General features: G+C 27.5%; 45 protein-coding genes (2 of these 45 cut by a window edge). 44 read left to right on the top strand and 1 reads right to left on the bottom strand.

What is annotated here, in order from left to right:
- From IC758_RS15265 to IC758_RS15150, 24 genes are all read left to right on the top strand, one after another.
- On the top strand, positions 1-1,502 hold the 3' portion of the coding sequence (locus IC758_RS15265) for a cell wall-binding repeat-containing protein (protein WP_227860562.1). 97 nt of this gene lie to the left of the window's left edge; only the last 1,502 of its 1,599 coding nucleotides appear in the window; its start codon lies off the left edge, out of view; the stop codon is at positions 1,500-1,502.
- Between the two features lie 234 nt (positions 1,503-1,736).
- A complete protein-coding gene (gene slpA, locus IC758_RS15260; protein WP_227835240.1) occupies positions 1,737-3,518 on the top strand; it encodes an S-layer protein SlpA in 1,782 nt (593 codons plus the stop codon).
- A 244-nt stretch (positions 3,519-3,762) separates the two neighbouring features.
- On the top strand, positions 3,763-6,105 hold the full coding sequence (secA, locus tag IC758_RS15255) for a preprotein translocase subunit SecA (RefSeq protein WP_227835241.1): 2,343 nt from the start codon (positions 3,763-3,765) through the stop codon (positions 6,103-6,105).
- 599 nt (positions 6,106-6,704) lie between these two features.
- Positions 6,705-8,570 (top strand): cell wall-binding repeat-containing protein, encoded by a 1,866-nt coding sequence (locus IC758_RS15250; protein ID WP_227835242.1) that lies wholly within the window; start codon positions 6,705-6,707, stop codon positions 8,568-8,570.
- A gap of 305 nt (positions 8,571-8,875) precedes the next feature.
- Positions 8,876-9,334, top strand: coding sequence for a hypothetical protein (locus tag IC758_RS15245; RefSeq protein WP_227835243.1), 459 nt, complete (start codon positions 8,876-8,878; stop codon positions 9,332-9,334).
- A gap of 12 nt (positions 9,335-9,346) precedes the next feature.
- A complete protein-coding gene (locus IC758_RS15240) occupies positions 9,347-10,963 on the top strand; it encodes an O-antigen ligase family protein (protein ID WP_227835244.1) in 1,617 nt (538 codons plus the stop codon).
- A 44-nt stretch (positions 10,964-11,007) separates the two neighbouring features.
- The gene (locus tag IC758_RS15235; protein ID WP_227860561.1) at positions 11,008-12,159 is read left to right on the top strand and encodes a glycosyltransferase family 4 protein; all 1,152 of its coding nucleotides are present in this window, start codon (positions 11,008-11,010) and stop codon (positions 12,157-12,159) included.
- A 34-nt stretch (positions 12,160-12,193) separates the two neighbouring features.
- Positions 12,194-12,979, top strand: a complete 786-nt coding sequence (locus IC758_RS15230) for an ABC transporter permease (protein ID WP_227835246.1) — start codon at positions 12,194-12,196, stop codon at positions 12,977-12,979.
- 14 nt (positions 12,980-12,993) lie between these two features.
- Positions 12,994-13,725 carry an ABC transporter ATP-binding protein gene (locus IC758_RS15225; RefSeq protein WP_227835247.1) on the top strand — a complete coding sequence of 244 codons (732 nt, stop codon included), beginning with the start codon at positions 12,994-12,996 and terminating at the stop codon, positions 13,723-13,725.
- A 12-nt stretch (positions 13,726-13,737) separates the two neighbouring features.
- The gene (locus tag IC758_RS15220) at positions 13,738-15,009 is read left to right on the top strand and encodes a glycosyltransferase family 2 protein (RefSeq protein ID WP_227835248.1); all 1,272 of its coding nucleotides are present in this window, start codon (positions 13,738-13,740) and stop codon (positions 15,007-15,009) included.
- A 71-nt stretch (positions 15,010-15,080) separates the two neighbouring features.
- Positions 15,081-17,954: a glycosyltransferase gene (locus tag IC758_RS15215; RefSeq protein ID WP_227835249.1), complete on the top strand. Its 2,874-nt coding sequence runs from the start codon at positions 15,081-15,083 to the stop codon at positions 17,952-17,954.
- Between the two features lie 91 nt (positions 17,955-18,045).
- Entirely contained in the window at positions 18,046-19,953 is a 1,908-nt protein-coding gene (locus IC758_RS15210) for a hypothetical protein (RefSeq protein WP_227860560.1), read from the top strand.
- A gap of 51 nt (positions 19,954-20,004) precedes the next feature.
- Positions 20,005-20,973, top strand: a complete 969-nt coding sequence (locus IC758_RS15205) for a glycosyltransferase family 2 protein (RefSeq protein ID WP_227835251.1) — start codon at positions 20,005-20,007, stop codon at positions 20,971-20,973.
- On the top strand, positions 20,954-22,345 hold the full coding sequence (locus IC758_RS15200) for an NDP-hexose 2,3-dehydratase family protein (RefSeq protein ID WP_227860559.1): 1,392 nt from the start codon (positions 20,954-20,956) through the stop codon (positions 22,343-22,345). The genes IC758_RS15205 and IC758_RS15200 overlap by 20 nt, the downstream gene beginning before the upstream one ends.
- 3 nt (positions 22,346-22,348) lie before the next feature.
- Positions 22,349-23,338, top strand: a complete 990-nt coding sequence (locus IC758_RS15195; RefSeq protein WP_227835253.1) for a Gfo/Idh/MocA family protein — start codon at positions 22,349-22,351, stop codon at positions 23,336-23,338.
- Positions 23,325-23,894, top strand: a complete 570-nt coding sequence (gene rfbC / locus IC758_RS15190) for a dTDP-4-dehydrorhamnose 3,5-epimerase (protein WP_227835254.1) — start codon at positions 23,325-23,327, stop codon at positions 23,892-23,894. Before IC758_RS15195 ends, rfbC begins: the two co-directional genes overlap by 14 nt.
- Complete coding sequence (locus IC758_RS15185; protein ID WP_227835255.1) at positions 23,887-24,801, top strand: NAD-dependent epimerase/dehydratase family protein; 915 nt, start codon at positions 23,887-23,889, stop codon at positions 24,799-24,801. Before rfbC ends, IC758_RS15185 begins: the two co-directional genes overlap by 8 nt.
- A gap of 12 nt (positions 24,802-24,813) precedes the next feature.
- Positions 24,814-25,995: a UDP-galactopyranose mutase gene (glf, locus tag IC758_RS15180; protein ID WP_227835256.1), complete on the top strand. Its 1,182-nt coding sequence runs from the start codon at positions 24,814-24,816 to the stop codon at positions 25,993-25,995.
- Positions 25,985-26,374, top strand: a complete 390-nt coding sequence (locus IC758_RS15175; RefSeq protein ID WP_227835257.1) for a GtrA family protein — start codon at positions 25,985-25,987, stop codon at positions 26,372-26,374. Before glf ends, IC758_RS15175 begins: the two co-directional genes overlap by 11 nt.
- A gap of 17 nt (positions 26,375-26,391) precedes the next feature.
- On the top strand, positions 26,392-27,258 hold the full coding sequence (gene rfbA, locus IC758_RS15170) for a glucose-1-phosphate thymidylyltransferase RfbA (RefSeq protein ID WP_227835258.1): 867 nt from the start codon (positions 26,392-26,394) through the stop codon (positions 27,256-27,258).
- Between the two features lie 3 nt (positions 27,259-27,261).
- A complete protein-coding gene (gene rfbB, locus IC758_RS15165; RefSeq protein WP_227860558.1) occupies positions 27,262-28,320 on the top strand; it encodes a dTDP-glucose 4,6-dehydratase in 1,059 nt (352 codons plus the stop codon).
- Positions 28,321-28,447: 127 nt separating this feature from the next.
- A complete protein-coding gene (locus IC758_RS15160) occupies positions 28,448-29,842 on the top strand; it encodes an undecaprenyl-phosphate glucose phosphotransferase (protein WP_227835260.1) in 1,395 nt (464 codons plus the stop codon).
- Positions 29,843-29,889: 47 nt separating this feature from the next.
- A complete protein-coding gene (locus IC758_RS15155) occupies positions 29,890-30,327 on the top strand; it encodes a COG2426 family protein (RefSeq protein ID WP_227835261.1) in 438 nt (145 codons plus the stop codon).
- Between the two features lie 50 nt (positions 30,328-30,377).
- Positions 30,378-31,085: a PIG-L family deacetylase gene (locus IC758_RS15150; RefSeq protein WP_227835262.1), complete on the top strand. Its 708-nt coding sequence runs from the start codon at positions 30,378-30,380 to the stop codon at positions 31,083-31,085.
- A 63-nt stretch (positions 31,086-31,148) separates the two neighbouring features.
- Here the strand turns inward: IC758_RS15150 and IC758_RS15145 are convergent, their stop codons facing one another.
- On the bottom strand, positions 31,149-31,358 hold the full coding sequence (locus IC758_RS15145) for a hypothetical protein (protein ID WP_255630930.1): 210 nt from the start codon (positions 31,356-31,358) through the stop codon (positions 31,149-31,151).
- Between the two features lie 421 nt (positions 31,359-31,779).
- Here IC758_RS15145 and IC758_RS15140 point away from each other — a divergent pair, with 421 nt between their 5' ends.
- The 20 genes from IC758_RS15140 to IC758_RS15045 form a co-directional block, all read left to right on the top strand.
- Positions 31,780-34,191: a cell wall-binding cysteine protease Cwp84 gene (locus IC758_RS15140; protein WP_227860557.1), complete on the top strand. Its 2,412-nt coding sequence runs from the start codon at positions 31,780-31,782 to the stop codon at positions 34,189-34,191.
- Between the two features lie 209 nt (positions 34,192-34,400).
- Positions 34,401-35,978, top strand: a complete 1,578-nt coding sequence (locus IC758_RS15135) for a cell wall-binding repeat-containing protein (protein WP_227846066.1) — start codon at positions 34,401-34,403, stop codon at positions 35,976-35,978.
- 109 nt (positions 35,979-36,087) lie between these two features.
- Positions 36,088-37,239: a DUF5009 domain-containing protein gene (locus IC758_RS15130; RefSeq protein ID WP_227860556.1), complete on the top strand. Its 1,152-nt coding sequence runs from the start codon at positions 36,088-36,090 to the stop codon at positions 37,237-37,239.
- Positions 37,240-37,498: 259 nt separating this feature from the next.
- The gene (locus IC758_RS15125; RefSeq protein ID WP_227835265.1) at positions 37,499-39,523 is read left to right on the top strand and encodes an N-acetylmuramoyl-L-alanine amidase; all 2,025 of its coding nucleotides are present in this window, start codon (positions 37,499-37,501) and stop codon (positions 39,521-39,523) included.
- 219 nt (positions 39,524-39,742) lie between these two features.
- Positions 39,743-40,429 (top strand): sugar transferase, encoded by a 687-nt coding sequence (locus IC758_RS15120; RefSeq protein ID WP_227434450.1) that lies wholly within the window; start codon positions 39,743-39,745, stop codon positions 40,427-40,429.
- 94 nt (positions 40,430-40,523) lie between these two features.
- Entirely contained in the window at positions 40,524-41,579 is a 1,056-nt protein-coding gene (locus tag IC758_RS15115; protein WP_227434451.1) for a cell wall-binding repeat-containing protein, read from the top strand.
- Between the two features lie 115 nt (positions 41,580-41,694).
- Positions 41,695-43,251, top strand: coding sequence for a murein biosynthesis integral membrane protein MurJ (gene murJ, locus IC758_RS15110; RefSeq protein WP_227835266.1), 1,557 nt, complete (start codon positions 41,695-41,697; stop codon positions 43,249-43,251).
- Positions 43,252-43,296: 45 nt separating this feature from the next.
- A complete protein-coding gene (locus IC758_RS15105; protein WP_227860555.1) occupies positions 43,297-45,003 on the top strand; it encodes a phospho-sugar mutase in 1,707 nt (568 codons plus the stop codon).
- 21 nt (positions 45,004-45,024) lie between these two features.
- The gene (locus tag IC758_RS15100; RefSeq protein WP_227830833.1) at positions 45,025-46,098 is read left to right on the top strand and encodes a mannose-1-phosphate guanylyltransferase; all 1,074 of its coding nucleotides are present in this window, start codon (positions 45,025-45,027) and stop codon (positions 46,096-46,098) included.
- A gap of 11 nt (positions 46,099-46,109) precedes the next feature.
- Complete coding sequence (locus IC758_RS15095; protein WP_227434455.1) at positions 46,110-46,832, top strand: glycosyltransferase; 723 nt, start codon at positions 46,110-46,112, stop codon at positions 46,830-46,832.
- A gap of 15 nt (positions 46,833-46,847) precedes the next feature.
- On the top strand, positions 46,848-48,005 hold the full coding sequence (locus IC758_RS15090; RefSeq protein WP_227824291.1) for a polysaccharide polymerase: 1,158 nt from the start codon (positions 46,848-46,850) through the stop codon (positions 48,003-48,005).
- 2 nt (positions 48,006-48,007) lie between these two features.
- Positions 48,008-48,847, top strand: a complete 840-nt coding sequence (locus tag IC758_RS15085) for a glycosyltransferase family 2 protein (protein WP_227434457.1) — start codon at positions 48,008-48,010, stop codon at positions 48,845-48,847.
- A gap of 14 nt (positions 48,848-48,861) precedes the next feature.
- Complete coding sequence (locus IC758_RS15080) at positions 48,862-50,037, top strand: CDP-glycerol glycerophosphotransferase family protein (protein WP_227482119.1); 1,176 nt, start codon at positions 48,862-48,864, stop codon at positions 50,035-50,037.
- 28 nt (positions 50,038-50,065) lie between these two features.
- Positions 50,066-50,815, top strand: a complete 750-nt coding sequence (locus tag IC758_RS15075; RefSeq protein WP_227434459.1) for a glycosyltransferase family 2 protein — start codon at positions 50,066-50,068, stop codon at positions 50,813-50,815.
- A gap of 21 nt (positions 50,816-50,836) precedes the next feature.
- Entirely contained in the window at positions 50,837-51,745 is a 909-nt protein-coding gene (locus IC758_RS15070; protein WP_227482120.1) for a glycosyltransferase family A protein, read from the top strand.
- A 47-nt stretch (positions 51,746-51,792) separates the two neighbouring features.
- Positions 51,793-52,545: a glycosyltransferase family 2 protein gene (locus tag IC758_RS15065; protein ID WP_227482121.1), complete on the top strand. Its 753-nt coding sequence runs from the start codon at positions 51,793-51,795 to the stop codon at positions 52,543-52,545.
- Complete coding sequence (locus tag IC758_RS15060; protein ID WP_413926633.1) at positions 52,499-53,866, top strand: UDP-glucose dehydrogenase family protein; 1,368 nt, start codon at positions 52,499-52,501, stop codon at positions 53,864-53,866. The genes IC758_RS15065 and IC758_RS15060 overlap by 47 nt, the downstream gene beginning before the upstream one ends.
- Positions 53,867-53,871: 5 nt before the next feature.
- Positions 53,872-54,963, top strand: a complete 1,092-nt coding sequence (locus IC758_RS15055) for a glycosyltransferase family 4 protein (RefSeq protein ID WP_227434463.1) — start codon at positions 53,872-53,874, stop codon at positions 54,961-54,963.
- 84 nt (positions 54,964-55,047) lie between these two features.
- Positions 55,048-56,961, top strand: coding sequence for a polysaccharide biosynthesis protein (locus IC758_RS15050; RefSeq protein WP_227434464.1), 1,914 nt, complete (start codon positions 55,048-55,050; stop codon positions 56,959-56,961).
- Between the two features lie 201 nt (positions 56,962-57,162).
- Positions 57,163-57,671 carry the 5' portion of an SH3 domain-containing C40 family peptidase gene (locus IC758_RS15045; protein ID WP_227434465.1) on the top strand. It continues 196 nt past the right edge of the window, so 509 of the gene's 705 nt are visible here — the first part of the coding sequence; it begins with the start codon at positions 57,163-57,165; its stop codon lies off the right edge, out of view.

Raw genomic sequence — 57,671 nt, 5'->3', positions numbered from 1 at the left:
TACAAGGGAAAGACAGATATGAGACTTCTGCATTTATAGCAGATAAACAAATATATGATACAGTCATATTAGTAAATACTGATAATTCTATAGTAGATGGATTAAGTGCAAGTGGATTATCAGGGGTTGCAAAAGCGCCAATAATGTTGGTACAAAAAGATAAGATACCAGCCTATGTTGAAAAAAGATTAAAGGATGTTAAGAATGCTTATGTTATAGGTACAGAGGATACTATAGGTAAATCTGTAGAAAATCAACTTAAGAATAAGGGGATTGATGTTAAGAGAATTGGTGGAGAAGATAGAATAAAGACTAGCTATCTTATAGCAAAAGAGATTTCTACTATTAAGCCAGTTAATAAAGGTGATAAAGTATTTCTTGTAAATGGGTATACAGGTGAGGCTGATGCAATGAGTGTATCTTCTGTTGCAGCTAGGGATGGTGTGCCTGTGATACTTACAGATGGGAAGAGCATACCCTTTAAGGTTGATGATGTTCAATGTTATTCTCTTGGGTCAGAAGAGATAATGAGTAATGAACTTGTAAGTAAGACTAATTCTGTTAGAATTGCTGGTAAGGATAGATTTGAGACTAATAAGAAAGTTATACAACGTTTTTATAAAGGAACAAAGAAGTTTTATGTTTCTCAAGGGTATAAATTAGTTGATGCTGTGGCAGGTTCTCCATTGGCTAAAGATAAGCCAATAGTACTTGTTAATGATGGTAGTGATAAGAGTGTGCTTAGAGGTGCTGATGAAGTTACTTCTTTAGGTGGAATGGATAAGAAGATTGTTGATCAATGTGTTAGTTCTGCATCTGATAAAAATACATTGCCTACGATAACTGCTAATAATGTTGAGATTTCTGTAGGGGATAAGTTTGATAATAGTATGTTAAATATAGTTGCTACTGATTATTATGGAAATGATTTAAAGCCTAATATTGAGGGCAATGTGGATACTAATAAGGCAGGAACTTATGTCTTGAAAATAAGTGCTTATGATAATTTTGGTCAAAAGTGTGAGATTAGTGTAAATGTCAAGGTAATTGTAAATACAAATACAAAGGAACCAAATAGTTATGAGTTTAAGGCAATGGTTTCTAATGAAATATACAATCTAGTTAATTCTTATAGAAAGGAAAAAGGTAAAAAGCCTTTGAAAGAATTGGAATCTTTGACTGGAATGGCAAATGCATGGTCTAAGTATATGTATGAAAAGGAAATATTTGCTCATGAAATTAATGGGAAAAATGCAGCTGAGGTATTTTCTGGTTTTGGAATGAGAAGTGGTGAAAATATTGCATATCTACCTATGAATACTAAATCTGTATATGGAGATAAAGAGGCAAAAGAGATTGCTAATTCTATCTTTGATTTATGGAAAAAGTCTTCAAAATATAATGATAATCTGTTAAAAAGTGAATTTTACAGTTTCGGATTTGGTATGTATGTATCATCAAATGGTGAAGTACATGCTACAATGGAGTTTCTAAATAGTTAATTTAAAATTAAAAAAATAATTTTAAAATAAAAATAATTTTAAAATAAGATAATTTGTAAAAAAATAGAAAAAAATGTTGGAAAAAACTTCTGATAATTTTGTATAACTTATTGAAAATTTATTTTATATAGTCTATCATAGAGATGTGAGAAATATTTGGATCAATATGAACATGAAATTTTAATGTACATAATAAGAGATGTAATTTAATATAATGTTGGGAGGAATTTTTAAATGAAGAAAAGAAATTTAGCAATGGCTATGGCAGCTGTTACTGTAGTAGGTTCCGCTGCTCCAGTTTTTGCAGCAGGTTCAGATGTAATTGAGTTAGAAAGAGGAGCAAGCTATACAGTAGCAAGTTCTAAGGGAAGTGACTTAGTAAAAGATATAATAGCAGCTCAAAATACAGCAACTGGTGCAAAAGTATCAGGTGTAGAAATAAAGTTTTTTGATGCAAATAAAAAAGATGGTAATACTACAAACCCTAAACCAATATATTCAGCTCAAAATGTTTTAAATGCCACTAATGAAGATTATGTAAAGACAACTTTAAAAGGGTTAGCTTCAGGAGAATATGCAGATATAGTACTGACATATGATGATAGTTCTGATAAAGTTAAAATCAGAGTTGTATCAGCAACTGAAAAGACAGAAATTGTATCAAGTGATGCAAAAGATACTGCAAAATCTATAGCTGAAAAGTATGTATTTAATGATGATGATTTAGAGAAAGCTTTAGATAAAATAGGTAAGCCTGATTTTAGTAAAACAGATAGTTATTATGAAGTAACTCTTTACCCAGAAGGTAAAAGATTACAAGGATTTTCATCTTATTCAGCAACAAACTACAATAAGAATGATTCTTTAAATAGTGGAGAAGCTTATGGTAATACTCCAGTAATATTAACAGTTAAATCTACTAGTAAAAGTAATTTAAAAACTGCTATAGAAGAATTACAAAAACTAAATGCAAGCTATTCAAATACTACAACTTTAGCTGGCGATGATAGAATAGAAACAGCTATAGAGATAAGTAAAGAATACTATGGAAATGATGATGCAGATGATGTTGTAAAATCTGTTGATAATATTGTATTAGTTGGGGCTAATGCTATAGTTGATGGTTTAGTAGCAGCACCTTTAGCAGCTGAAAAAGATGCTCCATTATTATTAACTTCTAAAGATAAATTAGACTCAAATGTTAAATCTGAAATAAAGAGAGTTTTAGACTTAAAAACTTCAACAGCAGTAACTGGTAAAAAAGTTTATATAGCTGGTGGAGAAAATAGTGTTTCTAAAGATGTAGTGAAAGAATTAGAGTCAATGGGATTAAAAGTTGAAAGATTCTCAGGTGATGATAGATATGAAACTTCATTAGAAATAGCTGATGAAATTGGTTTAGACAATGATAAAGCATATGTAGTTGGTGGTACTGGATTAGCAGATGCTATGAGTATAGCTTCTGTAGCTTCTACTAAGTTAGATAGTTCTGGTGATGTAGATCCTAATGGAAAGGTTACTCCAATAGTAGTTGTAGATGGAAAAGCTGATAAAGTATCTGATGATTTAGATAGCTTCTTAGGAAGTGCTGATGTAGATATAATAGGTGGATTTGCAAGTGTTTCTGAAAAAATGGAAGAAGCTATAGCAGATGCTACTGGTAAAGGTGTTACAAGAGTTAAAGGTGATGACAGACAAGATACTAACTCTGAAGTTATAAAAGAATATTACAAATCAGGTACTGCAATAGGTGATAAAACTACTGGAATATCAAACTTCTTTGTTGCTAAAGATGGATCTACTAAAGAAGATCAATTAGTTGATGCATTAGCAGTAGGAGCTGTTGCAGGTGCTAAATACGCTCCAGTTATATTAGCTACTGATTCATTATCTTCTGATCAATCTGTTGCTATAAGCAAGGTTGTAAAAGAAACTGGATCTAAAGACTTAACTCAAGTTGGTAAAGGTATAGCTACATCTGTTGTTAAGAAAATAAAAGATTTATTAGATATGTAATTTAATTATTATATATTTATATAATAAGGCTTCTCGAAAGAGAAGTCTTTTATTTTATAAAAAAAAACAAAAGAGAAACTCATCTGAGTTTCTCTTTTGTCTTTGTGTGAGAAATACTTAAATAAGAAAGATGTTTTATTTATTTAAGTACAATCATTATACTATACTTAAAAAAAAATGTCTACTTATACATAATTTTAATGTATAATAGTATTTGAAAAACAAATAAGGAGGAAAACTATAAATGACAGTTTTAGATAGAATTGTAGATAAGTCAGATGAGCTAGAAATTAAAGTACTTAATTATATAGTTGATGATATAGATACTCTAGAACCCAAAATGGAATCTTTAAGTGATGATGAGCTAAAAAATATGACAAGTATATTTAAAGATAGATTAAAACAAGGAGAAACTTTAGATGATATATTGCAAGAAGCTTTTGCAGTGGTTAGAGAAGTTTCTAAGAGAGTACTTGGAATGCGTCAATACAGAGTTCAATTAATTGGGGGTATAGTACTACATCAAGGCAAAATAGCAGAAATGAGAACTGGTGAAGGTAAGACACTAGTTGGTGTTGCCCCTATATATCTAAATGCTCTTTTAGGAAAAGGCGTTCATGTAGTTACTGTTAATGAATATCTAGCACAAAGAGATAAAGAAACTATGCAAGCAGTTTATGAGTTTTTAGGTTTAAGTGTAGGAGTTATTACATCAGATTTATCTCCAGAAAATAGAAAAAAACAATATAATTGTGACATAACTTATGGTACAAACAATGAGTTTGGATTTGATTATTTAAGAGATAATATGATAACTAATAAATCTGAAAAAGTTCAAAGAGAGTTATATTATTCTATAGTAGATGAAGTAGATTCAATTTTGATAGATGAAGCAAGAACTCCACTTATAATTGCTGGTAGTGGAAAAGAAGACACTAAGCTGTATGAACTTGCAAATGCCTTCATTAAAACTTTAAAAAATGAAGATTATGAGGTAGATAAGAAAGAAAACACTGTATGTCTTACACAAACAGGTTTAAGTAAAGCAGAGTCTTTTTTTTGTATAGAAAATATAACGCATATAGATAATATAGAGATTTACCATCATACAAATCAAGCATTAAGAGCACATAAATTAATGGAGAGAGATGTCGAGTATGTTGTTAAAGATGAAGAAATACAAATAGTGGATGAATTTACTGGAAGGATATTAGATGGAAGAAGATATACAGATGGTCTTCACCAAGCTATAGAGGCAAAAGAAGGGGTAAAGATTAAAGATGAGTCTAAAACATTAGCAACAGTTACTTTTCAAAATTTCTTTAGATTGTATGAAAAACTTTCAGGGATGACTGGTACTGCAAAAACCGAAGAAAGCGAATTTGAATCAATTTATAAGTTAAATGTTGTTCAGATACCAACAAATAAGCCTGTTATAAGAGCTGACTTACATGATAAAGTATTTAAAACAGAAAATGCAAAATATAATGCAGTTGTAGAAGAAATAATAAAGATAAATAAAACTAAACAACCAGTATTAGTGGGTACTGTTTCGATAGAAAAATCAGAAATGCTTTCAAGTATGTTAAAAAAGCGAGGAATAAAGCATGAAGTTCTAAATGCAAAACAACATGATAAAGAAGCTGAAATTATATCAAGGGCTGGAAAATTAGGTTCTGTTACTATTGCAACTAATATGGCAGGTAGAGGAACAGATATAGCCTTAGGTGCAGGAGATAAAATTGAAGAAGAAAAAGTAAGAAATATTGGCGGATTATATGTTATAGGAACTGAAAGACATGAATCAAGAAGAATAGATAATCAACTTAGAGGTCGTTCTGGACGTCAAGGAGACCCAGGAACATCTAGATTCTTTGTTAGTTTAGAAGATGAAATGATAAAATTATATGGTGGAAAAGGAATTGAAAAGATTTTAAAAAGAATGAATGCCAAAGATGAAGATGCAATTGAGAGTAAATCATTATCTAAAGCCATAGAAAGAGCTCAAAGAGGAATAGAAGGAAAGAATTTTGAGCAAAGAAAAAATGTACTTAAATATGATGATACTATTAATGAACAAAGAAAAGTTATATATGAGGAAAGAAATAGAGTTTTAAATGATTTAAATATATCTGAAGATATACAAAAAATGGTTAGAGAAATAATAGAAGATACAGCTAAGAGATATTTATCTAATCAAAGAGATTATTATAGTTACTTTAAATCTTTGTATAATGATTTTATGCCTCCAAACACATTGTTGATTCCAGGGGTAGATAAAAAAAGTGTAGATGAAGTTGTGCAACACACATATGAAATATCCAAAAGAGTTTACGATATTAAAAAAATGGAAGTTGGCATAGAAAAAATAGAAGAATTAGAGAAGAGAGTTTTATTGCAAGTAGTTGATACTTATTGGATAGACCATATAGATGCTATGGATCAACTAAGACAATATATAGGACTTAAGTCATATGCGCAAAAAGATCCATTTAAGGAATATGCTTTAGAAGGATATGATATGTTTGAAGAATTAAATAGAAAAATAAGAACAACAACAGTTCAATATTTGTATAAGTTTGATTAATTAAAAATAGTTTTTTAAAATTATTTTTAATTATATCAAGTAATAACGTATGACTTAGTTATTTAACTTAGAAAAAAGAAGCTATATTTAAAATAATAATTATTTTAAAATATAGCTTCTTTTTGTGTGAGAAATACGGAAAAAAGAGATGATTGAAATTTCTTTCTTCCTTTTAATATTATACTATAAAGAGTATTAAAAGTCTATTAGTTATAAGTGGTAAAATTAAATAAAATTACAAAATTGTTACTTTTATGTATACATAAATATATGACAATATTTTACATGGAAAAAAATGATTAATTTTTGTATAATGAAATAAAGATTCTAATAAAGCCAGAGTTATCATATACATTGAAATAATATTATATTTATATTATAATTTATAGATAATAAGTAATTTTAAAAATATAAATAGAAATATACATAATTCATAATCTAAATAAAGTTTGTCCATACAGTATCAAAGATTTTAATGTTATGTATGATGATTCTGGAATATTGAAATTTTTATAATTACAATTTATATTAACACTTAAGTTTTTTAATAAGTAAGAGCATTAAATGAAATATATTAGAAATTGAGGGGAGTACAACTTATGAATATACCAAAAAAAATTATATCGTTATTGACAATAACAATAATGTTAAGTGGATTATCTTTAAATACAGTGAATGCTTCAACAAAGGAATCTTTAGTTGGTAGTGGGAGATGGGAGACTGCTATAGAAATAAGTAAAAATGGTTGGGAAAGTTCAAAAGAAGCAGTATTAGTCAATGATAGTTCAATAGCAGATGCATTATCAGCAACACCTTTCGCAAAAGCTAAAAATGCTCCAATTTTATTAACACAAAGTAATAGTCTGGACACAAGAACTAAAGCTGAATTAAAAAGATTAAATGTATCAAAGGTTTATTTAATAGGAGGAAATGTTACACTAAGTTCTAATTTAGAAGATGAGTTGAAAAGTATAAACATCAACTCAGAAAGAATATCTGGAGATAGTAGATATTCTACTTCGTTAGAATTGGCTAAAAAAATAGATAGTATAAATACTATTTCTAAAATTGTTGTTGTAAATGGTCAAAAAGGTCTAGCTGATGCTGTAAGTGTTGGAGCTGCGGCAGCTCAAGGAAATATGCCTATAATACTTTCAGATACTACTAATGGAACTAGCACTTCAAAAGATTTTATAAGTAAACATAATATAACAACGTCTTATGTAATTGGTGGTACTAATTCTGTATCTGAGGACATTAAAAATTCGCTTCCTAATGCTAAAAGAATTTCTGGAGAAAATAGAAACCAAACTAATGCAAAAGTTGTAGAAGAATTTTACAAGGGTACAAATTTAAAAAATTTATATATAACTAAAGATGGTATGAAAAAACAGGGTGACTTAATTGATTCGCTAGCTGTTGGTGTTTTAGCTGCTAAAAATAGTTCACCTGTTCTTTTGGCAGGGAGTAAATTGGACTCGGTTCAAAAGGATATACTAGATACCAAAATTTTTGATAAGATTACACAAGTTGGTGGAAATGGAAATGAAGATGTATTTAAGTCAATACAAGATATTCAAGAAGAAACTAAGTACACAGTTGAAACGATTGCTGAACTTGATACAGCTATAAAGAAATCAGATGCTAATGATATTATAAGATTTAAAAATGATGATAAAATAACTGGCTCAATTGATATAAGTACAAAAAAAGCGATAACAATTGAATTTAATGGATTATATAGTGGGAAAATGAATATAAATATGCCAAATGGAGATATGTATAATTATGGAGATATAAGTGGACAGATAGATATTAAAGATATAAAAGCTGATACTTTAGTAAATGAGGGAACAATTAATGATATAACTATATATGATCCAAATGGTTGCAAAATAGAAAATGAAAAAGATGCTGATATTTGGAAAATAACATTATTGGATACATCTAAGAATACTTATATAAATAACAGTGGAACAATAACTAAAATTGTTAGTGATGCATCAAATACAACTATAAAAAATTCAGGAAAAATTGATTCAATAAGCGGAACTAAGTCACCTGCAGTAAGTGGTAATCAAGCTAATGATGAAAATATAAAGGATAGTGATGACAAAGAAGCAGGAGGAATATCTGTATATATAGATTCATGTTCTCCTCCAAAAGAAGGTAAAGTAATGCTAAGAATACCAAAAGAACCTAAAAATTCTAGTTATAAGATATATTATAGAATAGTGAAATCCAGACCATCTGCAATGAGTGTAGGAGATACTATCTCAAAAAATAGTTGGACTCAAGTAACTACTAGAGATTCATTTATGATTAGTGCTCCAGATGGATATTATGTAGAAGCTGTAGAAATCTATGATTCTGATAGAAAGGTAAGTAAGTGGGGAAGATCAGGAAGTATAGATGATGGATATAACAATACAACTTCATCAGCAACATTAAGAAGTTATAAATAAAATATTAGTCTATATAAATTAATAAATGTTTTTTAACTGTTAATTTCATGAAGCTATAGAATATGTATAATCTAAAAATAAGTTATATAAACCTGTTACAATAAGTAATTTTAATTATTGTGAAGTCATTATATAGCTTATTTTTATGAAAAAGTATAGCAATAAATTTAAGGCAAGTATATTGTTTTTGATATAAAACTTTTAAAATTATTATTCAATAAAGTTTTAATAATTTCAAAAGTAGTGTATACTCATTTTATGGAGATTTTTAGTGAAATAAGAATGAATAAGGAGGAAATAGTAATTTGAATATAACTAATAAATGTGTTTTAGGAATATCTGTTTTAGCAATTTTGAGTTTTGGATTTTCAGCATTCCAAGGTAACGCTCAAATTGCTGAGAGAAAAAAGGATTATAATATATATCTTGAGGCTAATTCTGACAAGGAAGATGTAAAAAGTTCTTTAGACAAAATAACTGAATTGGAAAAAAAATATGGTGAAAGTGATGCTTTAAGTTTATCTAAAGTTGAGTTATATAAAAAAGAAAAGGATTATAAATCTTTACAGAATGAAATAGAGAAGGTTTATAATAAATATCCACAAACAAGAAAAACAGTATCCTTTATACTTTTGTACTCTGAAGTAGCATTGAAAAATGGAGATAAAGAATTAGCAAAACAAATGATTACAGAAGCAATTCAGTTAGGAGCTCAAGACAATTATAAAGATAGAACAGATAAGGTTTTATCACAATTAAAGTAAAAGGAGAAAGATATGTTAGATAAATATTATAATAGAGGAAAAATTGAACAAGTAGATAAAATTATTTTATTTATTTTATTAGCTATGATGTGTGTTATTCCAATGATAGTCCATAGCTATGATTTTACAAATTATAGCCCAATTTTTACACTATCAATATATTCTTCAGGGCAAAGAATAGAAATATTTAACTTTTATAAGACAGCAGTACTTTATTTGGGAACATCGATTGTTTTTCTTTTTTTCATGTACAAAATAGTATTTCTTAAGGAAGAATTAAAAAATAGAAAAATAAACATATTATTACTTATACTTACAGTAGGTGTGATCTTTTCAGTTATCGTTTCAGATTATAAAGATATAGCTCTATTTGGTAATGTTGATAGATTTGAAGGTGCATTAGCTTGGTTTTGTTATATAATTATATTTTTTGTTTTATATAATATTAAAATAGATGTAAAGAGTTTTAAGCTGTTTTATTTTGGATTATTCCCATTTTTGATTATAAATCTATTTTTAGGTTTATTTGAATTTTTTGGAATAAATATTTTAGATTACAAAATTATTAAATTGATTCTTGGTGGTGGTGAATTGTCAGGAACTTTTTGGACAACTTTGTACCATTATAATTTTATGAGTGGTATAGCATCCGTTATTTTTGGAGTAAGTTTACTTTATATGTTACTTGAAAAAAATACAAAACTAAAAATATGGATACTATTGGGTGAAGTAATTTCTTTTACAATGATATTAACTTCAACTTCATCAAGTGGATTTATTACTATGATAATATCAATTCCTATTATACTAATTTTAGCATGGCGATTTGCAGATAAGAAAGATTTGTATATATGGACTGGAGTTACTTTTATTATAAATTTAATCATATATGTAGTGTTGAATTCATTTAATTCTACAATTTATGAAGAATCATTCTCTATGCTTGGTAAGTTAAATAGTATCTCTATACTTATAATTCCAGGATTAATTTTAATAATTGTTGCCCTTTTAATGATTATGAAATTCGTAAATAAAAAGAAATTTTTTAATTATACAATGATATTATTTGTAGGATTTATATCTATAGGATTAATACTATTTTCATATAATCTAGAAAAAGAGAATAAAGCTATAGAAGCAAATCCAAATTCAACTATAACTAAAATTTCAGATTCTAAAATTTTTCAAAAAGTTAATGAACTGAGTACTGATAGATTGAATATCTGGTCTAAGACAATAGAGTTGATTGATAATCCAATACTAGGAAATGGGTTTGATACCCTACCATATAAAATATTAAGTGAAGGTAAACATGGTACTCTTAACTCATTTGGTGATACTATAGATAAACCGCATAATTGGTATATGACAGTACTTTATGGAAGTGGTGTTGTTGGTCTAATAGGTTTGATTGGTACAATATTAGTTTTAATAAAAGGATCATTTTATAGTTGTGTTGATAGAGTAGAAAATAAATATTTATATATATTTACTATAGGTGTATTAGCATATGCAATACAAGGTATGTTTAATGATAGTTTTGCAGGCACATCTGTTATTTTTTGGATATTTGCTGGATTAGTAGCTAATCAGATATTAAAAACTGAAGATATGAAAAATGAATCTTAGTAACTTTTATTTATGAATTTAATTTAGAGGAGATAGAGTAAATTATGAAAGTAAAAATAGCATTAATTTCAGAAGCATTAGGAGGAGGAGTGAGAAGACATATAATCGATCTTATGGAAAATCTAAATAAAGATAAATTTGATATTTATTTTCTATATAACTCCCATAGAGCGGATGATATAATGCAAGAAAAGATTCAAAATTTAATGAATTTAGGTGTTCATTTGGTAGAAATTAAGAATCTAAGTAATAAAATAGGTTTAAGTGATATTTTTGCACTTAAAAATATTTATAGAGAGTTAAAAAAGATAAATCCAGATATAGTACATTGTCATAGTTCAAAAGCTGGGGCAGTAGGTAGAATTGCAGCTAAGTTTATTGGAGTTAAATTTATATATTATACACCACATGCATATATTTTTCAAAATACTAAGTTATCTAGAATGAAAAAAGAAATATATATATTCATAGAAAAAATTTTAAGTAGATATTTTACAACTAAAACTATAAATGTTTCTGTTGGTGAGAAAAATTATGCGTTAAATTATAATATAGATAAAAAGGATAAATTTATTGTAATTTATAATGGTGTTAAAGAAAATTACAGTATAAGTAATATTTTGATTAAAAATAAATTAAAGAAAGAATTTGATGTGGATAAAGAAAGTATGGTTGTAGGTGTTGTATCAAGAGTTGATGAACAAAAAGATCCTAATACATTTATCAATATAGCTAAATATACATTAAATAAATATTCAAATGTAAAATTTATTTATGTTGGAAATGGTGATTTATATAAATCTATGAAAGAATGTGTATTACATGAGAGATTAGAAGAAAAAATACTATTTACAGGGTTTAGAAAAGATACAGAAGATATACTGAGTATTTTTGATATAGTGTTGACTACATCACTGTATGAAGGTATGCCATATGTGCTAGTCGAATCTCTTGCTTCCTCCTTACCAATTATTGCTACAGATGTTATTGGAAATAATGAAATAGTTGTTAATAATAAAAATGGGTTATTATTTGAAGTTGGTAATCATATTCAAGGATTTGATTGTTTGGAAAAATTGCTTGAAAACAAAAATATGATTAAAAGTATGAGATTAAAATCTTTGGAAATATATGAAGAGAAGTTTACTTTGGACATAATGATGAATGAATATGAAAAATTATATAATATCAATTAATATAATTGAAATACAGTAAAGAATAGGTGTGTGTATGAATAAATTAAAGATAATGTTATTAGGTTTTTATAAGTATAAAGATCTTTTATACGAACTTGTAACAAGAGATATTAAAATTAGATATAGACGTTCAGTTTTGGGTCTTTTATGGACTATATTAAATCCTATTTTAATGATGTTAGTAATGACAGTTGTATTTTCACAATTATTTAGGTTTGAAATTGAAAATTATCCAATATATTTTTTTGCTGGGAATATATTATTTTCGTTTCTAACAGAATCTACAACAAATTCTTTGCATTCTATGATAGAAAGTAGTAGTTTAATTAAAAAGGTTTATATACCTAAATATTTATTTCCTTTATCAAAGGTAATATCTAGCTTAGTGAATTTATTTTTTTCATATGTTGCTATGATGATTGTAATGATTATTACTAATGTACCTTTTAAGGTTACCATGTTGCTTTCTCCAATATTAATTTTATATATTAGCATGTTTGCGATAGGTTTAGGTCTTATTTTATCAACAATGATGGTATTTTTTAGAGATATAGCACATTTGTACAGTGTAATAACTTTATTATGGATGTATTTAACACCAATTTTTTATCCTGTATCTATATTAAAGGAAAAAACTACTTTAGCATTAACATTGAATCCAATGTATCATTTTATAACCTATTTAAGAGAACTTGTACTATATGGAACTATTCCAAGTTATCAAGATAATATTATTTGTTTTTTAATTGGATTAACATTTTTAATATTTGGATTGTTTGTTTTTTATAGAAAACAAGATAAATTTATTTTATATATATAATGAGGTGTTTAGTTTTGGAAAATATTATTGAAGTTAAAAATGTTTCTATGATGTTTAATAAAAGCCCTGAAAAAATTGATAATATTAAGGAATATTTTGTTAGATTATTAAAAAAGCAACTTATGTTTGAAGAATTTTGGGCTCTTAAAGATTTATCATTTTGTATAAAAAAAGGAGAAGCTGTTGGAATTGTAGGTTTTAATGGTTCTGGAAAAAGTACAATTTTAAAAATTATTGCTCAAGTAATGAAACCAACAGTAGGAATTGTTGAAGTTAAAGGAAATGTTGCACCATTAATAGAGCTTGGGGCGGGTTTTGATGTAAATCTTTCTGCGAAAGAAAATATATTCTTGAATGGAGCAGTACTTGGATATAGTAGGAAAGATATGAAGAGTAGATTTGAAAGCATTATAGATTTTGCGGAACTTTGGGATTTTGTTGATACTCCATTAAAAAATTATTCATCTGGTATGGTAGCTAGACTAGGTTTTTCTATAGCTACATCAATTGTTCCAGATATACTTATTGTAGATGAAGTTCTAGGTGTAGGAGATTATAAATTTCAAGAGAAATGTCAAAAGAGAATGAATGAGATAATTTCAAATGGAACAACCGTTATTTTTGTTTCTCATACAATTGATCAGGTTAGAGAACTATGTAATAAAGTAATATGGCTTGAAAAAGGAACTTTAAAAATGATTGGAGATACAAAAGAGGTATGTGATAGATATATGGGCATATCATAAGGAGTTGAATATATGTATGAATATAAAATTAGTGTAATAGTCCCAATATATAATGCAGAAAAGTATATAGAACATGCAATTTCATCACTTTTAAATCAGAGTATAGGTTTTGAAGTTCTAGAAGTAATTTTAGTAGATGATTGTTCTACAGATAGAAGTGGACTTATTATAGATAAATATGCAAATAGATATGATAATATAAAAGTAATACATTTGGAAAAAAATAGTGGATTGCCAGGAAAACCAAGAAATAAAGGTTTAGAAATTGCAACATGTGAATATGTAATGTTCTTAGATCAAGATGATTTTTTTGATCAAAATGCATGTGAGATATTATATAATAAGATTGAAGATACTGATGCTGATGTAGCATTTGGTTATTATAACTATGTTAATGAGGAAAATGTCACAATTGATAGAAACCCAATATCAGATAAATATGTAAATTATTTAAATGATGATAGTTCTGATTTTGAAGTGATTGAATTAAAAGATAAGTTAAATTTTGTTATTCCATTATTTAATAAGATATATAAAAGAGAATTAATTGAAAAAAATAATATTAAATTTCAAGAATCTGTTTTAGGAGAAGATAGAATATTTGCTTGTGAATATTTTATGTTATGTGAAAGAATTGTATATGAGAATGCTTTGATTTTAAATTATAGATTGAGAAATAAAGGAGAAAAGTCAACCAGTCAAAATATGAATGTTAACTTTTTCTTAAGCGTAATGGATTCATATAAATTAATGTATAAGGTATTTTTAAAGTATGATATCATTGAGCATTTTAGAATTGTTTTTGATGAATGTGTAGAAGATATTGTTTTTAGAATATTAGCCTCAAGATTAGATGACAAAGAATTGATTTTAGTAATAGAAAATTTATATAATCTAATTAATTATGTTGAAGTATATACTTATAATAAAAAATTTGTATATATTAATCTGATTCTTGATGAACTGTTAAAAAAAGAATTTAATAATGTAGTTAATATATTAAAAAAAATTATACCATTATATGAGAAGTTAAATGACTCTTATATCGGAAATGCATGGATAAATATTCAATTATATAATGGAAATAATGAAATAACTAATCTTTTGAAAATAATAGATTGTATGAAGAAAGAAAATACAACCTTAGAAGAAGAAATTATTGAGCTTAAAAATATAAATTTTGAATTAAAGAAAAAATATTTGAAAATAGAAAAAGATATTAACGAAATTGTTAATACAAAGACTTATAAAGTTATTAAAAAATTTTATGCTCTTTTTAAGTAAACATGTTATATAGTATTAAAGTGTAACATATAAAAATAATTAAATGAGTTTTTATATTAAGGAGTAGATTGATGAAATTAATAGATAAAGCTAGGTATTTAAAAAAAGCCTATTTTAAAATAGGCAATAAAAAGTCTCTACTAAAAAAAATATTCTATTCTATACATGAAGGAGGAATAAAAAATTTAAAGAATCGTACTTTAGGTGTTATATATGCAGCTTATAAAGAAGAAAACTTGTATAATGAAAGAAATAACATATATGAAAATCAACAAAAAGAAATTATTGTTTTGGATGATGTGTTTGAAAAAATATCAGTAATAGTTTGTATTTATAATGATTTTAGTAACATTGAACGAGTAGAGAAAAGTTTAGGAGAGCAAGTGTATAAAAATTTTGATATCATATATTTAATGGCTGAAAAATATAAACAAAGTATAAACTTTAAAGAAAAAAATGTTCATTATTGTAATAAGATTGATGGCTCCGCTTTGAATGAAGTTATTAACAAAATAGAAAGTTCATACTTTTTAGTAATAAATATAGATGATTATCTTTCTCCAAATGCAATATTAAATTTTACTAAAGTATCCCAAAATGATGAGTTTATATTGATATATAGTGATGAATGTTTGTATGATTTTGATAATAAAACGGTGAATAGATATTTTTTAAAGCCTAAATTCTCACCAGTTTACTTTTACAATAAGCTGTATATAGAGCATTCTATCTTATTAAAGAAGAAAGAGTTTATGGAATGTGGAGGATTTGATAATAAAGTCGAGAATCTTGATACACTGTTAAAAGGTGCTACTTTAAATATGTTAGAATTTTCAGATAAAATAGCGCATATAGAAAAAATATTATTATTAAGAGATGTAACAAAACAAAGCATATGTGAAAGTATGTACAATTCAAGTATGATAAAAAAACATTTGAGAAATATTGGTATAGAGTCAAATGTTAGACAAAATATTGTTTATGATTCTTATGATATAGACTTACCTGTAGATGATTTAGAAACAGTTTCTTTAATAATTATTAGTGACTGCAAGGAAGATACATTTGCATGTATTGATAGTATTGTAAAAAGTACAAGATGGATAAATTTTGAAATTATAGTAGTTGCTGAAGAGAGTGTATGTGAATATCTTTATAAAGAATTTACATTTTTAGATAATTTTAAATTATGTAAATACAATAAAACTTTAAGTTATGCTCAAAAATGTAATTTGGGAAATTCGAAAGCAATGGGCAAATACGTAACTATTTTAAAGGATTATATATCTATAGAAGATGAGAACTGGTTAAGTGAAATGATTCAATGTTTTAAATTTAAAAATGTTGGTGCTGTGTCCCCAAAAATTATTAATAAATATAATGGTATAAAATACTCTGGAATTATTTCAGGTGGATATGGTTTTTTCCCAATTCCATTTGATGGTGAAAAAAATATAGTACATAAAGGCTATAATGAAATAGCATTTGCTACAAGAGAAATATCAGTTCTTTCTTCAAGTTGTTTTGTAATTAAAAGAGAATTGTTTAATGATATTTCTGGATTTGATGAAAAAAATATACCTAATGAGTTTTCAAATACAGAACTATCTTTTAAAATTCAAGAAAATAATAATAAATGTATATTTTGTTCTAAAAGTTTAGTTATTTCAACTAAAAAAGATGATGAATATGATAGTTGGTATAATACAAAGAATAAAACAGGGTATTTATATATGTTAAAAAATTGGGCTAACTATTTGTTAGATGATCCATACTATACAAAAACAATGCAAAAGCAAATAATTAGTAATTTTCCTTATGAATTTAATATATTTAAAGATAACAAAATTAAAATTAATAATACTAATTTTTCAGGAAGAAATATTCTAATTATTAGTCATGAGCTATCTATGACAGGAGCTCCAATTACTTTACAGTATGTTATAAAGGCTTTAATAAAAAATGGTGACTATCCAGTAATTTTATCACCAAAAGATGGAAAATTGAAAGAAGAATTTTTAAAAGAAGGTATCCCTGTTATAATTGATGATTCAATATATAGTAGTAATAATTGGATGAATTATGCAGAAAATTTTGATATAGTTATAGTAAATACAATAGTGCAATATTTGAATATAATTGAATTAAGTAAAACAGAAATACCAACCCTATGGTGGATTCATGATGCTAGAGAAGGATATGAATTATATATGAAAGATATAATTCCTAGTGAGATAGGAAATAATATTCATACATTTTGTGCTGGCATTTATGCTAAGAATGTATTAAATGACTATAGACCTTCTTATAAACCTAATGTTCTTTTGTATGGTTTACCAGATTTTTCAACTGAAATACCAAATATTCCTAAGTATAAGTTAGAAAATGAAAAGGAAAGAGTAATATTTGTAAATGTAGGAACAATTGAAAAAAGAAAAGGGCAAGATGTATTTTCACAGGCTATTTCTAGTTTGCCTGACTATTATATAGATAAGTGTAAATTTATTTTTATTGGTAGAAAAGTTTCTGATACTATTTATGATAGTCTAATTGATATAAAAAATAAATTTCCTGAAAATATAGAGCTTATTGACGAAGTAAAAAGAAATGAAATTATGGATATTTTTAAACAAGCAACATGTATAGTTTGTTCTTCTAGAGATGATCCAATGCCTGTTTTTATGACTGAAGGTATGATGATGTCTAAAATATGTATTTGTTCTGAAAATACAGGAACAGCTACATTGATTGAGAATGGAAAAAATGGATTTGTATATGCAAATAACGATTATAAAGAATTAGCAAATAAGATTATGTATGTTATTGATAATAATGATAAAATTGATTCTTTGAAAATAGAAAGTAGAAAAACTTATGAGAAATATTTCTCTATGGATGTATTTGATAGTAATTTGTTAAATATAATTTCCAATATTGTTAAGTAAGCTATTTTACAGTAATTGAATTTTTATTTTAAATAAGTTTTAGGTATTCACATTTTGATAATATACTTAAAATAAAGATTGGAGGAAATATATGAGCTGTATTAATAAAAAAAATAATATGGAATATAAAAAATTAGAATATTTTTTAATTCTAATATTTTTAACTTTAATTATTCTATTAAATTTAGAATTTAAATCTATCATTGGAATAACTATTATCCTTTTAATAGTTATTAGTATTTATAGTTTATTTTATTTTGCTTTAAAGATGAGTAATAGTATAGAAATTTTAAAGTCACTTAGTAAAAAAGAAAAAAACTGTATACTTTTGCTATCTATTATATCTATAATATTTGTATATTCAGAAATAAGTAGAGATAAATTTATATATTATGGGGATTTTTCTAATTTCTGGAGTCTTGCTTTACAACAGCTGGATATTTTTTTAAAGGAGCCTTTACTAGCATTAAAAAATTCTTATATTAATATATGTTATGCAGAACATAATGTTTTTATGCCAACCATGATAGCTATACCATTAAAGATTTTAGGTGGAAGTTATATGAGTTATGTTCTCATTTTAGAAGTTATATTTATTATACCAACTTGTATTACATATGCACTTATTATGAAAAAAATTATTATAAAAATGAACTATAAAAATGTAAATTTTTCAATATTATTTTTATTTTTTCTAATATTACCAAGTTTGTATTATCCAACATTAAGCGGTTATATAGATATTGTATGTGTTTTTATAGTTTCGTTATGTATACTTCTAACTATGGAAATTGATTTTTTGAAGTTTGAAAAGAGAAAATGTTTAGCTCTTTCTGGATTATTATTAGTATTAGTTTTAATGAGAAGAGCTTATGGATATTGGATTGTAGGATATGCGATTAGTTTATTTGTATATATGATTTTTAATATATTAACAAATAGAAAAGATTTAAAAATAATTATTAAAGCATATATGAAAAATCTTTTATTTATTTTTATTGTTTGCAGTCTTGTTTTAGTGATAATGTTTCCAAATTTTTTGAAAAACATAGCAACTAGTAATATAAGAGTTGTCCATTCAGCATGGAATATGACTTCATCAAAAGAAAAAATAATTGAATTTGTAAATTATTATGGTGTATATATGATAATACTTTCAATATTGTCAATAATAACATCATTTAAGGATAAGTATTTAATGAGTTTTGTAGTAAAAAATATTGTAAATATAATAATAGTAGCAATATTGTTTTCTAATATACAAATGGGACCACATCAATACTATCAAATTACAGGACAATTATCTTTATTGGTTGCAGTTACTATTTTAAAAATATATAATTCAGAGATTAGTAAAAGAAATATAATAGTATTAACTATTGGTATCTTGCATATATATAACTTTTTATATGCACATAATCTTGTTAAACAATACGCATTTGAAAGATATATATTTACAGAAAGAATCTATGAACCAAGAAAAAGATATGATATAGAACAAATGAACATTTTATATGAAAAAATTGAAAAATTAATAGAAAAAGACAGTCTAGTATATGTTCTATCAAGTTCAGATATATTAAACGATGATTTGATACGATGTCTTAAGTTACCAGAAAGAATAAGTTTTGAAAATAAATTGGTGGGTAGTTATCAAGTAGATTTAAGAGATGGATTTCCAGTATCATTCCTTAATTCTGATATAATTATTGTTCCTGATCCAATACAGTATCATTTGAAACCTAATGATCAACAAGTTGTAATAAAGCTTGCAAAAGAGATATTAGATAAAAATTCAATAATAGGAGACAATTTTAAGTTGGTTGATAGTGTATCATTAGAGAAAGATGTAAAAGCAAAAATTTATATAAAAAACAAAGATTTTTCTTTAAAAGAAATAAACTATTTAGAAAATATGTTTGATTTTTCATATAAGGAATACCCTGATTTATTTAAAAATAGATTTGAAGAATTTAAACAACAAGAAAATCTAAAATAGGGTTATAGAGTATTTATTATTTATAATTAAAAATTTTGAAAGGATAAGCTTATGAAAAAGATAAGTATAATTGTACCATGTTTTAATGAGGAAAAAAGTGTACATATTATGCATGAAAAAATTACTAACATGTTTCATAAAGAATTGAAAGATTTTGATTACGAATTGATATTTGTTGATGACTATTCTATGGATAATACTAGAAATGAATTAGAAAAAATATGTATTTTAGATAAAAAAGTAAAAGCTATTTTTAATGCTAAAAATTTTGGATTTAATAGAAATGTTTTTTATTCATTGATGCAAGGTAGTGGAGATGCAGTATTTTTAGTGTTTGGAGATTTACAAGACCCTCCAGAATTACTTTTAGAATTTGTTGAAAAATGGAGAGAAGGTCACAAAGTTATACTTGGTCAAAAAATAAAAAGTAAAGAGAATAAATTTGTTTATTTGCTTAGGACTCTATTTTATAAAATGATGGACAATATGTCACAAGTAAAGCAAATACAACATTTTAATGGGTTTGGTTTGTATGATAAAGATTTTATTGATGTAATAAAATCTATTGACGATTCTCAGCCATATTTAAAAGGTATTGTTGGAGAATTTGGAATGAAACAAAGTATTATAAACTACAAACAAGAAAAAAGTGCAAGAGGAAAATCTAATTTTAACTTCTTTAAATATTATGATGTTGTTATGTTAGCAGTTACTTCATATACAAAAATATTAATGAGAATAGCTACTTTTATAGGCGGTTTTGTAGGGATAATTAGCTTAATAATAGCAATAATCATATTTATAAATAAAATATTGAATTGGAATACTTACCCAATTGGAGTTGCTGCTCTAACTGTGGGAGTGTTTTTTATAGGAGCAGTTCAATTGTTTTTTATAGGAATTCTTGGAGAATACATATTGAGTATTAATACACGTACATTAAAAAGACCATTAGTAGTAGCAGAGAAAAAAATTAACTTTGAAGATGGAGATGCAAAAATTGAAGAATATAATAGTTAAAATGGTTGAATCTTGGTCTAATAATACAGGAAATATAAATGCTATAGAAGATATAATAAATTGGGTTGATTTTTTAAACAAAAACATATGTGTAAATGTAAATAAAATAAGTTTAGATGATAGTGAGTTTTGGTATTATGATAAATTAGAAGGTGGAATTGTAAACACAAATAGAAGTTTCTTTTCAATTAAAGGAATTATAAAAAAAGTAAATGATGAAATACTTTTAGAGCAACCTATAATAATTCAAAATGAAATTGGATATTTAGGGATATTGTGTAAAGAGTTTGATGGAGTTTTAAATTTTCTTATGCAAGCCAAAATTGAACCTGGAAATTTAAATAAAATTCAAATTTCGCCAACAATACAAGCAACTAAAAGTAATTTTACACAAAAGCATGGTGGAAATAAACCAAAGTATTTAGATTATTTTATAAAGTCATCTAATCATGAAATTATAGTAGACCAAATTCAATCTGAACAATCTTCTAGATTTTATAAAAAAAGAAATAGGAATATAATTATAAAGGTTGATGAAGATATAGATGTTTTACCAAATTATAAATGGATGACATTAGGACAAATTAAGAAATTGATGAAGGTTGATAATCTGGTAAATATGGATACTAGAACTGTACTTTCATGTATTCCATTTTCAAATATTAAATTAGATGAAATACAGCTTGAAAATATATATAAATTATTTAGAGATAAGTCACTTTTTCATTCTATTTTTTATGGAGTAAATGAAAACTTATTTCCCAAAGTGTATCATCAGATAAACAATTATAAAATGTTTGATAATAGTGAAATAGAAATTGTTAGTTTAGAAAAATTGAACTTGTGGAAAATGAAAGAAAAAGAATTTATATCTAAAGAACCATATAATTTTAAAGTGATATTTTGTGATATTTCAATTGAAGGAAGAGAAGTAAGTCAATGGACGCAACCATTATTTGAAGCAGATGGAGTGGCAATATTTGGGCTTTTAATGTGTAATGATGAGGGAATAAAAAAGTTTCTAGTTAATTTAAATTCTGAAGTTGGGTGTTTTGATTCAATTGAATTAGGTCCAAGTGTTCAAATTGAGTCAATTGACAAAGATAAGATATATAATGAAGTTACAAGCTTATTTTTCAATTATTTAGATTGTGGGAAAAATATTATTTTTGACAATCTATTATCTGAAGAAGGTGGTAGATTCTATCATGAACAAAATAGAAATGTCATTATTGAAGTTGAAAAATCAGATTTAGTAAATGTACCAGAAGGATATTTATGGATTGATTATAAATCTTTAAATATAATGGTACAATTCAATAATTGTTTAAACATTCAATTAAGGAATTTATTATCTCTTTTGGAGGTGTAAGATTTGAATAAAATAAAAATTGGAATTATAGGAGCTTCAGATATTGCTTTTAGAAGGTTTCTGCCAGCTCTTATTAAGAATGATAAATTTGAATATGTTGGAATAGCTTCAAGAAATCCAGAAAAAGCAAAGAAATTCATAAAAGAATATAAGGGAATGATTTTTTCTAATTATGATGAAATCATTTCTAGCAATGAGATAGATGCATTGTATATACCTTTACCACCAGCACTTCATTACGAATGGGCTAGTAAAGCTTTAGAAAATGGTAAACATGTTTTTTTAGAAAAACCATTTACGACAAGTAATGACGATACTAACAAATTGATAAATTTAGCAAAAGAAAAAAAATTGGCTTTACATGAAAATTACATGTTTAAGTTCCATAGTCAATTAGAATATATTAGAAACTTAATTGATAAAAAGTCTATAGGTGAAATAAGGTTGATTAAAACATCTTTTGGATTTCCAATGAGAGCATCTAATGATTTTAGATATAATAAACAATTAGGTGGAGGAGCATTATTTGATTGTGGTGGTTATACAATTAAACTTGCATCTTATTTGATGGGAAACAAGACTAGAGTTGTAACATCAAAGCTAAACTATTTAGAGAGTTTTGATGTTGATATTTTTGGTTCTGCTGTACTTGAGAATGAAAAAGGAATTATAACGCAAGTTTCTTTTGGTATGGATAATTCGTATAAATGTGATTTGGAGGTTTGGGGAAGTAATGGTTGTATTATTACAACAAGAATTTTTACAGCTCCTACTGATTTTAACCCAAAGGTCATGATTAAAATTGGTAATGAGGAGAAAGTAATTAATTTACAGTCAGATGATCAGTTTTTTAATTCAATTGATTATTTTAATGATTGCATAAATAATGTAAATACTAGAATAGATTCATATATTGAAATTATGAATCAAAGCCATTTAATTCAAACTATAATTGAATCGAACAAAGGAGTGATAAAATATGAAAATTACTGATTTAGGTTTAGAAGGTGTAAAATTAGTAGAATCAATTGTACATGAAGATTTTAGAGGATATTATATGGAATCTTACTCTCTGAGAAGTTTTTCAGATGTTGGTATAAAGAATACTTTTGTACAAGATAATCATTTACTATCACTCAAAAAAGGTACAATAAGAGGCATACACTTTCAGAATATGCCTAAAGCTCAAGCTAAGTTAGTTAGATGTACTAAGGGTAAAATTATGGACTTTGCTATAGACTTGAGAAAAAGTTCGCCTACATATAAAAAATGGGTCTCTGTTGAATTGAGTGCTGATAATAAGAGACAAATATTTATACCTAAAGGTTTTGGGCATGCATGTATTTCACTTGTTGATGATACAGAGGTTCAGTATAAGGTTGATGAATTATATCATCCTGAACTTGATAGAGCTATATTATGGAATGATCCTGAATTTAATATAGATTGGGGTATGGAATCTATTATAGTATCTGAAAAGGATAAAAATGCACCATATTTAAAAAATAGTGATGTAAATTTTGTTTATGGAGAATGTAGATATGAATAGAGTAGTTATTACTGGTGCAAGTGGATTTATAGGAAAATCTCTTTGTAAAGCGTTAATTGAGAGTAAAGTATTTACATATGCTATTGTTAGAGACTCATATAAAATGAAAGATTTAGTATCTAATAAATATATTAAAATTATTGAAGCTGATTTTAATTGCTATGAGCAGATTATATCTAATATAGAAGGAGATATAGATGTGTTTTACCATTTCGCGTGGGATGGAACATATGGTCAAAAGCTTACAAACTATGAATTACAATTAAGTAATGTTAAAAATACTTGTGATACATTGATGTTGGCTACTAAATTAGGATGTAAAAAATTTATTTTTGCAGGAACAATTAATCAACTTGAAATAAAAAAATATATGAATATGGAAACTTGTGAACCTAGATTAGCTTGTATTTATGGAACTTCAAAACTTGCATGTGAAATGATGTGTAAAACTTTGGCATATAATAATAATATAGAATTTAATACAGCTATTATTAGTAGTGTTTTTGGGCCAGGAGATAAATCTAAAATGATACAAAATGTGCTAATTAAAAAATTTATTGATAACGAAAAGCCTAAACTAGTTAAAGGAAATTACTTGTATGATTGGATATATATTGATGATGTTGTTAATATGCTAATTGAAATTGGGAAGAAAAGTGTAAATTTCAGAGAATATTATATTGGAAATATTGAGTTAAGAACATTTAAAGATATAATTTTAGAAGTGAAAAATATTATTAACCCTAATTTAGAAATTACTTTTGGAGAATTAAATGATACATCTGTTATAGATTATTCACAAATAAACTTAAATTCTGTATATGAAGATACAGGATATTTGCCAAAATGTGATTTTAGAGAGAGTATTTTAAAGACAGTTGAATGGGTAAAGACATTGAATTTTTAGAGGAGTGAAAGCATGTTTGATGTTATAGTTGTAGGAGCTGGATTTTCAGGGAGCGTAATAAGTAGAAAATTAGCAGAAGAAAAAAATTTAAAAGTTTTGCTTTTAGAACAAAGAAATCATATAGCTGGAAATATGTATGATGAGATTGATGAATATGGTGTTTTGGTGCAGAGGTATGGACCACATTCACTGACTACTAATAAGCCTTGGATTATAGAATATCTAAATAAATATGGAGAATGGTTTGAACATGATATAAAAGGATTTAGTTTTTTTGATAATAAATATATTAGATTACCATATAATTTTAAAACTGTAAAACAATTATTACCTATAAATGAAGCTAATTATGTAATAAATAAGTTGCGTGAAAAATTTCGAGGTAGGGACAGGATTTCTATTTTTGAAATGCTTGAAGAAAAAGATATTAAGATTAGAAATTTTGGAGAATTAATTTTTGAAAAAGCCTATAAGCCATATGTTTCAAAACAATGGGGATTAAATACAGATGAAATAGATAGAAGTGTGCTAAATAGAGTACAAATGACACTATCGTATGATGAGCGTTATATAAATAAAGATTTTCAGTATATGCCATGTGGAGGATTTACAAATATATTTAAAAATCTATTAAACCATAAGAATATAGAGGTAAGACTAAATTGTAATGCTATAGAAGCTTTAATTTTAGATAAAGAAAGTAGTATTGTTACACACAAGGAAGAAAAATCTAAATGTATAGTTTTTACAGGTGCAATAGATGAACTATTAAATTGTAAATATGGGAATTTACCTTATAGGTCATTAGACATAAAATATTATACAGAGAAAACTGATGCTTTATTGCCATCAGATATAGTGTCATATCCACAGGTTGATGGATATACAAGAAAAACTGAATATAAAAAGTTTAATGGACAAAAGAATATACCTTATACTACAATATCAATAGAATATCCTCTGGAGTATAATAAAGAAAATGAAAAGGGAAATATGCCATATTATCCAGTTATAAATGACAAAAATAGGTTGATTTATGAGAAGTATCATAATGAGTGTAAGATATATAAGAACTTATTTTTGTGTGGAAGATTAGCTGAATACAGATACTATAATATGGATGATGTGATAGAACATGCATTTGATGTTTTTGATGATATTGTAGCGTATTTGGAGAAAAATGATGAATACTAATTTTAAGCATTTGTTGGCTAAGTATAATGAAGGAATTGCATACATTATATTTGGTATACTTACAGTAATAGTTAATACTGTTGCCTTTATGTTAAGCAGTAACTTTTTTGGTATTCTTGAAGCAAATACAATTGCTTTTTTTATAGCAGTATTATTTGCCTATTTTACGAATACTAAATATGTTTTTAAAACAAAAAATACTTTTAAAAAGTTTATTGCTTTTTTAGGAATGCGACTTTTCACACTTATTTTTGATAATTTAGGGATGTTAATTTTAATAAATATAAGTATAGATGAACTTATATCAAAAATAAGTGTGAATTTTTTAGTTATACTATTAAATTATATTTTTAGTAAATTTATGATATTTAAAAACTAATTTGGAGGATATATTATATGAAAGGAATTATACTTGCAGGAGGATCTGGTACACGCCTATATCCACTGACTAAATCTGTATCAAAACAGATGTTACCAATATATGATAAGCCGATGATATATTATCCATTATCAACACTTATGCTTGCTGGTATAAGAGATATATTAATCATATCTACTAATCGAGACATCTCTATGTTTGAAAATTTGTTGGGAAGTGGTAATGATTTAGGAATAAGATTAACTTATAAAATTCAAGAAGAACCAAAGGGATTAGCAGAAGCTTTTATAATAGGCGAAGATTTTATTGGAAAAGACAGAGTTGCTTTAGTTCTTGGAGACAATGTGTTTTATGCAAGAGGATTTTCTGAGATGCTACAAAATGCTGTAGATATAAAATCTGGAGCTGTAATATTTGGATATAATGTTCCAGACCCATCTCAATTTGGAGTAGTAGAATTTGATAAGAAGTGGAATGTAATTTCATTAGAAGAAAAGCCAAAAAATCCAAAATCTACATATGCAGTTCCTGGATTATATTTTTATGATAATGAAGTAGTTGAAATAGCAAAGAAAATAAAGCCATCTGAAAGAGGAGAGCTAGAAATAACAAGTATAAATAATGAATACTTAAAAAGAAAAAAATTAAGAGTAGAGCTTTTCGGCAGAGGCATGGCGTGGCTTGATACAGGAACATCAGAAGGTTTGTTAGAAGCAGCAAACTTTGTTTCTATAGTACAAAAAAGACAAGGTCTTTATGTAGCATGTATAGAGGAGATAGCATATAGAAAAGGTTATATAACAAAAAATGACCTTGTTAGATTGGCTAGTCCGATGTTAAAGACTGATTATGGTAAATATCTGATTCATATAGCGGAGGAATAATCAATGAAAAATATTTTAGTTACTGGTGGCGCTGGTTTTATAGGTTCCAACTTTATTAGACATATGTTGAGTCTATATGATTATAACATAATAAATTTAGATTTACTTACATATGCTGGAAATCTTGAAAATTTGATAGAATTTGAAAATTATAATAATTACTTTTTTATAAAAGGTGATATTACAAATAAAATGTTAATTGAAGATATATTTGACAAGTATTTTATTGATACAGTTATAAATTTTGCAGCTGAGTCTCATGTAGATAGAAGTATAAATAATCCAGAAGTATTTTTGAAAACGAATGTTCTTGGGACTCAAGTACTTTTAGATGTAGCTAAAAATAAATGGAAATGCAATCCAGATGATAAATATTGCTTTAAATTTATGAATGGTGTTAGATTTATACAAGTTTCAACTGATGAAGTTTATGGAACATTAGGAGAAAAAGGTCTATTTACAGAAGAAACACCAATATCTCCTAATAGTCCATATTCTGCATCAAAGGCAAGTGCAGATATGTTTGTAAGAGCATATTATGAGACATTTAAATTACCTATTAATATCACAAGATGTTCTAATAATTATGGACCATATCAATTTCCAGAAAAATTGATACCTTTAATGATAAATAATTGTGAAAATAATAAACTATTGCCTATTTATGGTGATGGTATGCAAATTCGTGATTGGCTTCATGTAAAAGATCATTGCAGAGGAATTGATTCTGTTTTACATAAAGGCGAAATTGGAGAAATATATAATATTGGTGGAAATAATGAAAAAGCAAATATAGATATAGTAAAAATTATAATCAAAAAACTTAATAAAAATAAAGATTTAATTACTTATGTAAATGATAGGCCAGGACATGATAGACGATATGCAATTGATAATACAAAAATAACCAAAGAGCTTGGATGGAAGCCACTATATACATTTGAAGATGGTATATATGAAACTATTGATTGGTACATGAATAATAAAAAATGGCTAGAAAGAGTTGTTTCAGGTGATTACTTAAAATATTATTCTAGTATGTATGCTTTGTCTTATAGATAATAAGGATTTTATGTGTTACTTTGACTTATTTAAATTTTATTTTTGATTAAGATTATTTTACAAAAAATTATAAGTTATGATAAAATAATTAGGTAAAGAAATATAATTTTTAGAAAAAGGTGTTTGTATGATAAAAGAAAATCAGAAAATCCTAAATAGAATACAGATTATATTAGATATGATAGCTATAATATTTTCATACTTTTTAGCATATTGTACAAGGTTTTATATTCTAGATGGAATTAATTCTATTGGATTAAAAGGATACATATTGACAGCTTTATTTTCTGTGCCAATGTATTTTATATTATATCATGTAGTTAATTTATATAATGCAAAGAGAACTATTAATGTGTATAAAGAGTGTAGACATATTGTAAATGCTAATATGTTTGGAGCATTAATCTTAATATTAATATTATTTATACTCAAATTGATTAATTACTCTAGATTAGTGTTATTGTTGTTCATATTTTATAATATAACATTAACTAGTTTAATTAGAATAATAAAAAGATTTTTATTAAGAAAGTATAGATCAAAAGGTTTTAATCAGAAACATTGTTTGATAATTGGGACTACAAGTATGGCCAATGAACTTACAGATAAGATAAATAAAAATAAACAGTGGGGATATAATATTGTAGGGTATTTAAGTGAGGAAAAAGAAGCAGATAATATAGTTGAAAAAAATGATATATTAGGTAATCTAGATAATTTGGAATATATATTGAAAAATACATATTTAGACATGGTATTTATAACATTAGCTCCAAAGGATTTTATTAGATTAGAATATATAATAAAACAATGTGAAAAGGCTGGAGTAAAAACTAATATGGTTCCTTACTATTACAATTATATACCATCAAAGCCATATATAGATGATTTAGATGGTATACCAATAATAGACACAAGACATGTGCCTTTAGATAACTATTTTAATAGTGCATGTAAAAGATTATTTGATATATTTTTTTCTGTATTTGCTATATTATTAACATCTCCAATAATGTTAGTAACAATAATATTAATAAAGTTAACATCTCCAGGACCAATAATTTATAAGCAGACAAGAGTAGGATTAAATAGAAAGAACTTTGATATGTATAAATTTAGGTCTATGAGAGTTCAAGAAGAGAAAGTAGAAAAAACTCAATGGACAACTAAAAATGATCCTAGAAAAACAAAGTGGGGGTCTATAATTAGAAAAACAAGTATAGATGAGTTACCACAATTTTTTAATGTTTTAAAAGGTGATATGTCAATAGTAGGCCCAAGACCAGAAAGACCTTTTTTTGTGGAAAAGTTTAAAGATGAAATCCCAAGATATATGATAAAACATCAAGTAAGACCTGGAATAACTGGATGGGCTCAAGTAAATGGATATAGAGGGGATACTTCAATAGAGAAGAGAATAGAGCATGATTTATATTACATAGAAAATTGGACATTTTTGTTTGATATAAAAATAATATTTTTAACAATATTTAAAGGAATTGTAAATCAAAATGCATATTAGAGTAATAAGTAGTGTTTTTAAGAAATATAAATACAAGGAGAGATATATTGGAATATATAAATTTAATATTTTTTTCTATGATACCAGTCATAGAACTTAGAGGGGCTATACCTATGGGGCTGGCATTAGATTTAAATCCATTATTGGTATATTTATCATGTTTAATTGGTTCTACTATAATAGGCATACCAATATTACTAACATTTAGATATATATTAAATTATTTCAAAGTGAAGGGATATTTTAAGTATTTAATTGATTTGCTTGAAAATAAATTACGTAAGAGAGCAAAACAATTAAAGTCCATAAGTGTAATTGGAATAATTTTGTTTGTTGGAATTCCACTACCAACTACAGGAACTTGGAGTGCAGCTGGAATTGCATCATTACTTGAAATGAGATTGAAAGATGCAATTTTAGGCATATTTTTAGGTAATGTTTTATCTGGAGGTATTGTATTTGCAATAGCATATCATGTATTTTAAGAAAAAATTATAATATTAACGGATTTTTTATTAAAAGGGAGGACATAAGATTGGTAGAAGTAACTTTATTTTTTTCACCACATCAAGATGATGAAACTTTAAGCATGGGAAATGCAATAATTGAACATGTTGAAAAAAGTGATACACATGTAATACTATGTACAGATGGTAGTAAATCAATAATAAGAAAGGTATTAGATGATGGAGGAACATGTTCATATCATATAAAAGACATACATAAATATTCTCTGCCAGAAGAAGAATTCTCAAAAGACAGAGATGAAGAATTTAAAGGTAGTTGTAAGGAAATGGGAGTTAAAGAAAATAATATACATATAGAAGAAAATAGAGCTCATGATGGAGAGTTGAGTAAAGAAAAAGCAAAAGAAATAATATTGAAATATCTAGATAAATATCCAAATGCAAAAGTAAAAACAGTGACCCCATATAAAGCTAGTGGAATACATGAAGACCATAGAGCTTTAGGTGAAGCAGCATTAGAGTTATATAAAGAAGGAAAAATAAAGGATTTAAGATTTTATGTAGAACCATATGACTATAATGATTTCACAAAAGTTAATCCAAATGTAGAAGTATGGGAAGTTTTAAATAGTCAAGAAAATAAACTACTGAGTGCTATGAATGCTTATAAAAAATGGAATCCAGAGAATGGACAGTACGCAATAGGATATCATTCTGTAAAATCACACTTTGACGAATTAAAGGAAAATAAGATTCAATATGTACATACACCTTAATATCTAATATATTTATATTACTTAAATATATAGCGAAGCCTGCTGAAATAGTAGGCTATTTTTTTATTTAAGATTCTTAAAAATTATCATCTTAATAAATAAATAATTTAAAATTATAACAATTATATTTGTAATCACTTTAACTATAACATCATTTACAAAAAGTAAATCAATCATTATATATATTATTACCATTTCAATAACACCAGAAAGCAACTTAAAGTTAAGAAAAGATAAAAATTCTTTAAATAAGAAGATTATCTCAACCCTCATACTTTTGAATACAAAAAACTTATTTGTAACATAAGCAAATAAAACTGCAATTGTCTATAATAAAGCATTTGCAATCATAAAATTAAATAAAATAACTCAAGTAAAAAATAAATATGAAATTATATTGATAAGGGCAGTAAATGCTCCAAAAAATAAATATAATATTGTCTCTCTATGCTTTTTTTAAATCAAATATAACCTTCCTAAACTAATTAAATATAACTATCTTTAAATAAAAATTAAAACATTCTAGTATAATATATCCATTAATAAATCAATAGATTTTAAAATACTATAAAGAATAAAGCTATAAGATTATATAATTAATATATACTTATAATCCATATTTTATAAAAATAAAATATGACCTAGATTTAGAAATCTGATATAATAAAAATTAAATACATACAAGGGGGTAAATATGAGAAAGTACAAATTAAAAAAATTGTCAAAGCTACTGGCATTGTTGACAGTTTGCTTTTTAATAGTGTCAACAATACATGTCTCAGCAGAAAACAATAAAACTTTAGATGGAGTAGAAACTGCAGAGTATTCTGAAAGCTATCTTCAATACTTAGAAGATGTTAAAAATGGAGACACAGCAAAATATAATGGAGTAATACCAGTTCCATATGAAATGGAAGGGACAATACTTCAAAATAAGGGAAGAAGTACTCTTCCATCATCATACAAATCAAGTGTAGCATACAATCCAATGAACTTAGGCTTAACTACACCAGCGAAAAATCAAGGAGAGCTTAATACCTGTTGGGCATTTTCTAGTATGTCAACTTTAGAATCATATTTAAAGTTAAAAGGTTATGGAACTTATGACCTCTCAGAAGAACACTTTAGATGGTGGTCAACTGGTGGAACACATGGATGGGACTTAGATGATATGTCAGGTAGTTCAAATGTAACAGCTATAGGATATCTTACAGCATGGGCAGGTCCTAAATTAGAAAAGGACATACCATATAATCTTAAATCTGAAGAACAAGGTGCAACGAGACCTTCAAATATGGATACTGCACCTACACAGTTTAATGTGACAGATGTTGTACGTCTTAATAAAGATAAAAATACCGTAAAAAATGCAATAATGCAATATGGTGCAGTAACATCAGGCTATGCTCACTATAAAAGCTATTTTAATAGCAATGAAACAGCATATAACTGCACAAATAGAAGTGCACCTTTAAATCACTCTGTATCAATAGTGGGATGGGATGATAATTATTCAAAAGATAACTTTGCATCTGATGTTAAACCAGAATCAAATGGAGCATGGTTAGTAAAAAGTAGTTGGGGAGAATTCAACTCTATGAAAGGATTCTTCTGGATTTCTTATGAAGATAAAACTCTTTTAACAGATACAGATAACTATTCAATGAAATCAGTATCAAAACCAGATAGTGATAAAAAAATGTACCAACTTGAATATGCTGGTCTTAGCAAGATAATGTCAAATAAGATAACAGCAGCAAATGTATTTGATTTTAGTAGAGACTCTGAAAAACTTGACTCAGTTATGTTTGAAACAGACTCTGTAGGAGCAAAATATGAAGTATATTATGCACCAGTAGTAAATGGAGTTCCTCAAAATAACTCAATGACAAAACTTGCAAATGGAACAGTATCATACTCTGGATACATAAATGTGTCTACTAACTCTTATAACCTTCCAAAAGGTAAAGGTGCAATAGTAGTAGTTATAGACAACACAGCAAATCCTAATAGAGAAAAATCAACTTTAGCATATGAAACTAACATAGATGGATACTATCTATACGAAGCTAAAGCAAACTTAGGTGAAAGTTACATACTTCAAAACAATAAATTTGAAGATATAAATACATATAGTGAATTTTCTCCTTGTAACTTTGTTATAAAAGCTATAACAAAAACATCTTCTGGACAAGCTACTTCAGGAGAATCTTTAACTGGAGCAGATAGATATGAAACAGCAGTTAAAGTTAGTCAGAAAGGATGGACTTCTTCACAAAATGCAGTACTAGTAAATGGAAATGCAATAGTGGATGCTTTAACAGCTACACCATTTACAGCAGCAATTGATTCTCCAATCCTTTTAACAGGAAAAGATAATTTAGACTCAAAAACTAAATCAGAATTACAAAGATTAGGAACTAAAAAGGTTTATCTAATAGGTGGAGAAAATTCTCTAAGTAAGAATATACAAACTCAACTTAGCAATATGGGTATATCAATAGAGAGAATTAGTGGTAGTGATAGATACAAGACTAGTATATCTCTAGCTCAAAAACTAAATAGTATAAAATCTGTTTCACAAGTTGCAGTGGCAAATGGTGTCAATGGACTTGCAGATGCAATTAGTGTTGGCGCAGCAGCTGCTGACAACAATATGCCAATAATACTTACTAATGAAAAGAGTGAGTTACAAGGTGCTGATGAGTTTTTAAATTCATCAAAAATAACTAAGTCTTATATAATTGGTGGTACAGCTACTTTATCATCAAACTTAGAAAGTAAGCTTTCAAATCCAACAAGACTTGCAGGAAGCAATAGAAATGAAACTAATGCTAAGATAATAGATAAGTTCTATACTAATTCAGATTTAAAATATGCTTTTGTTGTTAAAGATGGTTCAAAAAGTCAAGGTGACTTAATAGATGGACTAGCAGTAGGAGCATTAGGTGCTAAAACTGATTCACCAGTAGTTCTAGTTGGAAATAAATTAGATGAAAGTCAAAAAACTGTACTTAAATCTAAGAAAATAGAAACTCCAATTAGAGTTGGTGGAAATGGAAATGAAAGTGCTTTTAATGACTTAAATAGTCTTCTAGGAAAATAACAAAGTTAAATATTTTGTAATTTAAAAAATATTTAATATTGCTTTAAAAATATATAAAAGAAATAAGCCCTAACTGTTAATATGGTTAGGGCTTATTTGTTGAGAATTTTTTTATCTAGAAAATGTAATAATTTTAAACTGTAAAATAGTGTAAATATATTCTATAATATAATATAGTAAGATTTTAAACGAAATAAGGGGGTAATAAAATGAAAGCACCAAAAACTATTTTAACAATATTGACAATAGCGCTTACTTTAAGTGGGATTTCTATAACTTCATCATATGCACTTACAGAGGAAAAATTAATAGGTGAAGGGAGATATGAAACTGCTGTAAAGATAAGCCAAAAAGCATATAGTTCTAGTAATAATGCTGTATTAGTCAATGATAGCTCTTTGGCTGATGCTCTTTCAGCTACACCATTTGCAAAATCTAAAGGAGCTCCAATACTTTTGACAGAAAGTAATAAACTGGATGATAGAACCAAAACAGAGCTAAAGCGTTTGGGAGCTAAGGATATTTATTTAATTGGTGGGACTGCCGTGTTAAACAAGGATATAGAGAATCAATTAAAAAGTGATGGATTAAATGTAGAAAGAATTAGTGGTAATGATAGATATGAAACTTCATTACTTTTAGCAAATAAACTAAAAGATATTAAAGATGTTAAGGAAGTAGCTGTTGTAAATGGCGAAAAAGGGCTAAGTGATGCTGTAAGTGTTGGGGCACCTTCTGCTCAAAATAATATGCCTGTAGTATTATCTAGTCCAAAGAATGGAGTAGAAGCATTTGAGAAATTTATAAAAGATGAGAAAGTTATAAAGGCATATGTAATAGGAGGTACAAATTCTGTTTCAAGAGCAGTAGAAAAGAGTCTTCCTAATGCAGAAAGATTGAGTGGAAAGGATAGAAATGAAACTAATGCCAAGGTTATAGAAAAATTTTATTCTGATGTAGATTTAAACAATCTATATGTAACTAAAGATGGAAGTAAACATGAAAATCAACTTATTGATTCATTGGCAGTTGGAGTATTGGCAGCAAAGAATGAATCACCTGTTGTTTTGGTCGGTGATAAACTAAATACAAAGCAAAGGGATATACTTAGTACTAAAAAATTAAGTACTGTAACACAAGTTGGTGGAAATGGAAATGAAGAAGCTTTTAATGAAATTAAGACTTTACAAGATAAAACTATCTTTGAAGCTAAAACCGTTGAGGAATTAACTAATATGATAAATATTGCAAGTCCTAATGACATTATTAACTTTAATCCAAAAGAGGATACTGTAAATGAAGCTTTTAGAATGGTAACAAATAAGCCAATAACTGTGAATATAAAAGGTGATTGTTCAAAGACTATCACTATTGATATGCCTAATGGTGAGGTAAATAACTATGCTACTTTAGTAAATGTTATAGTGAGAAATATTGGAGAAGGTGGATTTAACAATCATGATACAATAACTATATTGTCAGTTCGTGACAAAAATGGTAGAGTTATAGAAAATACTAGAAATTCAGATATAGAAACAATGATGATATTGGCATCTGCTAATGATACAAAATTGATTAATGATGGTTATATAGGAAAGCTTATAGATAACTCATCTAATAGTGACATCACTAATCATGGTACTATAGACAAAAAAGTAAATCAGGTTGAAGATTTAGAAGCTAAGGTTGATTCAATTGAAAAAGCTATAGATTCTATAAGCCAGAAAATTAATAAGATACAAGATATATTAGATAAACTTGGATTTCTAAAGAAATTTCTTAACTAAAAAGATGTATATTTAAGAAAGCTATGTTTTAGACTTATATTTGAAGATATACAGTTAGATGGATTCATAGCTAAAGCTAAATATACAGTTAAATCTTGGGGGCGGTAATATGGAGAGTGGATTTGAAAGTAAATTAGATACAAAAATTATGAAAAATAGAGTTAAATCAATTGATATAATAAGAGGGCTATCAATAGCCCTCATGATAGTTTGCAATAATCCTGGGACTTGGATGAGAATGTATCCACAACTTAGACATGCTATATGGCATGGTGTAACACTTGCAGATTTTGCATTTCCTTTCTTTGTTATATCCTTAGGTGTTACAATTCCAATATCAATAAACAGTAAACTAAAGAATAATAAATCTACAATACGAATAATACTAAGTATATTTAAGAGAAGTATTTTACTAATGTTGTTTGGATTTTTCTTAAATTACCTAGGAAATCATGACTTAAGTACTGTAAGAATACTTGGGGTGCTTCAACGTATGGGATTAGTATACCTTGTAACTAGTCTAGTGTATTTACTACTAAAAAAACTGAATGTAGAAAGCACTGCAACTATAATTACTTTCTTATGTATATCTGCATTTATCATAGTGGGATATTATATAGTGGCAAAACCATATGGATTTGAGCTAGAAGGTTCTCTTGCACAATTAGTGGATTTCCATTTTTTCAAAGGACATTTGTACAAGCCAGAGTTTGAACCAGATGGATTTTTAACAAGTATAGTAGCAATTTCTTCAGGTATGTTAGGCTGTACTATGGGGTGTGTACTTCTAAAAGAAAATATAGGACAGTATAAAAAATTCTTTAAAATATTAATTATGAGTATCATTTTACTTATATGTGCTTTTGCTTTTAATCAATATTTTCCATTTAATAAGAGATTATGGTCAAGTTCATTCGTACTTTTAATGGCTGGAAGTTATGGTATTTTATTGGCAATATTTTACTTTATATGTGACATCAAAAATAAAAGCAAAATATTTACTCCAATAATAGCACTTGGAAGTAGCCCTATTTTTACATATATGTGTCTTGAAATATTGAGCCATGTGTTTTGGAATTTACCAAAACTTACTGATAAAGTAGATTATCCTACTACTTTGGTGGAATGGACTACATATGAATTTATAACACCTTGGGCAGGTACAACATGGGATTCTCTTGTATTTTCTCTCTTGTATGTATTGTTTTGGGTTATAATAATGTCGTTTATGTATAAAAAGAAAATATTTATTAAAATTTAATGTAGTGTTTTGTTTAAAAAAATATTTATTCAATTTGTTTAAATATGCAGAAATTCTCAGTAATAATCCAGTTTTTCCCTAGCGAAAATTAAAAAAACATGCCATAAAAGATTACAAAAAGATTACAATTTGTAATCTTTTGTGCTATAATGAAAAAAGATTTACATAATATTGAATTTATGTAATATAAAACAAGTTCAAGAAGAATTAAATAAGAATTAAATAAGATTTAAAGATCTAAAAATCTAGGGGGGATACGATGAGAAAGAGAACAAAATTATTAGCAACAGGAATGTTGTCTATAGCAATGGTGGCACCAAACGTGGCTTTAGCAGCGGAAAATACTACTGCAAATACAGAATCTAATTCAGATATTAATATAAATTTACAAAGAAAAAGTGTTGTGTTAGGAAGTAAATCGAATGCAAGTGTAAAGTTTAAAGAAAAATTAAATGCTGATTCAATAACATTAAACTTTATGTGTTATGATATGCCACTTGAAGCTACTTTAAATTACAATGAAAAAACAGATACATATGAAGGTGTAATAAACTATAACAAAGACCCAGAATACTTAAATGTATGGGAACTTCAAAGCATAAAAGTAAATGGTAAAGATGGACAGAAGGTTTTAAATAAAGAAGATTTAGAATCTATGGGGTTAAATCTTAAAGATTATGATGTTACACAAGAGTTTATAATAAGTGATGCTAACTCAACAAAAGCAGTGAATGAATATATGAGAAAAACTTCTGCACCAGTAAAAAAACTTGCAGGAGCTACTAGATTTGAGACAGCAGTTGAGATAAGTAAACAAGGATGGAAAGATGGAGCTAGTAAGGTTGTAATAGTTAATGGAGAACTAGCAGCAGATGGAATCACAGCTACTCCACTTGCTTCTACATATGATGCACCAATATTACTTGCAAATAAAGATGATATACCAGAAAGTACAAAGGCTGAATTAAAACGTCTAAACCCAAGTGATGTAATAATCATAGGTGATGATGGTTCAGTTTCACAAAAGGCAGTATCTCAAATAAAATCTGCTGTAGATGTAAATGTAACTCGTATTGGTGGAGTTGATAGACATGAAACATCTTTACTTATAGCAAAAGAAATCGATAAGTATCATGATGTTAATAAGATATATATAGCAAATGGATATGCTGGTGAGTACGATGCTCTTAATATTTCATCAAAAGCAGGTGAAGACCAACAACCTATAATATTAGCTAATAAAGATTCTGTACCAGAAAGTACATATAATTGGCTATCTTCACAAGGTTTAGAAGAAGCTTATTACATAGGTGGAGACCAAAGTCTATCATCAAAACTTATAGATAAAATATCTAAGATAGCAAAAAATGGGACTTCAAAAAACAGAGTATCTGGAGCTGATAGACATGAAACTAATGCGAAGGTAATTAAGACTTTCTATCCAGATAAAGAATTGAGTGCAATGTTAGTTGCAAAATCTGACATAATAGTTGACTCAATAACAGCAGGACCTTTAGCAGCTAAGTTGAAATCTCCAATACTTATAACTCCAAAAACTTACGTTTCTGCATACCATAGTACAAATTTATCAGAAAAAACAGCAGGAACAGTATATCAAATTGGTGATGGAATGAAGGATAGTGTTATAAATTCTATAGCATCTAGTTTATCAAAACACAATGCACCAACAGAACCAGAAAATCCAGGTTCAGCAGCAGGAAAAACTGTAGTGATAGACCCAGGTCATGGGGGTTCTGACTCAGGAGCAACAAGTGGATTAAATGGTGGAGCTCAAGAAAAGAAATATACTCTTAATACAGCACTAGCAACTACTGAATATTTACGTTCAAAAGGTATAAATGTTGTTATGACTAGAGATACAGATAAAACAATGGCTTTAGGAGAAAGAACGACATTATCAAACACTATAAAGCCAGATTTATTTACAAGTATACATTACAATGCATCTAATGGAGCTGGTAATGGTGTGGAAATTTTTTACAAAGTAAAAGATAAAAATGGTGGAACAACTAAGACTGCGGCATCAAATATATTAAAAAGAATATTAGAGAAATTTAATATGCAAAATAGAGGAATCAAGACAAGAACACTTGCTAATGGAAATGATTACCTATATGTATTAAGAAACAATAAATATCCTGCAATACTTGTAGAATGCGCATTTATAGACAATAAGAGCGACATGGATAAGTTAAATACAGCAGAAAAAGTAAAGACAATGGGAACTCAAATTGGAATAGGAATAGAAGATACAGTAAAATAAAATAAAAAATATTAAAGCAAAATATATCATCTCCTGTTATAATGTAAAATATAGCAAGAGATGATATATTTTTGCAAAGAATCAAATTGTTTACAATGACGTTTATTGTATTGATAAACTTCTCATTATTGAGTATAATATAGAAATAAGTCAAAAATAAGATAGAAATACGTTGAAATTAAGAATTTAAAAATTTTTTATTCCAATATGGAGGTAACTATGTCTGGATATACTAATGATGAATGTGAAATACCTAAAGTTACAAGCTATCCAGGGGCAGATAAAGAAATTGCAAGTGAGATTGACTATAGCATAGTAAAAGGCACAGTGTTGTTTGACTTGTACCAAAGAGTTGTGGATTTAGTTTTATCTATATTAGGACTTGTAGTAGGTTTACCTTTAATAGCAATATTTGGAATTCTTATTAAAATAGAGGACAAAGGACCAATAACTTATAAGCAAGAAAGACTAGGAAAATGCGGGAGAAGATTCTATATATATAAATTGAGATCTATGAGAACAGACGCAGAAAAATTTGGCGCACAATGGGCTGAAAAAGATGATCCTAGAATAACTAAGGTTGGAAAGTTTATTAGGAAAACTAGAATTGATGAGATTCCACAGCTGTTTAATATATTAAAGGGGGACATGGGCTTAATAGGTCCTAGACCAGAGAGACCAAACTTTACTGTTCAATTTAATGAGGAAATACCTGGATTTATCAACAGGCTTGCTATAAAACCTGGACTTACAGGTTGGGCACAAGTAAATGGTGGATACGAAATCACTCCTGAAGAAAAACTTAAAGAAGATATTTACTATATAAAAAATAGGAGTATATTACTTGACTTTAAGATACTCTTTAAAACTGTTAAAGTAGTATTGACAGGAGACGGAGCTAGATAATTTTAAAATATTAGATTATTAATCAATGAAAAAGCTCTTTAAAAAAGAGCTTTTTTATTGTCAAAAAATACAAAAAGAAAAGGAATGAGAACTTATGATTAAAAAAATTTCTACTATATTATCGTTAGTTTTGCTAATCTCTATTTCTAGTACAGTGGGGGTATTTGCAGATGTAAGTCCTAAAAAAGAGTTGATAGAAGGTAGTATACCAGAGATTTCAACAGAATTAAATAAAAGAGTGTTCAAGAATTCTAAAGAAGTAATTCTTGTAAATGAAGAGTCAATTGTAGATAGTATAAGTGCAACACCTTTGGCATATGTAAAAAATGCTCCGATAGTTGTAACTAAGAGTAAAAATGTTGGTAGAGTAACAAGAAATTATCTAAAAGAGCTAGGTCCAGAGAAGGTTACGATAATAGGTGGTTTAAAGGCAGTATCTAAAGATGCTGAACGTAATATAGAGAAAATGGGAATTAAAGTGGAAAGAATAAGAGGAAAAGACAGATATGATACATCTTTAAAGATAGCTAGAGAAATGTACAGAACAGTAGGATTCGATAAGGCATTTTTACTTAGCTCAACTACAGGATTAGAGAATGCCATATCTGTATATTCTTATGCAGCTAAAAATGGAATGCCAATAATATGGGCTCAAGATGAAGGTTTTGAAGAACAAATTGACTTCTTAAAAAGTAAAAACCTTGAAAAAATATATGCATTAGGTGATTCAAAAGAGTTTATTGCAGACATTGATTCTAGCTTAAAGAATATAGAAGGTATAAAGCAAATAAATAAGTCAAGCACAAATGTCGATTTAATAAAGAAGTTTTATGATGAAAAAGATATAAAGAAAATCTATACTGCTAAATTAGATTTTGGAAGTAGATCTGATGTAAACGAATATATTTCTTTGGGAGTAGTATCGGCCAAAGAAAATATGCCAATACTGATTTGTAGTGATAATTTAAGTCATGCACAAGATAAATTTTTGAAAGATAACAACATAAGTGATGTAATTGAAGTTGGATATACAGTAGGTAATTATAGTCTGTTAAAGAGTATACTTAATTTAACATCCTTATCTTGTATAATATTAATACTATTATTACTATTGATTGTATTTAGAGCGCTTAGATATGAGTCAAGATAGTCTTTAATTTATTAAGGAAGCTTTTCATAGGTTAAATTTACTTAATCAGAATAATGTTTATAAGCAGTTTTAAAAGTTCTACTTTTAGAGTTTAAATTAGAGAAGGAGAAAGAAAATGTCAAAAACAGCTAAAGCAGCATTGTGGATTATGGCGGCCACTATGTTTTCAAAAGTATTAGGTTTCCTTAGAGAACTTGTACTTGCAAATTTCTATGGAACAGGTATGTATGCAGACGTATTTGTATTAACATTAAATATACCTGGTTTAATCATAGCAGTCATAGGTTCTGCAATTGCTACAACTTATATACCTATGTACTTTGAGACAAAGAAAAGACTCGGAGATGAAGGTGCCTTAAAATTTACTAACAATGTTTTAAATATATGCTATATAATGGCTATAATAATAGCTATTTTGGGGCTTTTATTTACAGAGCAATTTGTTACAGTATTTGCAGCAGGATTTAGAAGTGACCCTGCTAAGTTTCAAGCAGCAATACTATTTACTAAAATAATGATTTCAGGAGTTTTGTTCTTGAGTGGAAGTAAAATATTTAGTTCATTTTTACAGGTGAATGACAGTTTTGTAATTCCAGGTCTTATAGGAATTCCATATAATATCATAATAATAGCAGCAATAGCACTAAGTGCAGGTAAAAATGTATGGATACTACCAGCAGGAGCATTGGTTGCCATGGCAAGTCAGTTATTGTTTCAACTCCCATTTGCATTTAAGAAGTCCTACAAGTATAAACCATATATAAATTTAAAGGATGAGTCCATAAAAGAATTAGTGAATCTAGTCTTGCCTATGTTAATAGGTGTAGCTGTTGGACAGTTAAATATATTTGTTGACAGGTTATTGGCAACTACTTTGGGGGATGGAAAGTTGTCTGCCCTTAACTATGCAAATAGACTAAATGAGTTTGTTATGGCATTATTTGTTACATCTATAATAACAGTTATATATCCTAAGTTAGCAAAAATGTCGGGTAAAGATAATAAAGAAGGCTTTATAAGTACTATTGTAAAGTCATCAAATTGTATTATATTGGTAGTGCTTCCAATATCCATAGGAGCTATTATATTAGCAGAACCTCTAGTTAGAATACTATTCCAAAGGGGTAAGTTTGATGCATTATCAACAGACCTTACATCTATAGCTCTTAGATTATATTCGTTAGGTTTATTGGCTTGTGGGGTAAGAGATGTTTTATATAGAGCATTCTATTCTCTTTCAGATACAAAGACACCAATGATAAATGGAAGTATCGCGCTAATAATAAATATAGTTCTTAATTTAATATTGATAAGACCACTTGGTCATGCAGGTATTGCTATATCAACTAGTACGTCTAATATAATTACAGTTATATTATTGTTTATATCTCTTAAAAAGAAAACTGGATATTTTGGAGGAGATAAAATCATAAAGACTGGTCTTAAAAGTTTGGTAGCATCAGGTGTGATGGCAGTAGTCACTTTATTGATATATAACAATCTATATGCATTTATAGGTGCAGGAACAATTAAAGAAATTATAGCAGTTGGAACTGGAGTATTAGGTGGGGCTTCTGTATATACGATATTGATAGTTTTATTTAAGGTAGAAGAGATGGACTTAGCTTTTGAATTTTTAAAAAAAGGAAAGCAAAAACTACTTAAAAGATAGACATTTACCTTAAAAAATTAAAATAGAGTCAGAAAGGATGAAAATATGGATTATAAAAATAATTATGAGATGTGGTTAAATTCTCCTTATTTTGATGAACAAACCAAAGAAGAGCTATTAAGTATAAAGGATGATGACAAAGAAATACAAGATAGATTCTATAAAAATTTAGAATTTGGTACAGGTGGTCTAAGGGGTATAATAGGAGCGGGAACTAATAGAATCAATATTTATACTGTTAGACGTGCAACACTTGGAATTTCAAATTATATTATGAAGACGCAAGGTGAAGAAGGAAAGCAAAAAGGAATTGTTATAGCACATGATAGTAGATACATGTCAAGAGAGTTTTGTATAGAAGTAGCTAAAACTTTAAGTGCATATGGTGTAAAGGCTTATATTTTTGAAGAGTTAAAGCCTACACCAGAACTTTCTTTTGCTGTTAGACATTTAAAGTGTGCTATGGGAATAGTAATAACAGCAAGTCATAATCCTAAAGAGTACAATGGATATAAGGTATATGACTCAGATGGAGGTCAAATCTGTATAGATATGGCCAATGATATAATTGCAGAAGTTAATAAGATTGATGATTACAGTATCATTAAAAGTGTAGATTTTGAAGAAGCTTTATCTAAAAATTTAATAACTATATTAGATAATGAAATAGATGATGAGTTTATAAAGGCTGTTAAGAAGCAAGTTTTAAGACAAAGCACGATAGATGAATATGGAAAAAAATTAAAAATAATATATACACCTATTCATGGAACCGGAAATAAACCAGTAAGAAGAGTCTTAAATGAATGTGGCTTTGAAAATGTAATGGTGGTTAAGGAGCAAGAATTGCCAGATTCTAATTTTTCAACAGTTAAGTATCCTAATCCTGAAGAAAAGTCAGTATTTAATATAGCTATTGAAATGGCAAAGAGTAATGGTACTGATTTGATAATAGGGACAGACCCTGATTGTGACAGAGTAGGTGTTGTTGTAAAAGATTCTAGTGGTGAGTATGTAGTCTTAAATGGAAACCAAGTTGGCTCACTTTTAGTTAGATATATAGTAGAGAGTTTAGTTGAAGAAAATAAACTTCCTAAAAACAATCCTACAATAATAAAAACTATAGTTACATCAGAACTAGGTGCAAAAATAGCAAAGGCTTATAATGTAGATTGTTTGAATACTTTAACAGGGTTCAAATTTATAGGAGAAAAAATAAAAGCGTTTGAAGAAAGTAATGATAGAAGCTTTATAATGGGATATGAGGAAAGCTATGGTTACTTAATTGGAACTCATGCTAGAGATAAAGATGGTGTTGTATCTTCGCTTATGATATGTGAAATGGCAGCATACTATTTTTCAAAAGGTATGAACTTGTATGAAGCCTTGATAGATACATATAATAAATTTGGGTACTACAAAGAGGAATTAAAGTCAGTGACTTTAAAAGGCATAGAAGGAATAAAAAAAATAAAAGAGATGATGCTTTACTTTAGAAGTGTTAAAATAGATAATGTGGCTGATGTAAAAGTAGATAAGATTTTAGATTATAAAGATGGAGTAGATGATTTACCTAAATCAGATGTACTTAAATTTTTACTTGAAGATGGTTCTTGGATAGCTATAAGACCTTCAGGTACAGAACCTAAAATTAAATTTTACTTTGGAGCAAATTCAGATAACCAAGAAGATGTAGAATCTAAGTTGAATAATTTAATATCTTATATATTAAATGTGGTGGATTCTATATAAAGAGCTAAGGGGAGATAAACGATGAAAGTATATAATGTCATAATGGCTGGAGGAGGCGGAACTCGTTTCTGGCCACTTAGTAGACAAGAAGTACCTAAGCAGCTTATAAATTTAAGTGGAGAAGATGCTTTAATAAATGAAACTATAAACAGAATAGATTCTCTAGCAAACAAAGAGGATTTATTTATAGTAACTAATGAGAAGCAAATGGACGCTTTAAAAGATACAGTAAAAGATAAATGTTTATACAGTAATATCTTACCAGAACCATGTGCCAGAAATACGGCAGCAGCTATAGGTTTTGCAGCCTTTAACATAATGAAAAAATATGGTGATGGTGTTATGTGTGTATATCCAGCTGACCATTATATAAAAGATGAAAAAGAATTTAAAGCTATTTTAGAAAAAGCTATTTATATAGCAGAAAATAATGATAAACTAGTAACTATTGGGATAAATCCTACATTCCCATCAACAGGATATGGATACATAAACTTTAGTAGAGAAAATACAATAGAAAATGTTGCATATGAAGTAGTGGAGTTTGTAGAAAAGCCAAACTATGAAATTGCTAAAGAGTATGTAAATTCTAAGAAATATGTGTGGAATAGTGGTATGTTTGTATGGAAGGTATCCAAGATATTGGAAGATTTTAAGAGATACTTACCAAAAGTATATGAAAAATTAGAGGAAATCAGTAATTACTTAGGAACAGAAGAAGAAATAGAAAAAATAAGAGAAATCTATCCAACAATACAATCAATCTCTATAGATTATGGTATTATGGAAAGAAGTAATGACGTTATAGTAGTTCCTGGTGATTTTGGTTGGAATGATGTTGGTTCTTGGGACTCCCTAGGTGCGATATATCCAACTGATGATGAAGGTAACATCAAAAGAGGTGAAAATATTACTATAGATACTAAAAACTCAATTATATATTCAGATGACAAATTAATATCGACAATAGGTATTAGTGATTTGATAGTAGTATCTACAAATGATGCAGTTATGGTTTGTAGAAAAGATAAAGCTCAAGATGTCAAAAAGATAGTAGAGCAATTAAAAGAAGAAGATAGACAAGAATATATGTAGGAGGTGTTCATTTGATTCCTAAAAAAATACATTATGTATGGTTTGGTGGTCCAAAAGGAAATATAGAAAATATATGTATAAATTCATGGAAAGAAAAACTTCCAGAATATGAGATAGTAGAGTGGAATGAAAAAAACTTTGATATAGAGAAAGAAATAAAAGGAAATAAGTTTTTGGAAGAATGTTATAAAAGAAAGCTTTGGGCATTCATATCAGATTATACAAGAGTAAGGGTACTCTATGAACAAGGTGGAGTTTATCTGGATACAGATATGCAGATATTAAAGGATATAACTCCTCTCTTAGAAAATAATAGGCTTATATGTGGATATGAAGATGATGGAGAATACATGAATGCAGCCATAGTAGGTGTAGAAAAAGGACATCCTTTCTTTAAAGATTTATTAGAGTACTACGAAAAAGAGGTGCTTACTTCTTCATTGTTTACAATACCAAAAGTTATGACTTATCTTATGGAAAAAAATTATAAAAAGATTGACCAAAATAACTATGAAGAAGGCATCCGTGTCTACGATAAAGAATATTTTTATCCTTTTGGATTTAAAGAAGACTTTACACCAGAATGTATTACAGAAAATACTTATGGAATACATTGGTGGGGAAAAAGTTGGGCTAAGAAAAGAAATTATTTCTTAGAAAGTAAGCACTTAACAGGTGTAAATAAGATATGGAAGTGTTGTAAAATATTTGCAAGTAATACTTTAAGAAGCTAAAAGGGAGAAAGTGAAATGAAGACTTTAAACGATGATAGAAATATTATGATTAAAAAATATCTTTATATATTTGTTTTGTTTATCATAGTACTTAGAAAGTATATGATATCATTTATTGACCCAGATTTGAGTATAGGGATAATTAAATCAGCGTTATTTTATTCTTCAATAGGAATACTAATGCTACTTTTTTTATTTGATAAGAAAAAAAGTATAACAGAAATGGTGCTAGTTGGAGCTTGTGTATTACTTTATATATTAAATAGAGAAGGAGCTATATTATTAATTGTTTTGTTAGCTGTATCAGCTAAACAAATAGATGATAAATGTATAGTTAAAAGTTATTTAATAATATCTGTATGTTTTTTAATAGGAGCTATATTATTATTCAATTTATTTCCTTCATTAGTATTTAATCAGGAAGTCCACTATAGATATATAGGAAAATTAGATACGCTTGTTACAAGAATGGATTTTGGACTTGGTAATCCAAATGGAGTATTTTATTATATGGTTACTATATATGCAGCATATATATTCTTAAGATATAAAAACTATAATAAATGGGATAGAATAATTTTATTTGGATCTGCATTCTTTGTTTATCAAACTACATATAGTAGAACTGGCTTTTTTACTATATTAGCAGGATTAATATTTGTAGAGATAATAAGAGTGATAGACCTAAAAAAAATAAAAGTACTACCAATGCTTATAAAGACATCACCGATAATACTTACTTTATTTAGTGTAATTATTGGTATGATGTTTTCTAAAAGTAGTGTACTAAATAGATTATTAGCAAGTAGACCTAAGTTCTGGAATGTATACTTAGCTCAAGAGGGAAATTTTATGAAACCTTTTGGAAATTCATATAGTGCTGCTATAAAAGCAACTAATCCATTAGACAGTTCTTATATATATATAATTAGTGTACTAGGAGTAATTGCTTGCATCTTATTTATGTTTTTGATGTATAAAGGTATACAAAGCTTTATAGAAAAAGATAAAAAAGAGTATTTAGTAGCTTTATTCATATTTTTACTATATTCTTTTGCAGAAAATTTATTATTAGAAGCTTCATTTAGTTTCACAATAGTATTACTAATAAAAGAAGTAATATTAAACGATAAAAGAGAGGTAGATTTGTGGAAAATGAAAAGTAGGAGGTAGTAATGTTAATATCATTAATAATGCCAACATTAAATAGATATGATGATATATACTTACTTATGGATAGCTTAGAAAATCAAACTTACAAGAACTTTGAACTTATAGTAATAGATCAAAATGATAATAACAAAGTTAAGGAGATAGTTGATAAATACGTTGATAAGTTAGATATAAAGTATATAAAAAGCGATAAGCTAGGATTAAGTTATAACAGAAATGTAGGCATAGATAATGCTAAAGGGCAAATTATAGGTTTTCCTGATGATGACTGTGTCTACGAAAATGATACATTAGAAAAAGTTACAAACTTCTTTAATAAAAATAAAGATTATAAAATATACAGTTGTAAAACTATGGATGCAAATAAAATTGATGCATTTAAGAAAATGTATGATGGAACTTGTGATATCACAAGTTCCAACGTTTTAAATACTATAACATCCATAACTTTTTTTGTTGATTTTGGAGAAAAAGAATATACACGATTTGACGAAAAATTAGGTGTTGGTGGAGATTTTGGTGCTGGTGAAGAGATAGATTATGTTTTAAACCTGTTGAGTTTAGGATTTAAAGGAAAATACTTTGGGAATGATATAATTTACCATCCTGCAAAAAAACATTCTAAATCTAAAGAAAAGTATCAAAAAGATTATAACTATGGAAGAGGTTTTGGAGCCATTTGCAAAAAAGAAATAGTCTATAGAAAGAATTATAAGTTTGTAAAGGTTATGGCATCAAAGCTTGTAAGAAATATAGGCGGTCTTATATTGAGTTCCAACAAAGATTATCATAGTGCCACTATAAAAGGAAGAATTAATGGATTTAGACAGTATAAGTTATAATGAGGATGGTGTTTATGGACAAGGTTAAATTTTTAATAAATATGCTTTTGGCTTTTTTTATGTATCCATTTAATAAGCATAAGTTTAATGGTAGAAATATTTGGCTTATAGGTGGACATTCAGGAGATATATACAATGATAATGCCAAGTTCTTTTATGAGTATATGTTGAAAGAACATAATGATGTAGAAACTTATTGGGTAGTAAATAAAGACAGTAAAGTATTCAATAAAATTCCAGGCAAGAAATTAATAAGAGGAAGTGTAGAAAACTATCTATATTATTACAATTCAAAAGCTATAGTATTTTCACATGCGCCATCAGCAGATATAGCACCTTATAACTTTGCTGTACCTGTTCTTAATTATTTCCATAAAAAGACGATAAAAGTATTCTTAAATCATGGAACGATAAGTTTTAAAAAGAGAAAGCCAATGAATAAAAAGTTTAAAAATATTATAGATAACCTATATAAAAGTTATAATATAGTTACAGCAAGTTCTGAGTTTGAAAGAGATGTTATGGTAAATGATTGGGGAATGTTAGATGACTCAGTTTATATAATTGGAAATGCAAGATATGACAATTTACCAACAAATGAAGTTGCACAAACACGAGATATATTATATACTCCTACATGGAGAGACTGGATAAAATTTAGTTCAGGAAAATTTACAGATACAGATTATTTTAAAAATATAATGAATTTCTTGAATGATGATAAATTAAATAAAATATTAGATGAGAAAGATATAAATGTAAAAATTTATATGCATCATCTTATGCATGAGTTTATAGATGACATAAAAGAAAACATAACTGGTAAACGAATTGTATTTTTAGATAAAGGGGTAACTCTAGCAAATGAAATAAGAAAATCAGCTGCAAACATAACTGATTATTCAAGTGTTGCCATAGATTTTCTATATATGAACAGACCTATTTTATTTTATCAATTTGATTTAGATGAATATATGGAAAAAGTTGACTCGTATATAGATTTAAAAAGCGAAATGTTTGGGTCTTTGGCTTATAATAATGATGAAGCTGTGAATAAACTTATTGATATTATTGAAAATAATTTTGAGGTTATGGGTAACCAAAAAAATGAAAGAAATAAGTTTTTCAGATATAATGACAATAAGAACTGCAAGAGGATATATGATTGTGTATTAAGTAAAATTAAATAAATATTTTATAAATGATGAGGAAGGTAATATGAAGAAGAATTTAGTATCTATAATTACTCCCATGTATAATTCTGAAAAATTTATTGAAGCAACCATAAAATCAGTATTAAACCAAACTTATCAAGAATGGGAAATGTTAATTATTGATGATTGCTCAACAGATAATAGTCCTAGTATAGTCAAATCTTATATGCAACAAGATAGTAGAATAAAATGCATAAAGACTGAGACTAATAAGGGTGTCTCTAATGCTAGAAATCTAGCATTAAGTAATGCGACAGGACAATTTATAGCTTTTTTAGATAGTGATGACCAGTGGAATAGTAGTAAGTTAGAAAAACAAGTAAACTTTATGTTAGAAAATGACTATGTAATCTCATTTACTTCATATGAACTGATGGACGAAAATGATAAAAAGTTAAATAAAGTAATAAAAGTGCCACCTAATGTAGATTATAGAAGGTTATTAAAGGGAAATATTTTGGGATGTCTTACTGTTGTAATTGATAAGTCTAAATTGGATTTTGAAATTAAAATGAGTGGTGTAAGACATGAAGATTATGTCTTGTGGTTATCTATATTGAAAAGAGGACATATCGCTCATGGAATAAATGAAGTTTTAGCATTATATAGAAAATCTAGTAACTCCCTTAGTGGTAATAAGATAAAGGCTGCTATGTGGACTTGGAATATATATAGAAATATAGAAAAAATACCTCTATACAAAGCTATATACTACTTTATTAATTATGGAATAAATGGAATTAAAAAAAGTTAGATAGAGAGGAAGATTTAATTAATGTATAAATATAAATTTACTGTATTTACTCCAACATATAATAGAGCACATTTACTTGAAAATTTGTATAATGATTTAAAAGCTCAAACATATGATTTCAACGACTTTGAATGGTTGATTGTTGATGATGGAAGTAGTGACGGTACTAAAGAATTAGTTGAAAAATTTATATCAGAAGATAAATTAAATATAAGATATATATACAAAGAAAATGGAGGAAAGCATACTGCAATAAATCTAGGTGTAAAAAATGCAGATGGAGAACTATTTTTCATTGTAGATAGTGATGATGGTTTAATTAAAGATTCTCTTGAAATTGCTAATGATGAATGGAATTCTGTAGAAAATAAAGAAGGATTTAGTGGAGTTGTTGGACTTTGTGTATACCCAAGTGGAGATTTAATAGGCACAGAAATGCCTGAGGATAAAAAAATATGTCACTTTGCAGACCTATATTTTAAATATGGTGTTAAGGGAGATAAAAGCATAGTATTTGTAACTGATGAGCTTATAAAATTTCCTTTTCCAGAAAGAAAAGAAGTGAGATTTTTACCAGAAAGTGTAGTATGGAATGAAATGTCTAAATACTATAATGTTAAATGTGTAAACAAACCTATGATAATAAGAGATTATTTGGATGATGGTTTGACTAAGAATATATTAAATAAAAATGCATTAAAAGGTAGAGCATTAGAGTTTTTATATTTAATAAATCAAAATACATATCCTTTAGGTAGATATCCATATATGTGGATAAAGAATTACATAAATTTAGCTAGATACTCATTGTTATCTGACAGTCATTATTTTGGCGAAATCAAAAAAATATCTGATAAATTATTGTATTTAGTGTTATTCCCATTAGGATATTACAAATATATTGGACAAAAAAAGTTAGTATCTAAGTAAACTTGTTGGTATAGTACTGCTAGTTGCTATATAAGGAGAGTAAAAATATGAATGAGCCTTTAGTATCGATAATTACTCCTGTATATAATTCAGAAGAGTTTTTATCAGAGACAATAAAGTCAATCCAAAATCAAACTTATAAAAATTGGCAGCTTTTATTAGTGGATGATTGTTCTAAGGACAATTCAAGTGAAATTATAAAAAGTTTTCAAAAAGAAGATGCTAGAATAAAATATATAAAGCTTGAAAAAAATTCTGGAGCTGCAGTATCTAGGAATGTTGGTATTGAAAATGCGGAAGGTAGATTTATTGCATTTGTAGATAGTGATGATTTATGGGAGAGTAAAAAGTTAGAAATTCAGATAGGATATATGTTAAAAGAAAATATCGGGTTTTCTTTTACATCTTATAGATATATGAGACAAGATGGAACAAAAACGAGTAAAGTTGCAAGAGCACCTAAAAAGATTGACTATGAAGGATTACTTAGAAATACTATAATAGGGTGTTCTACTGTAGTCATCGATAAGGATGTCATAGGTGAATTTAGTATGCCTTTAGTAAGAAGAGGACAAGATACTGCAACTTGGTTACAATTACTTAAAAAGGAAAAATATGCATATGGAATTCAAGAAGATTTAGTGAATTATAGGCTAGTTGGGAATTCTATATCAAGCAATAAGATAAAAGCATTAAAACGAACTTGGAATACTTATAGAAATGTTGAAAATTTAAGTTTACCAAAAAGTCTATATGTATTTTGTTTCTATGTTTTTAATGCCATTAAAAAAAGAGTATAAGTTTTATATACTTGGAGGTAAAAAAATGAAAATAGCTATAGCTGGGACTGGATATGTAGGGCTAGTAACAGGTGTTTGTCTAGCAGAGGTAGGCAATGAAAATGTAATTTGTGTTGATATAGATGAACACAAAGTTAAATCGATGCAACTTGGGATAGCACCTATATATGAAGAAGGCCTAGAAGAACTTATGGTTAGAAATTATAAAAAAGGAAGAATAAATTATACTACAGATTATAAAAAAGCTTATGAAGATGTAGATATAATACTAATAGCTGTGGGAACTCCTGAAAGAAGTGATGGTTCAGCTAATTTAGATTATATAAAGGCAGTTGCAAAGCAAATAGCTGAAACTGTAACAAAAGATACTTTAGTAGTAATAAAATCTACAGTACCAATTGGAACAAATGAAGAAATAGAAGATTATATAAATAGAAACTTAAAAAATGATGTGAAAGTTGAACTTGCATCTAATCCAGAGTTTTTATCACAAGGTAGCGCAGTAAGAGATACTTTACATGCTTCAAGAATCGTTATAGGAGTGGAAAGTGAGTGGGCAAGAGAAATACTGGAAGAAATCTATAAACCTTTTAATCAACCTATAATAGTAACTAATAGAAATAGTGCTGAAATGATAAAATATGCATCAAATAATTTTTTAGCACTTAAGATATCTTTTATGAATGATATTGCAAATCTTTGTGAGATAGCAGGAGCTAATGTGGAAGATGTTGCCTTAGGAATGAGTTATGATGATAGAATAGGAAGTAAATTCTTAAAAGCAGGTATAGGTTATGGAGGTTCTTGTTTCCCTAAAGATACAAAAGCTCTTCACTGGTTGTCTGAACATAATGGATATGAGTTAAAAACAGTAAAAGCTGCTATAGAAGTGAATGAAAGCCAAAAACTTAAATTAGTTAGAAAGGCATCTAAACTAGTAGAGAGCTTTCAAGATATGAAAGTTGCTGTTTTAGGACTAACATTTAAGCCAGATACTGATGATATAAGAGAAGCTCCATCTATCCCAAATATAAAATATTTGCTTGAAAGAGGAGCAAAAGTTACTGCATTTGACCCAATAGGAGTTGAAAATACTAAGAAAATATTTGGAGATTCTATACTTTATGCTAAATCTATAGATGATACAATAGAAGATGCAGAGATATGTTTTATAATGACAGAGTGGAAAGATGTCTTAAATTATGATATACATAAGTATAAGGAAAAGATGAAAAATCCTTTAGTTCTAGATGGAAGAAATTGCTATAAGCTTGAAGATATGAAAGAACTAGGTATTGAGTATTATTCGATAGGAAGGTAAATATTATGAAGACTGTTTGTTATTTGGCTGATGGGTCAAATCCTCATACTTTGAAATGGTGTAGTTTTTTTAAAAATAAAGGATATGACATTCATGTAATCTCTTTAAATGGAGGTCACATGGAAGGAATTAAAATATATGATTTTGGTTCTAACGTAGAAGAACTGAAAAATGAAAATATTTCTAAAAAAACAGGATACTTAGGTTCAATAAAACAAATAAAGAAACTAGTAAATGAAATAAAGCCAGATATACTTCATGCACAATATGCAAGTAGCTATGGATTTATAGGGAGTTTACTTGGGTATCATCCATATATTATTTCTGTTTGGGGTACTGATATTTACGATTTCCCAAACAATGGTTTTATACAAAAACAAATTATAAAACATAACTTTAGAAAAGCAGATTATATATTTTCAAATAGTAGAGACATGGCTAAAGAAGCTAATAAATATACAACTAAGCATGTAGATGTAACCTTTTTCGGAGTAGATATGGATAGATTTAAACCTATGGAAGTAGAAAAAGAAGATGCTTTTGTAATAGGAATTATAAAGAGTTTGGAAAAAAAATATGGAATTGAATATTTAGTACAAGCATTTAAGATGTTGAAAGATGAATATAAAGAAAAGAAAATAATTTTAAAAATAGGTGGTTCTGGAAGTCAAATGGATAACTTAGTGAATTTGACTAAGGAATTAGGACTAGAAGAAGATGTTCAATTTTTAGGTAGAATATCTCCAGAGGATGTAAGTAAGACTTTTAATTCTTTTGATGTAACTGTATTTCCTTCTTTGAGAGAGGGTTTTGGTGTAGCTGCAATAGAATCAGAGTCTTGTGAAGTTCCTGTCATTGTTACAAATGTAGGTGGACATCCAGAATCTGTATTGAAAAATGAAACTGGGCTAATTGTAGAGCCAAAGCAACCAGAAGAAATAAAAAATGCTATAATAAAGCTAATGGAAAATGATGAACTTAGACTTAATATGGGTAAAAAAGGGCGTCAGTTTGTTAGAGAAAATTATGAAGTTAATTTAAACTTTAATGATATAGCAAAAATATACGACTCTATATTAGATAAATATAAAAAATAAGAATTGAAAAATACAGCAAAAGATAGATGTTGTTGGCTATGCTTAGGTGCGTAGCTTTTGCTGTTTAATGGAGGGCTTCTAGTTATGCGAGAAAGTATAGATTTAGAGAAAGAAAGCTTTTTTAATAAGCTTTTTAAAAAATATAAATTTAGACAACTAACATTATTAATTCTAGATATTTGTAGCGTGCTAGTAGCATTTCGAATGTCTTTGAGTTTGACAGGAAATTTAGATGTATTCAATGTTAATAATGTAATAATTTCAGTTTGTATATATATTGTACTCCATATAGTATCATTTAGATTGTTTAAATGTTACAACACATTGTGGAGATATGCAGGAGAAGAAGAAATTATTTCGATTTTTATTGCAACTTTAGCTTATCTAATTCCAGCTTATGTGATAAATAGAATATTGGGACTCGATTATCCTATAATGCTTTATGTATTAAATACGATATTCATTATAATGTTTACAAGTGGAGTGAGAATAGGGTACAGAGCTATAAGAATAGTCATGAATAAAACCTATTCTAGAGGGAAGGTTTCTAACATTCTTATAATTGGAGCAGGAGATGCTGGAGAGATGGTTATACAAGAATTAAAGCGAAATCCAGAACTTAAAAAAGTCGCAGTAGCTATAATCGATGATGATAAAAATAAAATCGGAAGAATAATTCATAATGTAAAGATTGTAGGAACAACTTCAAAGATAAATGATATAGTTGAAGAATATAAAGTAGATGAAATAATTTTTTCTATTGCCAACATAGAAAAACGCAGAAAAAAAGAAATTATTGATATGTGTAAAAATACTAATTGTAAAATAAAGACAATACCAGGGATTTATGAAATTATAGATGGAAAAGTTGACATAAAACAGATTAGAGAGGTAGAAATAGAAGACTTATTGGGTAGAGAGCCTATAAGAACAAATTTAAAAGAGATAAGTAACTACATTGAAGGAAAAGTAATCCTTGTAACTGGAGGAGGAGGCTCAATTGGTTCAGAGCTTTGCAGACAGATTGCAGGATTTAATCCTAAAGAACTTATTATAGTTGATAATTATGAGAATAATGCTTATGCAATACAACAAGAATTGCTTAGAAAATATAAAAACAAGCTGGATTTAAAAGCAATAATAGCTTCAATAAGAGAAGAAAAAAGAATGGATGAAATATTTAATAAATATAAGCCAGAAGTAGTGTTCCATGCAGCAGCTCATAAACATGTTCCTCTTATGGAGTCAAGCCCTGGTGAAGCTATAAAGAATAATATATTTGGAACTTTAAATATAGCAGGTTTATCTTCAAAATATAAAGCTAAGAAGTTTGTCCTTATATCTACAGATAAAGCTGTAAATCCTACAAATATAATGGGAGCTACTAAAAGAGCTGCTGAGATGATTATACAGACAATGAATGATGAAAGTCAGACTGAGTTTGTTGCAGTTAGATTTGGAAATGTACTTGGAAGTAATGGAAGTGTAATTCCCCTTTTTAAGAAGCAAATTGAAGATGGAGGACCAGTAACTGTTACACATCCAGATATCATTAGATATTTTATGACGATACCAGAGGCTGTAGGACTTGTTATACAGGCTGGAGCTATGGCTAAAGGTGGAGAAGTATTTGTGCTTGATATGGGAGAGCCTGTAAAAATATTGGATTTAGCAAAAAATTTAATAAAATTTAGTGGGTTTGAACCAGATGTTGATATAAAAATTGAATTTTCTGGTCTTAGACCAGGAGAAAAATTGTATGAAGAACTTCTTATGTCAGAAGAAGGTCTGTTAGATACAGAGCATAAAAAGATTTTTATTGGTAGGCCAATAGATGTTGATAGAGAAGAAATAACAAAATACTTAAAACTTTTAAAAGAAATTACAAACAATGAAGAAACTGAAAAAATAGATAGTGTAATGAGAAAATTAGTACCAACTTACATTAAACCAGAAGATGCTAATATCAAGGAAATTGCAATAACTCGAGATAAGTAGAATATATTTCTAATTTGTAACCAGGGGGAGCAAAAAGAAACAAATAGAGACTAAAAAGAAACAAAAGATTACAAAAAGATTACAAAAAGATTACAAAAAAGGTTGCAATTTATTTTGATGTAAGTTAGAATGTTAATTAGGAATTGGAAACGAAGGAACAAAATGTTAAATTTTCGAAAGGATTAGGTATTTGAGATTATGATGAATATTAAAAATAAAAAACATATATTGAAAAAATTTATAGCGATGGTGTTAATAGCAGGAGTTGTTACAGTGGAGGCGGGAGCAATAACAGCTAGTGCAGCAGAGTTATCTAATTCACCTATGACTGCGACAGTAGATCAATGTGACTTCTTAAACATGAGAAGTGGAGCTAGTGCAAATGATGCAATAGTAGGAAAGATAAACACAGGTGACAAAGTTGAAGTTTTAGAATTACATTCAAATGGATGGATAAAAATAAAAACAGTTGACAATGTTACAGGATGGGTAAATGGAGATTATTTAACTATTGAAGGTGGAAATGTAGACGCAAAGGTACAAAATGTTTTAAACTTAGCATTTAAGCAACAAGGTAAACCATATAGATGGGGAGCAACTGGACCAAACTCTTTTGATTGTTCTGGGTTCACTTCTTATGTTTACAAAAATGGAGCAGGAGTTAATTTGCCAAGAGTATCAAGATCACAAGCAACAGTAGGAAAGAAAGT

Origin of the sequence: Clostridioides sp. ES-W-0016-02, assembly GCF_020641035.1 — a bacterium.
Lineage (GTDB): Bacteria > Bacillota > Clostridia > Peptostreptococcales > Peptostreptococcaceae > Clostridioides.
The sequence above is the reverse complement of the archived record's forward strand: the minus strand, read 5'-3'. Positions and strand labels throughout refer to the sequence as shown.

Excerpts from the sequence above, each read along its gene's own strand:
- IC758_RS15185 (WP_227835255.1), top strand. The coding sequence starts at position 23,887 with ATGAATAGAGTAGTTATTACTGGTGCAAGTGGATTTATAGGAAAATCT.
- IC758_RS15075 (WP_227434459.1), top strand. The coding sequence starts at position 50,066 with ATGAAGAAGAATTTAGTATCTATAATTACTCCCATGTATAATTCTGAA.
- IC758_RS15085 (WP_227434457.1), top strand. The coding sequence starts at position 48,008 with ATGTTAATATCATTAATAATGCCAACATTAAATAGATATGATGATATA.
- IC758_RS15205 (WP_227835251.1), top strand. The coding sequence starts at position 20,005 with ATGAAAAAGATAAGTATAATTGTACCATGTTTTAATGAGGAAAAAAGT.
- IC758_RS15175 (WP_227835257.1), top strand. The coding sequence starts at position 25,985 with ATGAATACTAATTTTAAGCATTTGTTGGCTAAGTATAATGAAGGAATT.
- IC758_RS15115 (WP_227434451.1), top strand. The coding sequence starts at position 40,524 with ATGATTAAAAAAATTTCTACTATATTATCGTTAGTTTTGCTAATCTCT.
- IC758_RS15080 (WP_227482119.1), top strand. The coding sequence starts at position 48,862 with ATGGACAAGGTTAAATTTTTAATAAATATGCTTTTGGCTTTTTTTATG.
- IC758_RS15125 (WP_227835265.1), top strand. The coding sequence starts at position 37,499 with ATGAGAAAGAGAACAAAATTATTAGCAACAGGAATGTTGTCTATAGCA.
- IC758_RS15220 (WP_227835248.1), top strand. The coding sequence starts at position 13,738 with ATGTATGAATATAAAATTAGTGTAATAGTCCCAATATATAATGCAGAA.
- rfbA (WP_227835258.1), top strand. The coding sequence starts at position 26,392 with ATGAAAGGAATTATACTTGCAGGAGGATCTGGTACACGCCTATATCCA.
- murJ (WP_227835266.1), top strand. The coding sequence starts at position 41,695 with ATGTCAAAAACAGCTAAAGCAGCATTGTGGATTATGGCGGCCACTATG.
- IC758_RS15090 (WP_227824291.1), top strand. The coding sequence starts at position 46,848 with ATGAAGACTTTAAACGATGATAGAAATATTATGATTAAAAAATATCTT.
- IC758_RS15055 (WP_227434463.1), top strand. The coding sequence starts at position 53,872 with ATGAAGACTGTTTGTTATTTGGCTGATGGGTCAAATCCTCATACTTTG.
- IC758_RS15070 (WP_227482120.1), top strand. The coding sequence starts at position 50,837 with ATGTATAAATATAAATTTACTGTATTTACTCCAACATATAATAGAGCA.
- IC758_RS15135 (WP_227846066.1), top strand. The coding sequence starts at position 34,401 with ATGAAAGCACCAAAAACTATTTTAACAATATTGACAATAGCGCTTACT.
- IC758_RS15105 (WP_227860555.1), top strand. The coding sequence starts at position 43,297 with ATGGATTATAAAAATAATTATGAGATGTGGTTAAATTCTCCTTATTTT.
- IC758_RS15060 (WP_413926633.1), top strand. The coding sequence starts at position 52,499 with ATGTATTTTGTTTCTATGTTTTTAATGCCATTAAAAAAAGAGTATAAG.
- IC758_RS15160 (WP_227835260.1), top strand. The coding sequence starts at position 28,448 with ATGATAAAAGAAAATCAGAAAATCCTAAATAGAATACAGATTATATTA.
- IC758_RS15230 (WP_227835246.1), top strand. The coding sequence starts at position 12,194 with ATGAATAAATTAAAGATAATGTTATTAGGTTTTTATAAGTATAAAGAT.
- IC758_RS15145 (WP_255630930.1), bottom strand. The coding sequence starts at position 31,358 with ATGAGGGTTGAGATAATCTTCTTATTTAAAGAATTTTTATCTTTTCTT.
- IC758_RS15130 (WP_227860556.1), top strand. The coding sequence starts at position 36,088 with ATGGAGAGTGGATTTGAAAGTAAATTAGATACAAAAATTATGAAAAAT.
- IC758_RS15050 (WP_227434464.1), top strand. The coding sequence starts at position 55,048 with ATGCGAGAAAGTATAGATTTAGAGAAAGAAAGCTTTTTTAATAAGCTT.
- glf (WP_227835256.1), top strand. The coding sequence starts at position 24,814 with ATGTTTGATGTTATAGTTGTAGGAGCTGGATTTTCAGGGAGCGTAATA.
- IC758_RS15250 (WP_227835242.1), top strand. The coding sequence starts at position 6,705 with ATGAATATACCAAAAAAAATTATATCGTTATTGACAATAACAATAATG.
- IC758_RS15215 (WP_227835249.1), top strand. The coding sequence starts at position 15,081 with ATGAAATTAATAGATAAAGCTAGGTATTTAAAAAAAGCCTATTTTAAA.
- IC758_RS15240 (WP_227835244.1), top strand. The coding sequence starts at position 9,347 with ATGTTAGATAAATATTATAATAGAGGAAAAATTGAACAAGTAGATAAA.
- IC758_RS15140 (WP_227860557.1), top strand. The coding sequence starts at position 31,780 with ATGAGAAAGTACAAATTAAAAAAATTGTCAAAGCTACTGGCATTGTTG.
- slpA (WP_227835240.1), top strand. The coding sequence starts at position 1,737 with ATGAAGAAAAGAAATTTAGCAATGGCTATGGCAGCTGTTACTGTAGTA.
- rfbC (WP_227835254.1), top strand. The coding sequence starts at position 23,325 with ATGAAAATTACTGATTTAGGTTTAGAAGGTGTAAAATTAGTAGAATCA.
- IC758_RS15210 (WP_227860560.1), top strand. The coding sequence starts at position 18,046 with ATGAGCTGTATTAATAAAAAAAATAATATGGAATATAAAAAATTAGAA.
- IC758_RS15235 (WP_227860561.1), top strand. The coding sequence starts at position 11,008 with ATGAAAGTAAAAATAGCATTAATTTCAGAAGCATTAGGAGGAGGAGTG.
- IC758_RS15100 (WP_227830833.1), top strand. The coding sequence starts at position 45,025 with ATGAAAGTATATAATGTCATAATGGCTGGAGGAGGCGGAACTCGTTTC.
- IC758_RS15120 (WP_227434450.1), top strand. The coding sequence starts at position 39,743 with ATGTCTGGATATACTAATGATGAATGTGAAATACCTAAAGTTACAAGC.
- secA (WP_227835241.1), top strand. The coding sequence starts at position 3,763 with ATGACAGTTTTAGATAGAATTGTAGATAAGTCAGATGAGCTAGAAATT.
- IC758_RS15065 (WP_227482121.1), top strand. The coding sequence starts at position 51,793 with ATGAATGAGCCTTTAGTATCGATAATTACTCCTGTATATAATTCAGAA.
- rfbB (WP_227860558.1), top strand. The coding sequence starts at position 27,262 with ATGAAAAATATTTTAGTTACTGGTGGCGCTGGTTTTATAGGTTCCAAC.